Annotated in this window: 50 protein-coding genes, 2 pseudogenes and 1 riboswitch (1 of these 53 only partly in view); of the genes and pseudogenes, 21 read left to right on the top strand and 31 right to left on the bottom strand. The window is 71.6% G+C overall.

Translation table 11 applies throughout. The features are described 5' to 3' along the window. Both ACFP2V_RS15280 and ACFP2V_RS15285 read right to left on the bottom strand, forming a co-directional pair. Window positions 1-227: hypothetical protein (locus ACFP2V_RS15280; protein ID WP_381211500.1), on the bottom strand; the 227-nt coding region annotated here is incomplete at its 3' end. Between the two features lie 63 nt (window positions 228-290). Then, entirely contained in the window at window positions 291-641 is a 351-nt protein-coding gene (locus ACFP2V_RS15285; protein ID WP_381211503.1) for an AbfB domain-containing protein, read from the bottom strand. 410 nt (window positions 642-1,051) lie between these two features. Here ACFP2V_RS15285 and ACFP2V_RS15290 point away from each other — a divergent pair, with 410 nt between their 5' ends. Continuing rightward, window positions 1,052-2,455 carry a glycoside hydrolase family 43 protein gene (locus ACFP2V_RS15290; protein WP_381211506.1) on the top strand — a complete coding sequence of 468 codons (1,404 nt, stop codon included), beginning with the start codon at window positions 1,052-1,054 and terminating at the stop codon, window positions 2,453-2,455. A gap of 862 nt (window positions 2,456-3,317) precedes the next feature. Here the strand turns inward: ACFP2V_RS15290 and ssuE are convergent. The 6 genes from ssuE to ACFP2V_RS15320 form a co-directional block, all read right to left on the bottom strand. Next, complete coding sequence (gene ssuE, locus ACFP2V_RS15295; protein WP_381211509.1) at window positions 3,318-3,869, bottom strand: NADPH-dependent FMN reductase; 552 nt, start codon at window positions 3,867-3,869, stop codon at window positions 3,318-3,320. Window positions 3,870-4,008: 139 nt separating this feature from the next. Then, window positions 4,009-4,443, bottom strand: a complete 435-nt coding sequence (locus ACFP2V_RS15300; protein WP_381211512.1) for an OsmC family protein — start codon at window positions 4,441-4,443, stop codon at window positions 4,009-4,011. A gap of 56 nt (window positions 4,444-4,499) precedes the next feature. Then, window positions 4,500-5,873, bottom strand: coding sequence for an LLM class flavin-dependent oxidoreductase (locus tag ACFP2V_RS15305; RefSeq protein ID WP_381211515.1), 1,374 nt, complete (start codon window positions 5,871-5,873; stop codon window positions 4,500-4,502). A 56-nt stretch (window positions 5,874-5,929) separates the two neighbouring features. Then, window positions 5,930-7,051: an NrtA/SsuA/CpmA family ABC transporter substrate-binding protein gene (locus tag ACFP2V_RS15310; protein WP_381211518.1), complete on the bottom strand. Its 1,122-nt coding sequence runs from the start codon at window positions 7,049-7,051 to the stop codon at window positions 5,930-5,932. A gap of 106 nt (window positions 7,052-7,157) precedes the next feature. Beyond that, window positions 7,158-7,901, bottom strand: coding sequence for an ABC transporter ATP-binding protein (locus tag ACFP2V_RS15315; RefSeq protein ID WP_381211521.1), 744 nt, complete (start codon window positions 7,899-7,901; stop codon window positions 7,158-7,160). Beyond that, a complete protein-coding gene (locus tag ACFP2V_RS15320) occupies window positions 7,898-8,794 on the bottom strand; it encodes an ABC transporter permease (RefSeq protein ID WP_381211524.1) in 897 nt (298 codons plus the stop codon). The genes ACFP2V_RS15315 and ACFP2V_RS15320 overlap by 4 nt, the downstream gene beginning before the upstream one ends. A 606-nt stretch (window positions 8,795-9,400) precedes the next feature. Between ACFP2V_RS15320 and ACFP2V_RS15325 the strand changes: the two genes are divergently transcribed. Next, complete coding sequence (locus ACFP2V_RS15325; RefSeq protein ID WP_381211527.1) at window positions 9,401-10,054, top strand: GntR family transcriptional regulator; 654 nt, start codon at window positions 9,401-9,403, stop codon at window positions 10,052-10,054. A gap of 190 nt (window positions 10,055-10,244) precedes the next feature. On the opposite strand, the gene ACFP2V_RS15330 is transcribed toward ACFP2V_RS15325, so the two are convergent. The 8 genes from ACFP2V_RS15330 to ACFP2V_RS15365 all read right to left on the bottom strand — a co-directional run bounded on the left by ACFP2V_RS15330 (window position 10,245) and on the right by ACFP2V_RS15365 (window position 18,788). Next, a complete protein-coding gene (locus ACFP2V_RS15330) occupies window positions 10,245-11,000 on the bottom strand; it encodes a DUF6585 family protein (RefSeq protein WP_381211529.1) in 756 nt (251 codons plus the stop codon). Between the two features lie 219 nt (window positions 11,001-11,219). Continuing rightward, the gene (locus tag ACFP2V_RS15335; RefSeq protein ID WP_381211532.1) at window positions 11,220-12,230 is read right to left on the bottom strand and encodes a cytochrome d ubiquinol oxidase subunit II; all 1,011 of its coding nucleotides are present in this window, start codon (window positions 12,228-12,230) and stop codon (window positions 11,220-11,222) included. Between the two features lie 39 nt (window positions 12,231-12,269). Beyond that, the gene (locus tag ACFP2V_RS15340) at window positions 12,270-13,679 is read right to left on the bottom strand and encodes a cytochrome ubiquinol oxidase subunit I (protein ID WP_381211535.1); all 1,410 of its coding nucleotides are present in this window, start codon (window positions 13,677-13,679) and stop codon (window positions 12,270-12,272) included. Between the two features lie 148 nt (window positions 13,680-13,827). Continuing rightward, complete coding sequence (locus ACFP2V_RS15345) at window positions 13,828-14,196, bottom strand: Orn/Lys/Arg family decarboxylase (protein WP_381211538.1); 369 nt, start codon at window positions 14,194-14,196, stop codon at window positions 13,828-13,830. A gap of 262 nt (window positions 14,197-14,458) precedes the next feature. After that, window positions 14,459-15,655 carry a hypothetical protein gene (locus ACFP2V_RS15350; RefSeq protein WP_381211541.1) on the bottom strand — a complete coding sequence of 399 codons (1,197 nt, stop codon included), beginning with the start codon at window positions 15,653-15,655 and terminating at the stop codon, window positions 14,459-14,461. Window positions 15,656-16,228: 573 nt separating this feature from the next. Further along, a complete protein-coding gene (locus ACFP2V_RS15355; RefSeq protein WP_381211543.1) occupies window positions 16,229-16,918 on the bottom strand; it encodes a 3-oxoacid CoA-transferase subunit B in 690 nt (229 codons plus the stop codon). After that, complete coding sequence (locus ACFP2V_RS15360) at window positions 16,915-17,586, bottom strand: 3-oxoacid CoA-transferase subunit A (RefSeq protein ID WP_381211546.1); 672 nt, start codon at window positions 17,584-17,586, stop codon at window positions 16,915-16,917. Before ACFP2V_RS15360 ends, ACFP2V_RS15355 begins: the two co-directional genes overlap by 4 nt. Further along, entirely contained in the window at window positions 17,583-18,788 is a 1,206-nt protein-coding gene (locus tag ACFP2V_RS15365; RefSeq protein WP_381211549.1) for a thiolase family protein, read from the bottom strand. Before ACFP2V_RS15365 ends, ACFP2V_RS15360 begins: the two co-directional genes overlap by 4 nt. 84 nt (window positions 18,789-18,872) lie before the next feature. Here ACFP2V_RS15365 and ACFP2V_RS15370 point away from each other — a divergent pair, with 84 nt between their 5' ends. The 4 genes from ACFP2V_RS15370 (at window position 18,873) to ACFP2V_RS15385 (ending at window position 24,391) form a co-directional block, all read left to right on the top strand. Next, window positions 18,873-19,757 carry a LysR family transcriptional regulator gene (locus ACFP2V_RS15370; RefSeq protein WP_381211551.1) on the top strand — a complete coding sequence of 295 codons (885 nt, stop codon included), beginning with the start codon at window positions 18,873-18,875 and terminating at the stop codon, window positions 19,755-19,757. A 48-nt stretch (window positions 19,758-19,805) separates the two neighbouring features. Beyond that, window positions 19,806-20,567, top strand: a complete 762-nt coding sequence (locus ACFP2V_RS15375; RefSeq protein WP_381211554.1) for an IclR family transcriptional regulator — start codon at window positions 19,806-19,808, stop codon at window positions 20,565-20,567. Between the two features lie 45 nt (window positions 20,568-20,612). Further along, window positions 20,613-20,891: a hypothetical protein gene (locus ACFP2V_RS15380; RefSeq protein WP_381211557.1), complete on the top strand. Its 279-nt coding sequence runs from the start codon at window positions 20,613-20,615 to the stop codon at window positions 20,889-20,891. A gap of 653 nt (window positions 20,892-21,544) precedes the next feature. Further along, on the top strand, window positions 21,545-24,391 hold the full coding sequence (locus ACFP2V_RS15385; RefSeq protein ID WP_381211560.1) for a SpoIIE family protein phosphatase: 2,847 nt from the start codon (window positions 21,545-21,547) through the stop codon (window positions 24,389-24,391). 573 nt (window positions 24,392-24,964) lie between these two features. On the opposite strand, the gene ACFP2V_RS15390 is transcribed toward ACFP2V_RS15385, so the two are convergent. The 3 genes from ACFP2V_RS15390 to ACFP2V_RS15400 are packed head-to-tail and all read right to left on the bottom strand — an operon-like array spanning window position 24,965 to window position 28,778. Continuing rightward, the gene (locus tag ACFP2V_RS15390; RefSeq protein ID WP_381211563.1) at window positions 24,965-27,211 is read right to left on the bottom strand and encodes a xanthine dehydrogenase family protein molybdopterin-binding subunit; all 2,247 of its coding nucleotides are present in this window, start codon (window positions 27,209-27,211) and stop codon (window positions 24,965-24,967) included. Further along, a complete protein-coding gene (locus ACFP2V_RS15395) occupies window positions 27,208-28,242 on the bottom strand; it encodes an FAD binding domain-containing protein (protein WP_381211566.1) in 1,035 nt (344 codons plus the stop codon). Before ACFP2V_RS15395 ends, ACFP2V_RS15390 begins: the two co-directional genes overlap by 4 nt. Window positions 28,243-28,253: 11 nt before the next feature. After that, complete coding sequence (locus ACFP2V_RS15400) at window positions 28,254-28,778, bottom strand: (2Fe-2S)-binding protein (protein WP_381211569.1); 525 nt, start codon at window positions 28,776-28,778, stop codon at window positions 28,254-28,256. A 133-nt stretch (window positions 28,779-28,911) separates the two neighbouring features. Between ACFP2V_RS15400 and ACFP2V_RS15405 the strand changes: the two genes are divergently transcribed. Then, window positions 28,912-29,373 carry an antibiotic biosynthesis monooxygenase gene (locus ACFP2V_RS15405; RefSeq protein ID WP_381211829.1) on the top strand — a complete coding sequence of 154 codons (462 nt, stop codon included), beginning with the start codon at window positions 28,912-28,914 and terminating at the stop codon, window positions 29,371-29,373. Window positions 29,374-29,518: 145 nt separating this feature from the next. On the opposite strand, the gene ACFP2V_RS15410 is transcribed toward ACFP2V_RS15405, so the two are convergent. Then, window positions 29,519-29,728, bottom strand: coding sequence for a hypothetical protein (locus ACFP2V_RS15410; RefSeq protein WP_381211571.1), 210 nt, complete (start codon window positions 29,726-29,728; stop codon window positions 29,519-29,521). Between the two features lie 363 nt (window positions 29,729-30,091). On the opposite strand from ACFP2V_RS15410, the gene ACFP2V_RS15415 reads away from it, so the two are divergent. From ACFP2V_RS15415 to ACFP2V_RS15440, 6 genes and pseudogenes are all read left to right on the top strand, one after another. Further along, on the top strand, window positions 30,092-31,138 hold the full coding sequence (locus ACFP2V_RS15415; protein ID WP_381211574.1) for an extracellular catalytic domain type 2 short-chain-length polyhydroxyalkanoate depolymerase: 1,047 nt from the start codon (window positions 30,092-30,094) through the stop codon (window positions 31,136-31,138). Window positions 31,139-31,568: 430 nt separating this feature from the next. Next, complete coding sequence (locus ACFP2V_RS15420) at window positions 31,569-32,180, top strand: hypothetical protein (RefSeq protein ID WP_381211577.1); 612 nt, start codon at window positions 31,569-31,571, stop codon at window positions 32,178-32,180. A gap of 35 nt (window positions 32,181-32,215) precedes the next feature. Continuing rightward, window positions 32,216-32,404 (top strand): annotated as a pseudogene (locus ACFP2V_RS15425) (hypothetical protein); the annotation flags it as partial. Window positions 32,405-32,490: 86 nt separating this feature from the next. After that, window positions 32,491-32,949 (top strand): SMI1/KNR4 family protein, encoded by a 459-nt coding sequence (locus ACFP2V_RS15430; RefSeq protein ID WP_381211580.1) that lies wholly within the window; start codon window positions 32,491-32,493, stop codon window positions 32,947-32,949. A gap of 246 nt (window positions 32,950-33,195) precedes the next feature. Next, window positions 33,196-33,558, top strand: coding sequence for a transposase (locus tag ACFP2V_RS15435; RefSeq protein WP_381211583.1), 363 nt, complete (start codon window positions 33,196-33,198; stop codon window positions 33,556-33,558). Between the two features lie 200 nt (window positions 33,559-33,758). Further along, window positions 33,759-34,192 (top strand): annotated as a pseudogene (locus ACFP2V_RS15440) (VOC family protein). 21 nt (window positions 34,193-34,213) lie between these two features. Here the strand turns inward: ACFP2V_RS15440 and ACFP2V_RS15445 are convergent. Genes ACFP2V_RS15445 through ACFP2V_RS15465 form a run of 5 tightly spaced genes read right to left on the bottom strand, consistent with a single transcriptional unit; the run spans window position 34,214 to window position 39,482 of the window. After that, window positions 34,214-34,969 (bottom strand): ABC transporter ATP-binding protein, encoded by a 756-nt coding sequence (locus tag ACFP2V_RS15445; RefSeq protein ID WP_381211586.1) that lies wholly within the window; start codon window positions 34,967-34,969, stop codon window positions 34,214-34,216. Beyond that, window positions 34,962-35,951, bottom strand: coding sequence for an ABC transporter ATP-binding protein (locus tag ACFP2V_RS15450; RefSeq protein WP_381211589.1), 990 nt, complete (start codon window positions 35,949-35,951; stop codon window positions 34,962-34,964). Before ACFP2V_RS15450 ends, ACFP2V_RS15445 begins: the two co-directional genes overlap by 8 nt. Further along, the gene (locus ACFP2V_RS15455) at window positions 35,948-36,871 is read right to left on the bottom strand and encodes an ABC transporter permease (protein ID WP_381211592.1); all 924 of its coding nucleotides are present in this window, start codon (window positions 36,869-36,871) and stop codon (window positions 35,948-35,950) included. The genes ACFP2V_RS15450 and ACFP2V_RS15455 overlap by 4 nt, the downstream gene beginning before the upstream one ends. 5 nt (window positions 36,872-36,876) lie before the next feature. Next, window positions 36,877-37,845: an ABC transporter permease gene (locus ACFP2V_RS15460; protein WP_381211831.1), complete on the bottom strand. Its 969-nt coding sequence runs from the start codon at window positions 37,843-37,845 to the stop codon at window positions 36,877-36,879. A gap of 20 nt (window positions 37,846-37,865) precedes the next feature. Continuing rightward, the gene (locus ACFP2V_RS15465; RefSeq protein WP_381211595.1) at window positions 37,866-39,482 is read right to left on the bottom strand and encodes an ABC transporter substrate-binding protein; all 1,617 of its coding nucleotides are present in this window, start codon (window positions 39,480-39,482) and stop codon (window positions 37,866-37,868) included. 260 nt (window positions 39,483-39,742) lie between these two features. Beyond that, window positions 39,743-39,952: riboswitch (cobalamin riboswitch) on the top strand. 30 nt (window positions 39,953-39,982) lie between these two features. Here ACFP2V_RS15465 and ACFP2V_RS15470 point away from each other — a divergent pair. From ACFP2V_RS15470 to ACFP2V_RS15490, 5 genes are all read left to right on the top strand, one after another. Next, the gene (locus ACFP2V_RS15470; RefSeq protein ID WP_381211598.1) at window positions 39,983-40,753 is read left to right on the top strand and encodes an energy-coupling factor ABC transporter permease; all 771 of its coding nucleotides are present in this window, start codon (window positions 39,983-39,985) and stop codon (window positions 40,751-40,753) included. Continuing rightward, entirely contained in the window at window positions 40,750-41,163 is a 414-nt protein-coding gene (locus tag ACFP2V_RS15475; RefSeq protein ID WP_381211601.1) for an energy-coupling factor ABC transporter substrate-binding protein, read from the top strand. Before ACFP2V_RS15470 ends, ACFP2V_RS15475 begins: the two co-directional genes overlap by 4 nt. 6 nt (window positions 41,164-41,169) lie before the next feature. Next, window positions 41,170-41,919, top strand: coding sequence for a cobalt ECF transporter T component CbiQ (cbiQ, locus tag ACFP2V_RS15480; RefSeq protein WP_381211605.1), 750 nt, complete (start codon window positions 41,170-41,172; stop codon window positions 41,917-41,919). Then, a complete protein-coding gene (locus tag ACFP2V_RS15485; RefSeq protein ID WP_381211608.1) occupies window positions 41,916-42,770 on the top strand; it encodes an energy-coupling factor ABC transporter ATP-binding protein in 855 nt (284 codons plus the stop codon). Before cbiQ ends, ACFP2V_RS15485 begins: the two co-directional genes overlap by 4 nt. A gap of 259 nt (window positions 42,771-43,029) precedes the next feature. Next, on the top strand, window positions 43,030-43,521 hold the full coding sequence (locus ACFP2V_RS15490; RefSeq protein ID WP_381211611.1) for a transposase: 492 nt from the start codon (window positions 43,030-43,032) through the stop codon (window positions 43,519-43,521). On the opposite strand, the gene ACFP2V_RS15495 is transcribed toward ACFP2V_RS15490, so the two are convergent. From ACFP2V_RS15495 to ACFP2V_RS15505, 3 genes are all read right to left on the bottom strand, one after another. Beyond that, a complete protein-coding gene (locus tag ACFP2V_RS15495; protein ID WP_381211614.1) occupies window positions 43,424-48,454 on the bottom strand; it encodes a DNA repair ATPase in 5,031 nt (1,676 codons plus the stop codon). The genes ACFP2V_RS15490 and ACFP2V_RS15495 overlap by 98 nt on opposite strands. A gap of 72 nt (window positions 48,455-48,526) precedes the next feature. Further along, the gene (locus ACFP2V_RS15500; RefSeq protein WP_381211617.1) at window positions 48,527-50,572 is read right to left on the bottom strand and encodes a flotillin family protein; all 2,046 of its coding nucleotides are present in this window, start codon (window positions 50,570-50,572) and stop codon (window positions 48,527-48,529) included. A gap of 273 nt (window positions 50,573-50,845) precedes the next feature. Next, entirely contained in the window at window positions 50,846-51,226 is a 381-nt protein-coding gene (locus ACFP2V_RS15505) for a hypothetical protein (protein ID WP_381211620.1), read from the bottom strand. Window positions 51,227-51,493: 267 nt separating this feature from the next. Between ACFP2V_RS15505 and ACFP2V_RS15510 the strand changes: the two genes are divergently transcribed. Beyond that, a complete protein-coding gene (locus tag ACFP2V_RS15510; protein ID WP_381211623.1) occupies window positions 51,494-52,579 on the top strand; it encodes a PucR family transcriptional regulator in 1,086 nt (361 codons plus the stop codon). A 69-nt stretch (window positions 52,580-52,648) separates the two neighbouring features. Here ACFP2V_RS15510 and ACFP2V_RS15515 read toward each other — a convergent pair whose 3' ends face one another. Continuing rightward, on the bottom strand, window positions 52,649-52,945 hold the full coding sequence (locus ACFP2V_RS15515; protein WP_381211626.1) for a DUF6299 family protein: 297 nt from the start codon (window positions 52,943-52,945) through the stop codon (window positions 52,649-52,651). Window positions 52,946-53,098: 153 nt separating this feature from the next. Here ACFP2V_RS15515 and ACFP2V_RS15520 point away from each other — a divergent pair, with 153 nt between their 5' ends. Then, complete coding sequence (locus tag ACFP2V_RS15520) at window positions 53,099-53,911, top strand: PaaX family transcriptional regulator (protein ID WP_381211629.1); 813 nt, start codon at window positions 53,099-53,101, stop codon at window positions 53,909-53,911. A 284-nt stretch (window positions 53,912-54,195) separates the two neighbouring features. Next, window positions 54,196-54,645 carry an ATP-binding protein gene (locus ACFP2V_RS15525; protein ID WP_381211632.1) on the top strand — a complete coding sequence of 150 codons (450 nt, stop codon included), beginning with the start codon at window positions 54,196-54,198 and terminating at the stop codon, window positions 54,643-54,645. Window positions 54,646-54,674: 29 nt separating this feature from the next. On the opposite strand, the gene argF is transcribed toward ACFP2V_RS15525, so the two are convergent. Together argF and ACFP2V_RS15535 are read right to left on the bottom strand one after the other, a co-directional pair. Next, entirely contained in the window at window positions 54,675-55,682 is a 1,008-nt protein-coding gene (gene argF / locus ACFP2V_RS15530; RefSeq protein WP_381211635.1) for an ornithine carbamoyltransferase, read from the bottom strand. Between the two features lie 139 nt (window positions 55,683-55,821). Continuing rightward, window positions 55,822-56,229, bottom strand: partial view of an arginine deiminase gene (locus ACFP2V_RS15535; RefSeq protein WP_381211637.1) — the 3' end only. The gene runs 816 nt beyond the window's last position; 408 of the gene's 1,224 nt are visible here — the last part of the coding sequence; its start codon lies off the right edge, out of view; it ends in the stop codon at window positions 55,822-55,824.

The following is a 56,229-nucleotide window of genomic DNA, read 5'->3' on the forward strand; positions in this document are numbered from 1 at the left end:
GTCAGCCGGAGGGTCAGACCCACCCGCAGCGTCACCACAAACATCATCACTGTCAGCCGGACCTGGCCGAGCGCGAAGGGGTGGGCCAGGGCTCCGATGTCCGCCCGGACGGGCGGGACCACCGCCGCGTGGGCGGGAGCGGCGCCGAGGAGGGGGCCGGTGGCGGAGGCGGAGGCCGTGGCTCCGGCGATCTGGAGGAGGCGGCGTCTGCTGAGGGAGGAGGTCATCGTGCGCTCGCTTCCGTGTGTGGGAGACGGTGGGGGGTGGGGTGGCGGGGTGGTGGGGGTGGCTCAGGCGAGTCGGAAGGGTCGGCCGGAGGCGAACGGCTCGCCGGTCCGGTACGGGGCGAGCCAGAGGGCGAAGTCGCGGTGACGGATGTATCCGGCCCGGGTGGCTGCTCCGGCCCGGGTGGCTGCAGGACTCCAGGGCCACGGCTCCGGGAGCCGAGCCGAGCCGGGTCGGGCGGTGGACGTGGCGTCACGGGCGGAGGCGGCGGTGCCGTTGCCGGGGTCCGGTCGCAGACGGCAGGCGTAGTGCCGCACGGAGCGGCCGTCCGGGACACGCGGGGAGTATCCGCGTGGGTCGGCGAGGCCGGGCCCGCGGCGGTGTGTCCGGAGAGTGACCGGTATCAGAGCGCGCATGAACGTCTCCTCACAGCCGGAAGGAGCAGAAGCCTGATGCGGAAACGCGGGACTTCGCGAAACCGGAATAAATGTGAACCCGCCATATCGGCGCCCCGTACCCGCGCATTCGATATTTCGAAAAGCGTTCGCAGTGACGCCGGAACTTTAGAGGGCACGCAATACGGCGTCAATACCGTCGACACCCCCGAGCGGCGATCGAACAGCGGGAACCACCCGCGGAGGAACGCATGACGGACATCGCACCCAAGGCATTGACGGACCACGAACAACGCCTTACTTTCCTGACTGACCTGCCGAACCATGTTCCGCATATCGAACGTCGATGAAGCCGCCGAGCCGGCATCCTTCCGCGGTCGGCGCGTCCGCCGCTGTTCGCTCACCCACCCCGCACGCACCCCGGAGGACCGATGAGCGCACATTCCCGCACCCCCGCCATGCCGTCACGCAGACTCTTCCTCGGCGCCGCCACGGCCACGACGATGGCCCTGGCCACCGATCTGACGCTCGGAGCCCGATCCGCTCATGCCGCCGACTCCGCCTACGTGATGGGGTACTTCACCGAGTCGCCGAACGGTCTCGGCACCGACTACGGCCTGCACCTGGCCGTCAGTACGGACTCCCTGAACTGGACGCCGCTCAACCAGAACAATCCCGTGGTCACCCCCACCGCCGGTGCCGGCGGCCTGCGCGACCCGTTCATCATGCGCAAGCGGGACGGCACCTTCGTGGTCCTCGCCACCGACCTCAAGGGCACCGACTGGGGCTACAACAGCCAGTACATCCACGTCTGGGACTCCCCTGACCTGCGCACCTTCACCAACTACCGCCGCCCCCGCCTGCACGACATGGTCACCCACAGCTGGGCCCCCGAAGCCTTCTGGGACGCGAGCCGCAACCAGTACGCCATCCTCTACTCGTCCGTGAACTCGTCCGGCCACAACGTCCTCATGGTCAACCACACCAGCGACTTCACGACCGTCTCCGCCCCCCAGGTCTTCTTCGACCCCGGCTACGACGTCATCGACGGCGACATGGCCGTCGGCGTCAACGGCGTCAACCACCTCTACTTCAAGAGCAGCAGGACCGGCGGCCTGGTCGGCGCCCGCTCCACCTCGCTGAATCCGGGCAGCTTCACCCCGTTCAGCACGTCGGTCGCCCACGGCGGTACCGAGGCCCCCACCCTCGTGAAGTCCCTGACCTCGAACACCTGGTACCTGTGGGGCGACACCTACACCCCCAACGGCGTCTTCTACGCCTGGCAGACCAACGACCTCGCCTCCGGCACCTGGACCCCGGTCGACCAGAAGCTCTACACCCACCCGGTCAACGCCAAGCACTGCACCATCGCACCCATCACCGGACCCGAGTACACCAACCTCCTGGCCCGGTGGGGCGCCCCCGCCTGGAACCGGCTCAAGTCGTACAACTACCCGGCTCGCTACGTCCGCCACGCCGACTACACGGCCCGGATCGACACCTACCCCTTCGACCCGTACACCGACTCCCAGTGGAAGCTCGTGCCCGGCCTGGCCGACGCCTCCGGCGTCTCCTTCCAGTCGGTCAGCCACCCCACCCGCTACCTGCGCCACTACGACTTCGCACTCCGCCTCGACGCGAGCGACGGCACCGGCACGTTCGCCCAGGACGCCACCTTCCACCGCGTCGCCGGCCTCGCCGACGCCTCCTGGTCCTCCTTCCGCTCCCACAACCAGCCCACCCGCCATATCCGCCACTCCGGCTACGCCCTGCGGATCGACCCGATCGCCACCGCCACGGACCGGGCCGACGCCACCTTCTCGGTCGGTCACTGACGGAGCCGGAAATCCCGCGAGGAAGGTGAGAAAACTCCTTTCAGAAAAGCGGTACGGGGCGACCGGAAGACGGCCGCCTGGGAATTCGGCCCGTTCTCACAACGCGACACCGCTTGCCTCGCGCGTGGCGGGAACCTGACGTCACGCACGCGTATTCGGCATGCGTTCGCGTACGCCCGAGGCTATTTCATACATGCGCAGACATTTCCAGATCGCAGCATGATGAACGATGACGAAGACGGTGAACGCAGGCTCCTCAGGCCGTACCGCGCGGAGAACGGCGGGCGGCGCAAACGCTCGTGCAGCGCTTCCTGCCCCTGGTGCACACCCTCGTCGGGCGGGCTTCGAACGGGGACGCGCGCACCGGCGCCGATGTCCGGGACACCGTGCTGCGGGCCGTGCGCGAACTGCCGACGCCACCCGTGGCCCACCCGCCCCGCGCGTGGGCCACGGCCCCGGCGGTGCGGCAACTCCCCGCACGTCAGCACCGCGATCAGCGGGCCGTCGCCCCACCGTCACCGGCAGCCCGTCCCGGGAGGGCGGAACAACCGGGCCGAGGCACCGGCACGAGCGAGGGCGCCGATACGGTGCGCACTCTGCCGGGAATCCCCCGCGCGGCGTGGGGGCGGTCGGACCCGCGACCGGCGGCGTGTGTCCGGCGATGTCGCAAGGTGTCGCCGCCGGGTCTGTCGAGCGGGACATCGGGCCATCTCGCCCTGACGTCGTCGGACGGTTGTCGCGTCGGCGCGGACCGCGGTGGCGCGGACCGGGCCGAGGGCACGCGGGGGAGCTCTCGCCCACCGGGCGTGCGGTCGGGTCGGCCCGGACAGGACCGGACCGGCCGTGACCGGCCGGGGGCCGGTCAGGCGGTGGGCTGGAGGATGCTGCGTTCCAGGGCGGAGGCGAAGCCGTCGACGACGCGCTCGAGGTTCCGGGCGGTCTCCGGTTCGATGTCCAGGGTGCCGTCCGGGGCGGTGGCCAGGTGCTTGTCGAGGACGAACCAGCCGGGGGTGATGTGCTCGGCGCCCATCGAGGCGAGGACCGGGCGCAGTGCGTAGTCGACGGCCAGGACGTGGGCGGTGGAGCCGCCGGTGGCCAGGGGCAGTACGGTCCGGCCGGTCAGGGCGTACTGCGGGAGCAGGTCGAGCAGCGACTTCAGCAGGCCGGAGTAGGCGGCCTTGTAGACGGGGGTGCCGATCACCACGCCGTCGGCGCGTTCGAACAGGGCGGCGGCCTCGCGGATCGCGGGGTGGCCGAAGTCGGCGCCGAGCAGCGCCTCGGCGGGCAGGGTGCGGACGTCCAGCGGGATGACGTCGTGCCCTCTGAGGGTCAGCCGCGCGTCCAGGTGGCGCAGCAGGCGGGCGGTGCGGGATGCGGCGGAGGGGCTGCCGGAGACGGACAGGATGGTGGCCACGGTGATCACCTCGGGTGTGTGCGTGCGGGGGCGGGATGCGGCAGGCACCCGGGCCGGGGCCGGCCCCGGCCCGGGTGCCTGCCGTTCGGCGGGCCGAGTGCGGGGTTTCGGCGTGGCCCGGCTCCGGGTCGGCCGGTTCTCAGACGGCGTCGTCGAGCGGTTCCCGCACCCGGGCGGCCACTTCGACGTGGCCGCCCCGGCGCAGGGTGTTGTAGATCGGGCAGCTGCCGGTGAAGAGCCCGACCAGGGCATCGGCCTCGTCCTGGTCGACTCCCTCGAGCAGCAGCTCGATCCGCAGGTACGCGTAGCGGGTGGGGTCCTGCGGGTCCCGCTGGTAGCTGACTTCGGCTTGGCCCCCGGTCAGGCCGGAGCCGCGTTCCTCGGCATGGAGCTGGATGTTGCTCAGGGAACAGGAGGCCAGGGCGGACAGCAGCAGCTCTCCTGCCTGGACGGCCTCCGCCGGGCCGGTGCGGGCGTCGGAGACGAAGTGGTTCGTCCGGGCGGTCACCAGCAAGCGCCCCGGGGTGTCGGTGGTGCGGCCGGTGATGCTCGTGATGTCGCCTGCTGCTGTCATGCCGTGAGGTCCTTGGCGTCGTTGTGCGGTTTCCGGTGTACGAGGGAGGGGCGGGGTCAGCCGTTGTCGCCGTCGGCGTTGCCGTGCCGGCGGTCGTGCCACTGCCCGGTCTCGGGGCGGTCCAGGGCGAGGTGGTCGCGCAGGGTGGTGCCCTCGTACTCCGTGCGGAACAGGCCGCGGCGCTGGAGCTCGGGCACCACCTGGCGGACGAAGTCCTCGAAGGCGCCCGGGGTGTGGACGGATCCGACGGTGAAGCCGTCGCAGGCGCCCTCGGTGAACCACTGCGCCATGCCGTCGGTGACCTCGGCCGCGGTGCCGACGAACGATCCCTCGGTGCGGCCGCCGTACTTCTTGCCCAGCTCGCGCAGGGTCAGGCCCTCGCGCCGGGTCATCTCCACGACTTCCTGGTAGTGGCCCTGGACACCGGGGACGTCGACGTCGGGCAGCGGCTCGTCGAGCGGCAGCTCCGAGAGGTCGATGTCCAGGTGGTAGGCGAGGGTGGACAGGCCGGCCAGCGGCGGGACCAGTTCGAACAGGCGCGCCTCGGTCTCCCGGGCCGCCTCGGTGGTGGGGCCGATGATGGGGGTCGCCATGGGGAGGATCTTGACGTCCTCGGCACGGCGGCCGTGGGCCACGGCGCGGGCCTTGATGTCCTGGTAGAAGTCCTTGGCCGACTCCAGCGAGGCGTGGCTGCAGAAGATGACGTCCGACCAGCGCGCGGCGAAGTCGCGGCCCTTCGGGGAGGCACCGGCCTGGATGATCACCGGGTAGCCCTGGGGCGAGCGCGGGGTGTTCAGCGGGCCGCGGACGTTGAACCAGTCGCCCTTGTGGTCGATGCTGTGGACCCGGTCGGGGTCGGCGAACAGCGGGGTCTCGGCATCGAAGACGAGGGCGTCGTCCTCCCAGCTGTCCCAGAGCTTGCAGGCCACCTCGAGGAACTCGTCGGCCCGCGCGTAGCGCTGGTCGCGGTCGATGTGCCGGTCCTCGCCGAAGTTGCGGGCCTCGGAGTCCTGGAAGGAGGTCACCACGTTCCAGGCGGCGCGTCCGTCGCTGAGGTGGTCCAGCGTGGAGAGGGAGCGCGCCACCGGGAAGGGGTCGAAGTAGCTGGTGGAGATCGTGGCGGCGAGGCCGAGGTGGCTGGTGGCGGCGGCGACCGCCGACAGCACGGGCGTCGGGTCCAGCCGCAGGGAGCCGAGGGCGCCGTAGCGCAGCTGGCTGTCCATGCTGCCGCCGAGGCGGTCGGGTACGGACAGGATGTCCGGGAGGAACATCAGGTCGAACTTGCCCTGTTCGAGCACGCGGCCGATGTGCTGGTAGTAGGAGGCCGACAGCCAGCCGGGCTCGGATCCGGGGTGGCGCCAGCCGCCGGGCCGACCGGGGCCCGCGGTCACGAAGGCGGCGAGGTGCATCTTGTTCTGGGGGGTGCTCACTGCGTGGTCTCTCTTCCGTGCTGTCGTGCGGTGTGTCCTGCGGTACGCCGTGTCCGTCACTTCGCCAGTTCGGCGGCCACCGTCTTCTTGATCTCGTCGAACCGCGAGTCCTGCAGGAACCCGGTCACGTCGATCTTCGACGGGTAGACGCCCAGGTCGTGGAAGTTGTCGGCGAGGTCCTGGGTGTTCTCGGTCGCCTTGCTGTCCACCGGTGCGAGCGTGTCGGCGAGGGACTCCGACTGCCGCTTCTCCTTGGTCACCTCGAGGAAGACCTCGCGTTCGAGGTCCTCCGAGCCGAACCCGCCGATCTTGTCGAAGAAGTCGACGGCGGCCTCGGGGCGGGCGTTGATGCGGCGTTGGGTGTCCCGGATGACGCGGACGACCTTCGCGGCGGCCTCGGGGAACTCCTCGACGAACGACTCGGAGGCCACGTAGAAGGTGTAGTCGTAGGTCCTGACCTTCGGCAGCGAGCGGGCCTTGTGCCGGGCACGGCCCAGGCTGATGGCCGGGGTCCAGCTGATCCAGGCGTCCACCTTGCCGTTGGCGAAGGCCGACTCGGCGTCGGCCGCGGGCAGGTTGACGTACTCGACGTCGTCCAGCCGCAGGCCGGCGGTCTGCAGGTACTTGATGAGGCTGTAGGTGCCGGTGGTGCCCTGCTGGTCGGCGACCCGCTTGCCCTTGAGGTCGGCGGCGCCCTGGATGGGCGAGTTCTGGGGGACCAGGATCTCGACCTCGTTGGAGGGCAGCGGGTAGGCGGCGAGCGGCACGATGGGCACGCCGCCGCCGATCGCGTAGGCCACGGCGGTGGCGGTGGCGAAGGTGAAGTCGACGCTGCCGGACTTGAGCGCCTCCATGACCGGCAGCGAGGCGGTGAACCCGGAGGGCCAGGAGACGGTGGTGCCGCCGAGTTCCTTGCCGAGGTCCACGCCTTCGAACTTGTAGCGCAGGGCCGCCGGGATTCCGGTCCTGCCGCTGCCGATGACCGCGTAGCGCAGCTTCTGCGGCACGCCGTCGGCGAGGGCGGCGGCGCCGGGACGTGAGCCGCCGCCGCACGCGGCGAGAGCCGGGGCGAGGGCGGCGAGGCCGCCCGCGGCCAGGACACCGCGGCGCGAGAGCTTGCCGGACAGGAGCGACGGGGCTCCGGTGGTCGATCGGGCGGACAGGCGGTTCACGGTCACGGTCGGGTTCTTTCTCGGTGGGGCAGTGCTCGGACGGGCAAAAGCGTGGGTGGTACGGGAGGGTGCTACCGCGGGCTCAGACCCGCGGCGGGATACCGTCGCGGACTCAGACGGCGGCCGGGACGGCGGAGTGCGGTTCGAGGAGGCCCTGGAGCAGTTCCTCCTTCCAGGCGACGAGGCGGGGGTGGCCGCGCCTCTCCCCGCGGGGCAGGTCGATGCTCAGGTCGCGACCGACGGCCCCGTCGGCCAGAACCAGGACGCGGTCGGAGAGCACGAGCGCCTCCTCCACGTCGTGCGTCACCAGCAGGACGGTGCGCGGCTGCTCCAGCCACAGGCGTTCCAGGAGCTGCTGCATGGCGATCCGGGTGATCGCGTCGAGCGCGCCGAAGGGCTCGTCCAGGAGCAGGAGTTCGGGGTGGTGGAGCAGGGCGCGGGCCAGGGCGACGCGCTGCCGCTGCCCGCCGGAGAGCTCGGCCGGCCAGGCGCCGCCGCGGTCGCCCAGGCCCACCGCCTCCAGCAGTGCGCGCGCTTCGTCCCGGCGGCCCTTGACACCCAGCAGCACGTTGTCCTCGACCGAGCGCCAGGGCAGCATCCGGTCCTCCTGGAACATCATCCGCACCATGGGCGGCTGCGGACCGTCCCCGTGGAGTCCGACGGTTCCCGCGCTCGGCTTCTCGAGTCCGGCGATGATCCGCAGCAGGGTGCTCTTTCCCGCGCCACTGGGGCCGAGGAAGGAGACGAACGAGCCGGATTCGATCTCCAGGTCGAGGTTCTCCAGGACCCACCGGCCGTCGTACTGCCGGCCCAGGCCCTCCAGGGCGAGCCGGGCGCCTGCCCGCGCCGGGGTCACTGGTTCGCCTTGGGCCGGTAGTTGGGGTGCCACCGGAGCACCCTCCTTTCGATGAGCCGGGTCAACAGGTCGGCGAGCAGACCGGCCAGTGCGTACAGCACGATGGCGAGGACGATCTGGTCGGTGCGCAGCAGCTCACGGGCGTTCTGGGCGAGATAGCCGATCCCGTCGCTGGCCGAGATGGTCTCGGCGATCACCAGGGTCATCCAGGCGACACCGAGGGAGTACCGGATACCGGAGAGGATGGTGGGCATCGCCCCGGGGACGGCGATGTCGCGCACCAGGCGCCACCGTCCCAGTCCGTAGGAGCGGCCGAGCTGCAGCAGCTTGGGGTCGACTCCGCGGATGCCGGTCACCGTGTTCAGGTAGATGGGGAAGAAGGTGCCCAGCGCCACGAGCAGGATCTTGGGCTCCTCACCGATGCCGAACCAGGCGATCATCAGCGGCACCAGCGCCAGGTGCGGGATGGTGCGCACCATCTGCAGGGAGCGGTCGAGGAGGATCTCGGTCGCCTTGGACATGCCGACCAGGAACCCGAGGATCAGGCCGGTGGCCGCGCCGAGGGCGAAGCCCTGGAGGATGCGCCGGAGACTGGTGAGGATGTGGAACTGGAGTTCCCCGGTGGCGGCCAGATCGGCTCCCGCCCGCCACACCGCCTCCGGGGCGGGAAGGATGGACGGCGGCAGGATGCCGACCGCGGCGGTCCACTGCCACATCACCAGGACCAGCAGGGGGACGACCCAGGGGCCGGCCGTGCGGGCGGCGCGCAGCAGCACCCGGCGGTTGCGGGCGGCGGAGGGCGCCCCGGTCCCCCGGTCCTTTCCGGCGCCGGGCCGGCCGGACGGGCCGGAGTGCGGTTGTGGGTCCTTGGCGAGCAGCAGCTGCTCGGGCATGGAGATCCCCTTCAGGAGTGGTTCGGTCACCCGTTGGACCGCCTGGCCGGTGAGCGGCGGCAGCCGAGGAGGCATGCGGGGTCGTGGGGCGATGCCCGGGCCGACGCCCACGCCATGCCGAGGAGCGGGCGGGGCGTGCGACGAAGTGGGGGCGCGCCTGACATCGGGCCGGGCACAGCCGCGCCCGCCGCTGCTTCAGCGGCCGGAACGCGGCATGCGGAGGGAGCGTGTGATCAGCAACAGCCCGTGCTGAAGACGCGCATGAGGTCGATGTGCCGACGGCTCGTCAGGCTGTTGCAGAAACGGGAGGTCGGCCCGGCCACCGGGTGCGCCGGGTGGGCGGCGTATCGCCCTGGCTGCGCGCCACGATGCATCAGAAGCTCCCGAAATATCCCGTCAGGCGTACATGGGTCATGCACTCGGACCTGGACCCGGCCTGAGGACGCGTCGGTACTCAAGTCCGGATTCAACTGTAAGCAACTGTATACACATGTAGATAGTGGCAGACTATGGCCGTCTCGAATCGCGAGAACACGTCCACCGGGAGCGCCGCTTCGCGAGCGCCGCCGACGGGTCGGCCCTCGGCACGGAAGAGGAGCGAACAGCTTGAGCACCGCACGGGGAGACCGGGGCGCCGACGCGGGGACGGGCAGCCACTACGCCCGTATCCGGCGGAGCATCCTCGACGGCCAGGCACCGCCCGGGACCGTCCTGATCCCGACGGGTCTCAGCACGCAGTTCAACGTCTCGCGCACCCCCGTCCGGGAGGCGCTGATCAGGCTCGAACAGGAAGGCCTGGTGACCCGGGCCACCCGCGGCTACGTGGTCCGTACGCGCACTCCCCAGGAGATCCTGGAGATCTGCGAGGCGCGCATCGCCCTGGAGTCGTCGGCCGCGCAGGCGGCCGCGACCCGCCGGACCGAGCTCGACCTCGCCCGGCTCGTCCACGTCCACGAGTGCGCCGTGGCGTCGGCAGACCCCGCCGAGCTGCAGGATCTCAACGAGCAGTGGCACCGGGCGGTGCGCGAGGCCGGACACAACGCGACGATCATCGAGCTGATGGACCGTCTGGACGCCCAGTTGAAGGTGTACGACTCCGGCACCACCACCCAGCCGGACAACCTCGCGCTGATCGTCGAGGAGCACACCCGGATCCTGGAGGCGATCCGCCGTGGCGACGCGGCGGCCGCCGGACAGCACATGATCGAGCATCAGAGCCGTACCCGGGACGTGCGCATCGCGGCCCTCGCCCGGTCCTGAGCCCCGCGCCGAGTCCGGTCCGGGCGTCGGCGTCCCGCGGAGCCGGCCCTGTCGGGCCGGCTCCCGCGCCCGCGGCTGCTGATCGCCGACGTGGTCGGTCCGGGCGAGACCCTGGAGACCGGTCCGGCGCCGGCCGAGCTGATCCGGCGGGGGCGGCGAGCGGCCCCGGATGCCGCCCGTGCTCCGGCGGTCAGGCGCCCTGGCGCAGGCCGCCGTACCGGACCTGGTCGACGAGGGCGAGGAAGAGGAAGAGGTTCGGGATCTCCTTGACCGGCACCCTTGCCCAGGGCAGCTTCTTGCCGGACTTGCGCAGCACCAGCACTCCCTGGGAGATTTCGACCTTCTCGATCTCCGGCCAGGTCAGGCTGCCCTTTGCCGTGGCCACACCGCCCAGGTTCACCGAGAGGCCCCCGTAGACCAGGGGCCGGCCCTGCTCCAGCTCGGCGAGCAGCCCGGGCAGCTGCGCCCGGGTGATCTCCTGCTGGAACACCGGGCCCCAGCGCTCGGGCTGGGCGTAGAAGTCGGTCACCTTGAGCGTCGTACCGCCCTCGCGGTAGAGCGTGTAGACGTAGGTGGTCCCGACATAGATGCCGTTCGCGTACCGCTCGGTGATCTCCTGGAGCACCGTCATCGAGTCCCAGCGGAAGACGGAGACCTCGCCGTTCTTTCCCACCTCGGCCAGGCCGTGCTCGAAAAGGTGCAGTCGGCGGGCAGCCTGCTTGCGCGAGAGGTTGGGCGTTTTGGCGGCGAGCCAGATGAAGTAGGCGCCCAGGGGAGGAAGGATCAGGGAGACGATTCCCATGAGCAGGAGGGCGACTATCCGCACCGTGCCGATGCGCTTCGGCAGGAACGTCTCCCGCAACTGTCCGAGCCCTTCGGTGCCCGGGGGTGCCGCCTCATGGGCTGTCGTCTGCCCGGGGTCCTGCTGGGCGGTGGGTCCTGCCATGAGCCGTGCTCCTCGCCGTAGTGATCAAAGATGTAGTGACCAAAGATGCAGTGATCAGGTATTCGGCGATCATTCTGCGGTCGGGGCCGACGCCTGTACAGGTCGGGGGCCTCTCGGCGGACACCGGAACCGGCAGGTGGGGTGAGCATCGCGGGCCGGTTCATGCTCACCGGCGGCGCCGGCCGGCCTGGCCTGGGTGACCGGCGCAGGCGCTTCGGTTCACCGCGACGAGTGCTGGTCGGCGGCTCCCCGCTGGAAGGTGGCGTACAGCAGCCACAGCGACGGGACGAGCACCACCGCTCCCACGCCCAGCACCACGAGGACCGCCGACAGCACGGAGGCGCTCGCCGCGGCCTCGGTCACCGTGGTGCTGCCGACCAGCAGGGCCGGGTACTGGGCTGCGCCCCACGCCCACAAGATGGCGGCGACCGCCAGGGCTGCGGCTGCGCGGGCGGCCACGAAGCGCTGCCGGGCCAGCAGACCGAGGCCGGTCAGACCAGCTACCGCGCTGATGATCACCAGGGGCAGTGCGCGGTGGGTCAGTCCGTGGAACAGCTCGGGGGCGTCCGCGCTCAGCACCGCGATGCCCGCAAGGGCCACGACGCCCGCTGCCAGGCCGCTGACCACCGCGTCGCGGGTGAAGGCCGCGGCGAGCTCCGGCCGTCCCTCGCGGTGCGCGTCGGCGCACAGGTACACCGCCGCCAGGTGCGCACAGGTCACCACGGCCAGCAGCCCGCCCAGCAGCGACGTCGGATTGAGCCAGCTGGTCACCACGTCGCCTTCGGCGAGCCCCGGCGGAACGCGGCCGGAGGCGACACCGCCCGCCACCGTGCCGAGGAAGAACGGCGTCAGCAGCGACGACAGCGCGAAGCACGCGCCGAACAGCCGCTGCTGCCACAGTTCGGTACTCGCCTTGCGGAAGGCGAAGGCGGCGCCCCGGGCGATGATGCCCAACGCGGCGAGGGTGAGCGGGATGTACAGGGTGGACATCACCGCGGCGAACACCGGCGAGAAGGCCGACCACAGCAGCACGACCACGAAGATCAGCCACACGTGGTTGGCCTCCCAGACCGGCCCGATGCTGTGCTCGATGAGCCCGCGCCGGGCCCGGCCGCGCTCGGCGCCGCCGGCCAGCAGGTCCCAGACTCCGGCGCCGAAGTCGGCTCCTCCGAACAGGACATAGCAGGTCAGGCCTATCCACATGACGGCGAGCGCCGTGTCCGCGAGCACGGTCACCTCCAAGGGGTCGTACAACGGGCTGCGGGAGAATCACACGACGGGATACCCGGTGACGTCCTCCTCCTGCGGTGCGCGCGGCACCGGGGTGCCCCGGGCAAGGCGTCGCAGGACGTAGACGGTCGCGACGGTCATGGCGGCGTACACCACAAGCACCAGCCACAGTCCGGTCATCAGGCCGGGAGCGGGGTTGACGGCATCGCGCACGCTCATCAGGCCCCACACGATCCAAGGCTGACGGCCCAGTTCCGTGACGGTCCAGCCGCATTCGAGGGCCACCACCGCGGCCGGGCCGCCGACCGCGGCCAGCGCCAGGAAGAGGCGCGGGGTGGACAGCTCGCCGCCGGTGCGGCGACGGCGCCACCACGCCCACAGCAACCACACGCCAAGGGCGAGCAGGAAGAAGCCGACGGCGACCATCAGGTCGAACGCCCAGTGCACGCCGGTGACCGGCGGATGCTGGGCGGGCGGCACACGATCGAGGCCCTTGACGACGGTGTCGGGACGGTAACCGATCAGCAGCGACAACCCGTTGGGGATCTCCAGGCCGTACTTCAGCCCGTTGTCACCCGTGACGCCGCCGATCGTCAGCGGTACGTGCGAACCGGTGCGGTAGACGCCTTCGATGGCCGCGAGCTTGGTCGGCTGGTAGTCGGCCAGGAAGCGTGCCGCCCAGTCGCCCACGACGATCTGGAACGGTGTCACGATCGCGCCCAGCGTGAACGGGATGAAGAACCCCGCACGGTGGTAGGTGTCGCGCCGGCCTCGCAGCATGGCCACGGCGTACACGGCGGCGGTCAGGAACGACGCGACCATGAAGGCGGCCAGGATCATGTGCACGGTCTGCGGCGGGCTGGCCGGGTTGAGCATCGCCGCCCACGGGTCGACGTCGACCACCTTGCCCTCGCGCAGGGTGAAGCCGCGCGGCTGGTTCATCCAGGCGTTCGCGCACACGACGAAGAACGCCGACGCGGTGCCCGCGATCACGATGGGGAGGCCGGTCAGCAGATGGCGGCGGGGGGGCATCCGGTCCCACGCGTACAAGTAGATGCCCAGGAAGATCGCCTCTACGAAGAAGGCGATGCCCTCCAGTGCGAAGGGCAGTCCGATCACCTGACCGAACCTTCCCATCAGGCCGGGCCACAGCAGTCCCATCTCGAAGCTGAGGATCGTGCCGGACACGGCACCCACGGCGAACAGCACCCCCATGGCACGCGCCCACCGGCGGGCCAGCAAACGGTGCGCCGGGTTGCCGGTGCGGATGCCGTACCACTCGGCGAGCAGCGTCAGCGCCGGGAGCCCGACACCCAGACAGGCCACGATGATGTGCCAGGCGAGGGAGAAACCCATCTGCGCCCGCGCCGCCGCCAGATCGCCCTCCGACACCCGAGCCGCCGCGTATCCGACGAGCACCCACGGACCGGTGAACAGAGTGTGCATCATGAAACCCGTCAGTACCCAGATCGGACGGTCGAAACCGGTATCCGGCGAAACAGCAAACCGAAGGTATGAAAGGCAGGTCGGGGCGTGGTGGTGGCCCCGGCGAGAAGATCGATCAGGCCGTCACCGGTCGACCGCGTCGGGCCGGTCCTCAGTGCCGCGCCGCCCCGCGCAGCGTCCCGACCGACGGATCGGCCGCGTCCTGGATGAGGACGCCGTGATTCACGCCGGTGCGCAGGTGGTCGAGCACCTCGTTGGTGATCACCTCGCCGGGCGCCATCACCGGCACGCCGGGAGGGTACGGACTGGTCATCTCGGCGGCGGTCCGCCCCGCGGCACGCTCGACCGACACCTGCTCGACCTCGGCGAGGAAAACCTCCCGCGGCAGCACGGCCTGCTCCAGCCCGTGGGCGAAGTCCTCCCCCACCGCCCGGATGTGCCGGCCGTCGGCGATGGTGGCACGGAGGAGACGATGCCCTTGCGTGCAGTGGATCTGTCCGGACACGGCGGCTTCGCGCATGAGGGTGACGGTGTTCTTGACGGGGGTGCCGCGCGGTGGCGTACTCGCCGGCGTCGCGGTCGTCCGTGATCCAGACGGCTCCGGCGAACTTTCCCGGGTCTGAATGAGGGTGACTCCCCTCTCACTTCATCACCGCCCACCCGTGCAGCCCCTCCAGCTGGCGCGGCGGCCCGCTGCCTTGCCGGCCCAGGGCCAGCCGCTCGCGGGTGTGAGGGAGGTACCGCCTGCGCAGTGAGTTTCCCACCCGGTCCAAACCGGCCGTTCATGGTGCGGTGCCGGCATAGAACGGTGGATACACCCCGTACGCGAAGGAAACTCCGGCGAGGGCGGCGACCATGACCGTGGCAGTGCGCGGCCGGGTGCGGGTCATGGCCAGTGCGGCGGGAAGCAGCAGGGGAAAGGCCGGGAGCAGAAAGCGCGGCCGGGAGGCGTAGTACCCGCTGCCGCCGACCGCGATGATGACGAGCAGGAGCGAGTAGACGAGCACGGGCAGCGGCGGCCGGTCCAGGACGAGCAGGACAAGTGCGGGCACGGCGACCAGGAGCACGACGAGGGACATGGCGTAGCCGAGATTGAGCGCAGCGCCCCGGTCCGTGAGCATGCGTCGGACGAAGTGCAGCTCGCTCACACCGAAATCGAAGCGGGAGCCCCAGTCCCGCTGGACTGCGAAGTAACCGAGCGGTCCGCCGGAGCGGCTTCCCGCCCAGGCGACGTAGCCGAGCCAGCCGAGCGGTGCGAGGGCCGCCCCGGCCCAGATCCGCCAGTCGCGACGGCTGCTTGTGCTCCGCCACAGTACGACGGCCGCGGCGCTGAGGACCGCGGCGGCGACAGCAACGGCGTTGGGGCGAGTCAGCCCGGCGAACAGGGCCAGAATGCCGGCCCACATCCAGCGGCGGGTGAGTACGGCGTACAGCGACCAGGCGGCCAGCGCGGTCATCAACGACTCGGTGTACGCCATGGTTTCCACGATGGCGTGGGGGAGCAGGCCCCACAGCAGAACCAGGAAGATCCCGGTCCGGCGGCCGTGGAGGCGCTCCCCCACGGCGTAGATGCCCCAGGCCGCGGCTCCTGCCGAGGTCCAGGCCACGATCAGACCGGCGAGGGTCGGACTGATCGGAGCGATCGTGACAAGGGCACGTTCCAGGGCCGGAAAGAGCGGAAAGAATGCCAGGTCACTGCGTGTAATACCGGGAAGCTCCCCGGGAACCACGGTGCCATAGCCATGCCGCGCAATGCCCGCGTACCATCTGCTGTCCCAGGAATCGCCCAGCACCGTCCACACCGGCCGGCTCTTCATCCACGCGACGGCAGCCACCACGATGAGGCCCGCCAGACGCACCGACGCGTACAGCATCAGAGCCGGTGCGGCCCTGTACAGCGTCCCGCGCGCCCGGTGGAACAGGTGGCGCGCGGTCTCTGTGCGGGGAGAGCGTGCGGCGACGGCAAGGTCAGTGGGCACAGCTCGCCTCCGCTGCTTGCGCGACGAGTGCTCGAGGATCCGCCGCTGTTGTGATCGTCCCGTCCCGCTTCTCGATGCTCCAGGCATCGTGACGTCCGCGCGAGCAGGGTGGGCCGAGCGGGTTCGGCGCCGTCGAGGGCTCGTCGGCCCTCTTCCGGGGCATCTGAGGGGCAGGTCGCCGCAGCCTGACGGGCCCGTGTGAACGCCGTCCGCGCGGAACGCGGCGGCACCTGGGGGTTTCTCCGGCCGGGCCATTGCCGCGGCCACCCGGCGTGGCCCCGTTCCGCTGTGCCGTCAGGAAAACGTCCCGACGGCAAGCGGGGGCGAGAACGGTCGGCTTCGGGCCTCGCAGCCGGCCACCACGGCGGTGTCCGGGCCGGTCTCGCCCTTGGCCGGTGCGAGGACGACGTCGAGGTCCACGTGCCTGCAGCCGGTGTCCGCCCTCCGCCCGTCGGGGTGCCCGCGGGCCGGGGACGAACGCGGCACGGATCACCGGGGATCGCCTGATGGCCTGCCCACGGTCCGCGGACAGGCCATCAGGGTGTGGACGGGCAGGCCGTCCACACCCCTGTCTCACGCCTCGGCGGCGATCAGCGGCACGTCGAGGCGGCCGGCGAGTTCGTCCAGCGTGGTGCCGAAGGTCTGGGCGACCCTGAGCCCCTGGGGGGTGATGTCGAACACCGCGAGGTCCGTGTAGACGCGGTCGACGCAGCGCAGCCCGGTGAGCGGGTAGGTGCATTCGGGCACCAGCTTGGGGGCGCCGGTCTTCGTGAAGAGCGTCATCATGACGAAGACCTTCTTGGCGCCGATCGCCAGGTCCATGGCCCCGCCGACGGCGGGGATGGCGTCGGGTGCTCCCGTGTGCCAGTTGGCGAGGTCGCCGCCGGCGGAGACCTGGAAAGCGCCCATGACGCAGATGTCCAGGTGACCGCCGCGCATCATCGCGAACGAGTCGGCGTGGTGGAAGTAGGCGGCTCCCGGCAGTTCGGTCACCGGGACCTTGCCCGCGTTCGTCAGGTCGGGGTCGACCTCGCCCTCCTTCGCGGCGGGCCCCATGTTGAGCATGCCGTTCTCGGTGTGGAGGACCACCCCGGAGTCGGCGGGCAGATGGTCGGCGACGAGGGTCGGCTGCCCGATGCCCAGGTTGACGAAGGCGCCCTGGGGGATGTCGCGCGCCACGAGGGCGGCCATGTCGTGCTTGCTCAGCGGGCCCTGGTCGTTCATCGCACCCTGATCGTTCGTCACTCGGCTGGTCGCGGTCATGCGGGGTCGGCCTCCTTCACCACACGGTCGACGTAGATGCCGGGGGTCACGACGGTTTCGGGATCGATGTCGCCGGTCTCGACGATCTCGCGGACCTGCGCGATCACCGTGGTCGCGGCGGTGGCCATGACCGGTCCGAAGTTGCGGGCGGTCCTGCGGTAGACGAGGTTGCCCATGCGGTCGGCGCGGTGGGCGCCGATCAGAGCGACGTCACCCTTGATCGGGTACTCCAGCACGTAGGTGCGGCCGTCGATCTCGCGGGTCTCCTTGCCCTCCGTGAGGAGCGTGCCCACTCCGGTGGGGCAGAAGAAGGCGCCGATGCCGGCCCCGGCCGCCCTCATCCGTTCCGCGAGGTTGCCCTGGGGGACGACCTCCAGTTCGATCCGGCCCGTCCGGTAGAGGTCGTCGAACACCCACGAGTCCGCCTGGCGCGGGAAGGAGCAGATCACCTTGCGGACCCGCCCCTTGGCCAGCAGCGCGGCGAGCCCGCTGTCGCCGTTGCCGGCGTTGTTGGACACGACGGTGAGGTCCTTGGCGCCCTGGCGTATGAGGGCGTCGATCAGGTCGACCGGCATGCCGGCCATTCCGAACCCTCCGACGAGCACGGTCGAGCCGTCCTCGGTCCCGGCCACCGCCTCGTCGGCGTGGTCGCACAGCAGGGTGGTCATCGGTTGCCTCCCGAGACGTTCTCCAGGACCACGGCGAGCGCCTGGCCGACTCCGATACAGATGGCGGCGACGCCCCACCGCTGCCCCGACTCCCGGAGCCGGTGGGCCAGGGTGCCCAGGAGCCTGCCTCCGGAGGCGCCCAGGGGGTGGCCGAGCGCGATCGCGCCGCCCTTGGCGTTGACGATCTCCGGATCGACGTCCCAGGCGTCCACACAGGCCAGCGACTGGACGGCGAAGGCTTCGTTGAGCTCGACGGCGGCGACGTCGGACCAGGTGATCCCGGCGCCCTTCAGCGCTCGGTTCGCCGCCTCCACTGGGGCGTATCCGAACATCTGCGGGTCCAGCGCGGACACGCCCCGGCCGGCGATGCGGGCGACGGGGTCGGTGCCGATGCGTGCGGCGGCCTCGCCCGAGCCGAGCAGTACCGCGGAGGCGCCGTCGCTCAGCGGGGAGGCGTTGCCGGCGGTGATGACACCGTCGGGGCGGAAGACGGGCTTGAGTCCGGCGAGCTTCTCGGCGGTCGAACCGGGGCGGATCCCCTCGTCCCGGGTGACGGTCGTGCCCTTGCGGTCCGTGACGACGGGTACCACCAGGTCGTCGTAGAAGCCGGTGTTCCAGGCGTCGTCGGCGAGGTTGTGGGAGCGTGCGGCGAATGCGTCCTGCCGCTCGCGGGCTATGGAGAAGCGGTCGCCCAGCTGCTCGTTCGCCTCGCCCAGGGAGACGGTCCACTCCTTCGGCATGCGCTTGTTCACCAGCCGCCACCCGAGGGTGGTGGACACGGCGGTCACGTCCGCGGCGGGGAACGCTCGCGAGGGCTTGGGCAGGACCCAGGGTGCCCTGGTCATCGACTCGACGCCGCCGGTGAGCACGATGTCCACGTCGCCGGTCTCGATGGCGCGGGAAGCGATGATGGCGGCGTCCAGGGAGGACCCGCACAGCCGGTTGACGGTCGTGGCGGGGACCGAGGTGGGCAGTCCCGCGAGCAGGACGGCCATCCTGCCGACGTTGCGGTTGTCCTCGCCCGCGCCGTTGGCGTTGCCCCAGACGACGTCGCCGATCTCCGCCGGGTCGAGCGCGGGGGTCTTGGCCAGGGCCCCGGTGACAGCCACCGCGGCGAGGTCGTCGGGCCGGACCTCGGCGAGGGCGCCCGAGAACTTGCCGAAGGGCGTTCTTGCTGCTGCGTAAAGGTAACTGTCGCTCACGCCCCTACCGTACGAGCGCCCGCTTCATCATGTCCAAGACCTAGTCGGCATCGATTCATAAGCCGGCCTTATAAAATGGGGCGTATGGAACTCCGTCAGCTCCGGTATTTCCTCGCCCTGGCCGAGGAGTGCCACTTCGGGCGCGCGGCCGCCCGTCTGCACGTGGCGCAGCCGGCTCTCTCCCAGCAGATCAAGCAGTTGGAGCGGGAACTGGGCATCTCGCTGTTCAACCGGTCCACCCGGCGCGTCGAGCCGACCGAGGCCGGCCGTCACCTCACCGACTACGCACGCGCCCTCATCACGGAGGAGGAGCGCGCGCGGACCCACATGCGGGAACTGGCCACCGGCCACGCGGGCCGGGTCTCCGTCGGCTTCATCGGCACGGCCACCTACGACGTCCTGCCGCGGGTCGCCCGCACCGTACGGGCGAAACTGCCCGAGATCACCATGGACCTGCGGGGTGAGCTCCTCACCCCGCGGCTCGTCGAGGGCCTGCTCTCGGGCGTGTTCGACCTCGCCGTCCTGCGGGGTGCGGCGTCGGATGAGAACATCCGCATCACGCCGTTGCGGTCCGAACCGCTGGTGGCCGTACTGCCGTCCCACCACCGGCTGGCAGGCCGCCCGAGCATCCCGTTGGAGGCCCTGGCCGGCGAGCCGTTCGTCATCCACCCCTCGCAGTCCCGGTCCTCGATGTACGACCGGGTCCTGTCCGCCTGCCGTCGGGCCGGCTTCCGGCCCGACCCGCTCCTCGAGGTCGGCGAGACGGCCACCCTGGTCGTCCTCGTCGCGGCGGGACACGGTGTCGCCCTCGTCCCGCAGTCGGTGCAGAGCCTGAGCCTCGACGGCGTGACCTACGTACCGCTCACCAGCCCCGAGCCGGTCGAACTGGTACTGGCCCGGCGCGCGCACCGCGTCTCGGCCGCGGCCGAGCAGGTCGCCTCGGTGATCGAGGACTGCGTCCGCGGTTGAGACGCGCGCCCCTTGTCCCCGTTTCCACTCAGCGGAAGGATGTCGGGCATGGCAGGCAACTCCGCGAGGCCCGGGCGCTCCGTGACCAGCCGTGCGCTGGCGGTCCTGGGGGCCTTCGACGAGCGGCATCGGCGGCTCGGCCTCACCGAGCTCGCCGCCCGGGCCGGCCTTCCGGTCCCGACCGCGCACCGGCTGGTCGGCGAGCTCGTCTCCTGGGGCGCGCTGAGCCGCACCGACTCGGGCGAGTACGTCGTCGGGCGCCGGCTGTGGGACATCGGCCTGCTCGCGCCTGTGCACACCGGGCTGCAACAGATCGCCTCCCCGTACCTCCACGACCTCTACGGCGCGACCCGCGCCACCGTGCACCTCGCCGTGCGCGACGGTCTGCAGGCGCTGTACGTCGACCGGCTCTCCGGACACGCCTCGGTGCCGGTGGTCAGCGCGATCGGCTCCCGTTTGCCGCTGCACGCGACAGGGGTCGGCAAGGTGCTGCTCGCGCACGCCCCGGCCGACGTCCAGGACGAGGTACTCGCCGACCTCCCCCGGATCACCCCCTACACGGTGAGCCGGCCGGGCCTGCTGCGCGGCCAGCTCAAGAAGGTGCACGAGGACGACTACGCCACGACGGTGGAGGAGATGAGCCTGGGCGCCTGCACGGTGGCCGTGCCGATCCGGTCGGACGGCGCGGTGGTGGCGGCGCTCGGCATCGTCGCCCCCAGCCTCAAACGCGACCGGGCGCGGCTGGTCAGCGCCCTGCAGGTGACGGCCCGGGGTATCGGGCGGAGCCTCATGGGCCCGGTCCCAGGCTGAACGCCGTCCCGCCACGGGGACCGCACCCGTTTCCTCCTTGCGTCAGTGGCCCCCGAGGACGTTCCGGCGGGCCTCCTCGGCCTTGCGGTCGAGCTGGTCGGTCATCCGCACGGCGGTGATGGTGAGCGCGATGCCGCCGGCGACGAGCAGGACCTGGGTACGACGCCGACTATGCGGATGTCCTGGGTGGCGAGGGCGGCGGCCGGCATGGGGAAACCGCCGGACGCCCAGGCGAACCAGACACGCGACTTCTCGACTTCGACCGCTGTCTGGAGCTTTTGCCGGCCGGCCATGGCTTCCCCCCTGCGGTGGTGGCGCTCCTGAGCCGCGTTGTGGCGCGCGGTGCCCTCCGCGCGCAGCGGTTTCGCACCTGCCGGTTCGCACAGCCGGTTCCGGGGTCCGGCTTCCGGCTTCCGGGTTTCGGGTTCCGGGGCTTGGCTTGCGGGTCCAGGGGTCCAGGGTCCGGGGCCTGGCTTCCGGGGTCCGGGGTCACGATTCCGGCTTCCGGGGTCCGGATTCCGGGTCCGAGTCCGGGTCCGGGGCCCGGCTTCCGAGTCCGGAGTCCGAGTCCGGGGTCCGGATCCCGGGTCCGGATCCCGGGTCCGGATCCGGGGCCCGGGTCCGGGTCCGGGGCCCGGGTCCGGGTCCGGGGCCCGGGTCCGGGTCCGGGTCCGGATCCCGGGTCCGGATCCCGGGTCCGGATCCCGGGTTCCGGGGCCCGGGGGCACGGTTCCGGGTCCGGGGGCACGGTTCCAGGGGCGCGGTTCCGGGCCCCTGGAGCCGGGTTCCGGCGGTGGGTTCGGGAGGGCCGTGCTCGACCGAACCGGATCGGGGCCGAGCGGGTACCGTTGACTCGTTCGTGAGGAATGCGAAGAACATCCGGTTCGATGGTTCCGGTGTCCGCTCGCCGGACGCGACGCCGCAGAGGCCGCGCACCACCGGTCGTTCCTCGACGGCCGGCCGGCGGGCGGTTGGTCATGGACGACCGGGGCACCGCTGCCGAGGAGGCGAACGATGCAGTGACCGCACATTCCCACCGCCCTCCCCCCATACCGTCCCGCCCCTCCGGGGGCCGGGCCGCACGCGTGGGATCGGCCCGGCAGCGGGACCGGCGCGGCGGGGGTTCCTGGCCGGGGCGGTCCCTGCTCCGGGTGCGCAGCGTGGCCGGCCAGGTGTTCGTGCTTCAGGTCCTGGTCGTGACCCTGATCATCACCGCCGCGCTGGTCGCCCTCGTGTTCCAGGCCCGGCGTGACAGCACCCACGAGGCCGAGTCCCGGTCCCGGGCCGTCGCCACGACGTTCGCGTACTCCCCGCAGACAGTGGCGGCGATGACCGGTCCCAACCCGTCCAAGGTGCTGCAGCCGCTCGCCGACAAGATCGGGCGGGCGACCGATGTGGACCTCGTCGTCGTGTACTCGCCGGACGGGGTCCGCTATACGCACCCCGACCCCGCTCAGATCGGGAAGGCCGTTGTCGGCCCGCTCAGGCCCCCGACCTCCTCCCTGACGCAGCAGGTCGACACGTCCAAGGGCCGCTCGGTGGTCTCGTACGTCCCCGTCACCGCGCCCGACGGGACGGTGGTCGGCTCGGTGGGGGTCGGGATCACGGTCCACAAGGTGGCGGGCATGGCGGCCCAGCAGTTCCCGGTGATTCTGGGAGCCACGGGCGTGGCCCTGGCCATCTGCGCGGGCGGCACCGCTCTGGTGAGCCGGCGGCTGCTGCGCCAGACCCACGGTCTCGGTCCGGTGGAGATGACCCGGATGTACGACCACCACGACGCGGTGCTGCACGCGGTGCGGGAGGGGGTGCTGATCGTAGGGGGTGACGGGCAGCTGGTGCTGGCCAACGACGAGGCGCGGCGGCTGCTGGATCTGCCGCCGGACGCGGAGCGGCGGCAGGTCACCGACCTGGGTCTGAGCCCGGCCATCGTCGAACTGCTGACCTCGGAGCGGACGGCCACCGACGAGGTGCTCCTCTCGGCCGACCGGTTGCTGGCGGTCAACAAGCGACGCACAGTGCCCGACAACGGGAGTGCCGGGAGCGTGGTGACGCTCAGGGACACCACGGAGTTGCGGGCTCTGTCCGGTCACGCCGAGGCCTCACGGGAACGCCTGAGCCTGCTCTACGACGCAGGGGCGCGGATCGGCTCCTCCCTGGACGTGGAACGCACCGCACACGAGCTGGCCGGGGTGGCGGTTCCGCGCTTCGCCGATCTGGTCACCGTCGACCTGGCCGAGGTGGTGCTGCGCGGCGAGGAGCCGACCGGGCGGAGCACCGTCATGCGGCGGGCCGGCGTGAGCACCGTCCACACCGGCCTGCCGCTGATGGCGGTGGGTGAAACCGTTCGCTTCCCCGACGCCACACCACAGGCACGGTGCGTGAAGAGCGGCCGCGCGGTGCTGGAGGCGGATCTGCGCACCGCCGAGGGATGGCGGACGCTGGCCCCCGACCGCGCGGAGGAGTTCCTGGGCCACGGCATCCATTCCCTGATCGCGGTACCGCTGCGGGCCCGCGGCACGGTGCTGGGCTCGGTGGACTTCTGGCGCTCGGAGCGAGCGGAGCCGTACGACGAGAGCGATGTGCTGTTCGCCGAGGAGCTGTCCGCCTGGGCCGCCGTGGCGCTCGACAACGCCCGCCGATACACCCGCGAGCACGCGATGGCGGTCACCCTGCAACGCAGTCTGCTGCCCCGCGACCTGCCGGACCTGAGCGCGCTGGAGGCGGCCCACCGCTATCTGCCGGCCCAGGCCGGGGTGGGCGGGGACTGGTACGACGTCATCGAGCTGTCCGGCGCCCGGGTGGCGCTGGTGGTCGGAGACGTGGTGGGGCACGGTCTGCACGCGGCGGCCACCATGGGGCGGCTGCGTACCGCGGTGCACAACTTCGCCACCCTCGACCTCCCGCCGGACGAGCTGCTGGCCCGGGTGGACGACCTGGTGGCCCGGCTCGACCGGGAACGGGCTGACCAGGGTGACGACGAGGGGCTCATCGGGGCCACCTGCCTGTACGTCGTCTACGATCCGGCCGCCGGCAGGTGCAGCCTGGCCCGGGCCGGCCACCCGCCACCCGCCCTCGTCCGCCCGGACGGCACCGTGTCCTTCCCCGACCTGCCCGCCGGTCCGCTGCTGGGCCTGGGCGACCTGCCCTTCGAGACCACGGAACTCGAGGTGCCCGAGGGTAGCCAGCTCGTCCTCTACACCGACGGGCTCATCGAGACCCGCGACCGGGACATCGACGTCGGTCTGGAGATCCTGCGGGGCGCGCTGTCCCACCCCGACCGGACTCCCGAGCAGACCTGCGACGCGGTGCTCGACGCCCTCCTGCCGAACGGCGGGAACGACGACGTCGCCCTGCTGGTCGCTCGCACCCGGGTGCTCGACCCCGAGCGGGTCGCCTGCTGGGACGTGCCCCCCGAAGCCGCGGCCGTGTCCGGCGTCCGCGCCGACGTCACCCGCCAGCTGGCGGCATGGAACCTGACGGAGGCGGGCTTCACGACCGAGCTCATCCTCAGCGAACTGGTCACCAACGCCATCCGGCACGGCACCGTCCCCATCCACGTCCGCCTGCTGCGAGACCGCCGCCTGATCTGCGAGGTCTCCGACGGCAGCAGCACCTCGCCCCATCTGCGCCAGGCGGCGACCACGGACGAGGGCGGACGCGGCCTGTTCCTCGTCGCCCGCTACGCCGAACGCTGGGGCACCCGGTACACGCCCACCGGCAAGGTGATCTGGGCCGAGCAGCCACTGGACGGCGGGGCGAGCGAACCCGGCGCCGCCCTGACCGGCGACGACATCCTCGACCAGTGGTCCGACGCGGCCCTGTGACCCCGGCACCGCCTGCCCGCCGGCACCGCCTGCTCGCCGACAGGGCGGTGGCAGTGGCGGCCAGGGAGTGTCCACGGAAATCGTCAACACTTCGGGCACTTGTGTCCTCGCTGGTCTCAGACGAGCGAGGCCTGAACACTTTCCGGGAATGTCCTCACGCCCCGCGAGGGACCAGGAGCCGACGCGGGCTGCCCGACGGCGATACGGACCGGGCCGCCGGTGGGTGAAACGTCGTCGAGCACGTCGGAGGGAATGCGGAAGACGCGGTCGGGTGCCGCGGGCCACGGGAGGGTGCGGCGGGTGAGGGTGCTGCCGTCCTGGCGGACAGCCACCTTGGGGAAGCGGACGAAATCGTCGGTCCACAGCAGCGGGCGCCCCCGCGCGGGGGCCCGGTTCCCCGGGGCGCAGGATCTGCGGGAAGACCCGGCGCAGGGGTGTGTCCGCGAGGATGCGGACGCCGTCGCTCGGCCGGGGGCCGACACCGACGTCGTCACGGCCTGCCCCGGGACGCCCGGCGGGACGGTCCGTATCCCTCGAAGGAGGTCCGCCGTCCCTCAAGGACACCCGCTGTCCTCAGAGGAGGTCCTCGATCGTGATCGGCAGCTTGCGCACCCGGCGCCCCGTGGCGTGATGCACGGCGTTGGCGATCGCCGCCGCCACACCGACCTGGCCGATCTCACCGACACCCTTCACACCCAACGGGTTGACGATGTCGTCCTCGACCTCGATGAGCTCGACGTCCACGTCCGGAGCGTCCGCATTGACGGCGACGAGGTACTCGGCGAGGCTCGAGTTGACCCAGCGGCCGGTGTCCGGCGCCATGTGGTTGGCTTCCAGCAGCGCCTGTCCCAACCCCCACAGCATGCCCCCCATCAACTGGCTGCGGGCCGTCTTGGCGTTGAGCACCCGGCCCGGCGCGAAGGCACCGGTCATGCGCCGCACCCGGACCAGGCCCAGTTCCGCGTCCACCGCGACCTCGGCGAACTGGGCGCCGAAGGTCATCATCCCGTAGGGGATGTCGTGGGCGGGCGGGTTCCACTGGCCCAGGGCTTCGGCGTCCGGCCGGAAGTTGCGCCGCAGCAGATCGGTGTACGCCTCGGACGCGGTCCCGGCGGTCATGACGCCGTCCCGTACCACCACGTCGACCGGGTCCGCGCCGTGCAGAGGTGAACCGGCGTCGGCCACCGCCTTGTTGATGAGCTGACCGCGCAGGGCGGTGGCGGCACTGTGCACGGCCGCGCTGATCATGCCGGCGCCCGCCGAACCCACCGCGGCGGCGATGTTGGGCAGGTCGGTGTCCCCGTTCTCGAAGCGGCAGCGCTCCACGCTCATGCCGAGTCCGTCGGCGGCGACCTGGGTCATGACCGTGGCGACGCCGGTGCCGAAATCGGGGGTGGCGGCCTGGACGACCGCCGTCCCGTCGGCGTAGAGACGCGCGCGGGCGCGCTGCGGGTTGGCGAGCGGAGGGACGGGATACGCCGCGGTGGCCATGCCGGTACCGATCAGCCAGTCGCCCTCACGGCGCATGGCCGGCCGGGGATCGCGGCCGGCCCAGCCGAACCGCCGGGCTCCGCGCTCATAGCACTCCCGCAGCCCGCTGCTGGACCAGGGGAAGCCCGACATGGCGTCGACGTCGGTGTGGTTGCGCAGCCGCAGTTCGACGGGATCCACGCCGAGTTCGTGGGCGAGTTCGTCCATCGCGCACTCGAGCGCGTGCATGCCGGTCGCCTCACCCGGCGCCCGCATGAACGTCGGGGTCATGGTGTCGGCCCGGAACAACCGGTAGACGCCCTCGTAGTGGGGGCACGCGTAGATCTGCGACGAAACGCCGACGGAGGGTTCGGCCCAGTCGTCGAAGTGGGAGGTCGGGGAGAGTTTGTGGTGCCGGACGGCGGTCAGCCGACCTTCGCGCGTCGCGCCGAGCGTCACGTGCTGCTCCTGCTCCTCCCGATGGCCGACGGAGGTGAACATCTGCTCCCGGGTGAGGGCGAGCTTGACGGGCCGGCCGACTTGGCGGGCCGCCATGGCGGCGAGCGCCGGGTGGGCGTGGATCATCGCCTTGCAGCCGAAGCTGCCACCGACGTAGTGACCGATGACCCGGATCCTCGACATCGGAACGCCGAGCAGCCGTGACACGGTCATCTGCGTGGCGTTGACTCCCTGGGTGGAGTCGTACAGCAGCAGGGTGTCACCGTCCCAGTGAGCCGTGGTGCCGGCCGGCTCGATCGGGTTGTGGTTGTTCGCCGCGTAGGTGTACGTCCCCTCCACCCGCACGTCCGCGTCCCGCAGTCCGGTCTCCACGTCGCCGCGCTCGATGCGCCCCGGTATCCACCCTCCGAAGATCCTCTCGGGCACGTACGCCCGGTCCCGGCCCTGGTCGAGGGTGGTGACCGGGGCGGTCTCCTCGTACGAGACACGCAGCAGGCGCGCCGCGTGCTGGGCGCGTTCCCAGGTGTCGGCGACGACGAGCGCGATCTGCTGGCCGGCGTAGTGGACGATGTCGTCCTGCATCGGGAAGTACGTCTGTCCGGGTGCCGCCGTGCCGGCGAGCGAGGGCACGAGCGGCGGCTGCTCCGCGATCCTCGGCAGGTTCTCGTGGGTGAGCACCGCCAGTACGCCTTCCTCGGCCGTTGCGGCACTCGCGTCGATCCCGGAGACCCGTCCGGCGGCGATGCGGGAGCCGACCACATGGGCGTATGCCATGTCCGGGAGGGGGATCTCGGCGGAGTAGCGCGCGCCCCCGGTGACCTTGGGGCGGCCGTCGACGCGGTCGAGGGGCCGTCCGATGGCGGGCGGTGTCGTCGTGGGCATGGTGGTCATGACGGGCTCCCGGCCCCGGGTCCGGGTCCGGGCTCGGACCCGTCTCCCGTTCCGTCGCTGAGCAGGTCGAGGACGCGGACGATCGCGCGCTGCGCGAGTTCGACCTTGAAGGCGTTCATGGGGGTCGGCCGGGCGTCGGCCATTTCGGCGCGGGCGGCCATGGCGAAGTTGTCCCGCCGGGCGCGCGCACCGATCAGGAAGTCCTCGGCCCGCCTGGCCCGCCAGGGCTTGGTGGCCACTCCGCCCAGCGCCATCCGTACGTCGGCGATCACCCCGTCCACGACGGAGAGCGCGGCCGCAACCGAGACGAGCGCGAACTCGTACGACGCACGGTCCCGGACCTTCAGGTAGTGGGAGTGCCGTGCGACGGGCGTGGCGGGCACCTCGATCCCGGTGATCAGTTCACCGTGCTCCAGGGGGTGCTCCCGGTGCGGGGAGTCACCGGGGAGGAGGAAGAAGTCGTCGATGGCGTAAGTGCGTTCGCCGTGCGGGCCCGCCGTGCGCACCTGGGCGTCCAGCGCGACAAGAGCCACGGCCACGTCCGAGGGGTGCGTGGCGATGCAGTGCTCGCTGGTGCCGAGCACCGCGTGACCCCGGCTGAAGCCCTCGATGGCCGAGCAACCGGTGCCGGGCTCACGCTTGTTGCAGGGGGACTCCGCGTCGCGGAAGTACGAACAGCGCACCCGCTGCAGCAGGTTGCCTCCCATGGACGCCATGTTGCGCAGCTGCGCGGACGCTCCCAGCTCCAGCGCCTGGGCGATCAGCGGAAAGCGCTCACGGACGACGGGGGCGGCGGCGACGTCGCTCATCCGGGCCAGCGCGCCGATACGCACCCCTCCCGCCGGAGTGCCCTCGACGTCGGTCAGCGGGAGATCGTTGATGTCGACGAGGCGGCGCGGGTTCAGCACGTTCTGCCGCAGCAGGTCCACCTCGGTGGTGCCGCCGGCGAGGAAGTCGCTGGTGGGGTCGGTACTCACGGCGGTGACGGCGGTCGCCGTGTCGGTCGCGCGGAAATAGGTGATGGGCCGCACTGAGTGCCTCCCTACATGCGGTCGCGGGCGACGCGTATCGCAGCCCGTATGTGGGGATAGGCGGCGCACCGGCAGATGTTGCCGCTCATCCACTCCTTGATCTCGTCGTCGTCCCCGGCGTGCCCCTCATTGACCAACGCCACGGCGGACATGATCTGGCCAGGAGTGCAATAGCCGCACTGAAAAGCGTCCTCGGCGATGAAAGCCTTTTGCATCTCGTGCAGTTCGCCGTCCTCGGACAGCCCTTCGACGGTCGTGATCTCGTGGCCCTCGCACGTCATGGCGAGAGTGAGGCAGGCCAGCGCTCGCCGCCCGTCGACCCACACGGTGCACGCCCCGCAGGTCCCCTGGTCACACCCCTTCTTGGCGCCCGTCAGGTGCAGATGCTCACGGAGCGCGTCGAGCAGGCTGACGCGTGGCTCGATGTCCAGAGTGTGCTCGGTGCCGTTCACCGACAATCTCACCCGGACCGGCCCGGGGCCTTGTTCCACCAGGGCTGCGCCTCGCTCGGTGAGGGCCGGGCCGCGTACGGACATGACACACCTCCCAAAGGACCACCTCTTCATTCTCATAGACACCCAAAAGCGTTGCAAACGTAAAATTTACGATATGAACCAGCGTGCGCCTGAAGCCCGAGAAGCGGTGACAGTGGTCTACACCTGAGAGGTGATGCCCGGCGGGGAGACCCCATTCGAGCAGTGGGCCCACGGGGTCGAGGCGGAGGCGGCCGCCTTCACGGGACACCGGGGTGTCACCTGGCTCCGACCCGAGGACGACAGCCACCACTACCACGCGGTCGTCCGCTTCGCGGACACCGAGAGCCTGGACCGCTGGATGACGTCACCCCAGCGAGCCGCCTGGCAGGACCGTGTCAAACCCTACGGCCACCCGGCTCACCCGAAGCTGACCACCACCGGCCTGGAGACCTGGTTCAACATCCCCAACGGCGCGGCCCGGCCGCCGGCGCGCTGGAAGATGTCACTGGTGACGAGCCTCGCCGTCTACCCCTTCGCGCTGCTCTACGACGGCCTGGGCGCGGAGTTCTTCCACACCTGGCCCTGGCGGCACGCACCCTCGTCTTCCCGATCGTCCTCGCGCCTCTCCTCACCTACGCGGTCATGCCGTTCATGAGCCGCCTGCTTCGACGGTGGCTGTACCAGGACCACCCGACATCCTGACCGGAACACACCCCCACGTCGTCCTGGGTCAGGTGCCCAGCTCACCGCTCCTCACGGCGGTCACGAACGAGGTCCAGCCCCCATGCGCGCGCGGGGGCTCATCGGCCGGCCTGCGTAACGCCGCTCGCGAGCCGCCCCAGGATGTCCAGAATCCCCTGACCGGCCGGGGTGGGCGCGATCAGGATCCCCAGCGCCAGGACAATGACGACGGTCAGCTTCTCGTCGAAGCGGCTGCGGGCCTCCGTACGCCGCCACAGCCGCCGGACGACGACAACTGCGAGCGGCACCGCCACGTTGATGGTCAGCAACCGTCCAGACCCCCCTCACCGTCCGGCCGGCACCGCATGGGGACGGCATTACGCCACCCCGGCCTTCTTGTTCAGCCGCGCCTCAGTGGTGTGGGAGGCGGACGCCGACGAATGACGCAAAGTGATCGAATCTGGCCGAATTGGGCCACCCCGGGTCGAATGGAGTGGTCTGCCTCAGGGCGGTTCAGTGAGCAGGCTTGCGCTTTTCGAGCCGGCCGTCAGGACCAGTGTCTTTGAGCCACTGTGATGCGCTGTTGGATGTGTGCCGCACACATCGCCAATGCTCTCGCGGCGCCCCTACTGTTCCGCTACCGCACGGACCGGCGTCTTGGCCGGACCGCAAGCTCCAGGGAGCAGGTGCACATGATGCGAGCCCGTCCACGCGTCTTCTGGTGGTCCCCCGCCTTGATCCTCTCTGTCCTGGTGGCCCTGCTGACGCCGGCAGGTACCGCCCAGGCCGCCACTCTCCACACGGTTCCCCCGGTGTCGGGCAGTCTCACCGGCCACAACGTATCCGGCGTGTACGTGTCCGGAATCTCCTCCGGGGGCTACATGGCCGGTCAGCTGCACGTCGCCTACTCGAAGAAGGTCAAAGGCGCGGCGATCTTCGGGGCGGGACCGTACTACTGCGCCCAGAACAACGTCTACCAGGCCCTGTACGGCTGTGGGGACACCATCTACCCCACCTATCTGAGCACTCTTACCTCGAGGGCCTCCACCTGGTCCTCCTACGGGTGGATCGACCCGGTCAGCAACCTGTCCGGCAGCCCCGTGTACCTCTACCAGGGCACGAACGACACCACGGTGAAGCCCTCGGTCGGCGATGCCGGGAAGGCCTTCTACCAGCACTTCGGCGCGAACGTGACCTACGACAACACCTCCGCGGCGGGGCATTCCTGGGTCACCCCGTACGGGCCCAACGGCTGCACCGCGAACAGCGCACCGTACATGAACGACTGCGGCACCGACCCCCAGAGAGCGCTGCTGCAGAAGCTTTTCGGCTCGGTCTCCTCCCCCAACACCGGGCCGCTGACGGGCAAGCTCATCAAGTTCGGGCAGAGCACCCACGCCGTCAACGGACTGGCGAGCACCCTGAGCATGGGCAGTTCCGGGTTCGCCTATGTTCCCAAGTCCTGTGACTCGGGATCGAGTTGCCGCTTGATGGTTTCCCTGCACGGCTGCAAGCAGGGGTACGACAAGATCGGTACGACCTTCGTCGACCGCGCCAACCTCAACCAGTACGCCGACAACAACAAGATGATCGTCCTGTACCCGCAGGCCACGTCGTCCTATGTGAACCCCAACGGGTGCTGGGACTGGTGGGGTTACCTCGGTGCCACCAACTATCCCATCCAGGGCGGCGCCCAGGTCGAGACCATCATGAACATGGTCACCGCACTCGGCGGGTGAGGCCCACGCGCCGGGGTGGGCCACTACCGCAGGACCACCCCGGCGTGCTTCACCCTCGCCGCGACCGTCACCACTGCGAGCCTTCCCCGAAGCAGGGCCGCGAGTCGGAGGCTTACGCCTGGGGGGCCGCATCTCCGGGACTGAGCAGGAGTTCGCGGAGCAGGTGGTCGAGGGTTTCGCATTCTTCCGGCTGGAGGCCGCCGAGCAGACGGCGCTCGGTGCAGCTCCGCCTCCACGTGCCCCTGCTCCTCGGCGCTCTCGGGGAACGCGAACCCGAGCCGGCGGTGGAAGGCGACGGACGCGGCCGTGTCGGAGACGACCAGCCCGATGGCGTCGAACCGTGCACTCACCAGGCCACCGTAGGGCCGCTTCGCCGGCCGCTTCTTGAAGGAAACGGACGCCGGCGACCGGCGTCCGGTTGGATGGGCACATGATCCGTACCGTGCGCCCACTGCTGCCGCTGCTGCTCGCTCCTCTGCTGCTCACCGCCTGCGGCAGTGAACCGGGACAGACGCGGGCCACCGACGCCCCCGCCGCCGAACTCGTCACCCGTGCCAAGGCGTTGGGCATCGCCCCGGAGCTCGTCTACGTCACCGAGGCGCCCGGCTTCGCGCTCGCCCGGCAGTCCGTCGGGGTGTACGGCGGGGACGGTTTCTCCGCCACGTATGTCTCGCGGCAGGAGGGCGGGCAGCTGCGGCTGTACGTCGACCGGGGCACGATGTCCGCCTCCGACTGTGCCAAGGGGCAGCAGATGTGCGAGTTGGACGAGGAGGGAGTCTGGTACCGCTCCGGACAGGGGACACACGAGTACGCCGTGGTGAAGAAGGGCCACGTCGTACGGCTCGAGGGCGATGCGGGCGTCTCCCGCGACGTCCTGCGCGAGGCGGCGCGGGACGCCCGCCGGCCGTCCGGTGAGGAGGCCGCCGAGCTGCTGCCGTCCGCGCCCGCCGGCGGCGCGGCGCCGTCCGAACCCGTCGAGCGCGGCGATCTGCCGCCGGCCGGGGACGGGGCGCCCCGCAACGACGTGGACGCGGGCGGCTGAGGGGAGGGCGGGCCGGTCGGCACAGGCTCGGGCGCATGTCGGCCACCCCACTCCTCGTCTGCACCCGCACCACCGGCTACCGGCTACCGGCTACCGGCTACCGGCTACCGGCTACCGGCTACCGGCACGAGTCCATCCCGGCCGGCGTCGCCGCCCTGCGCGCCCTCGGCGGTTTCGACATCGACGCCACCGAGGACCCCGCCGCCTTCGAGGAGCCGCTGGACGGCCGGAAGGAATTTCCGCGTGTCCCACCCCGCTGTCTCCCACCTGCGTGAGGTGCTTTTTGCCGCCCGTCTCCGGTGGTGCCGCGGTGGACTGGGCGGAGAGCGAGCGGACGGCGGGCCTGGTGTTCCCGGCCGACTACCGCGAGTTCGTGGAGACGTACGACGGCGGCGAGATCGACGCGTACCTGTCCGTCAGCACGCCACCGGCCCCCGGCTCGCCGTGCGGGGATCTGCTGGACGGGGTCGATTCCGCCCCCGGGTACCTCGAAGAGTCGGGCACCCTCTTGTCGGCAGGCACACTGCCGCCTTCGCTGCCCTTCGCGCACCTGGGACACGGCGATGTCGCGTTCTCGCTGTGCGAGGACACCCCCGGCGACTGGCGGGTGGCCGTCCTCCAGAGACAGGTGGCGTACGGGGCGAGCCCTTGGGTCGTGTTCGACGGCGGTATGGCGTCGTTCTGCGTGGCAGTGCTGACCGGCGAGGCGAGCCCGCTCGGCGCCCGCCTCTCGGAGGAGGACCGACATGAGTTCGTGGGCCGGCGGTAAAGGCCGCAGTCCACACCGGGCTCAGAGGGCCCTCGCCCTCCGGGCATTCAGCACGTGTGTCACGAACGTCCCGGAGAACAGCACGACCGGGGCCCTGCCTCATCGGGCATCCTCATCGGGCATCGTGGGACACGCCCCTCGACCGCCCGGCCGGGAGGCACATACCCCTCTGAAAAGTGGGAGCATCTCGGCCTCCGGTGTCCGCATACCGCTTATTTGAGTGCGCGAGTGGCATTCACCTGCCGAATGCTCACGCTTCCAGCAGACATGGGTGTCAGGAGCCTCCGGGAGATCGTGCCCCACCGGCTGCTGAAGGCGCCGATCGTCCTGGTCTGGGACCGGTTGGGCACCCATGCCTCGAAGGCGATGCGGCACCTGGTGGCGGACCGCTCGTGGCTGACGGTCTTCCTGCTGCCGGCGTATGCGCCGGAGTTGAACCCGGTGGAGGGCGTGTGGTCGCAGTGCAAGCGCAGTCTGGCCAATCTCACCGCCGGTACGGTCGACCGGCTGGAAACCCTGGTCCGCAACCGGCTCAAGAGCCTGCAGTACCGGCCTGCGACACTCGACGGCTTCATGGCCGAGACCGAACTCGGCCTGCCGCCGCCCTGACCTCAAAGCGCCGAAGTCAGCAGCGGGGGTGGGGCCGGGCTCCGAACAGACATCGAAGGGGACGACGGAGGCGGGCATGGGCTCGGTCGGCGGGGAACGTCCGGCTGGGCAAGGCTGTGGCCGACCGGTCACGGCGTATCAGCCGCCGTCCCTCCTCCGCCTCGGCCTCGACTGTCAGAGGTGCGCAGTACGGTCCTGCCATGGCGGCCAGAATCGATCTGACCCTTGGTTGCGCAGACGCGAAGCTCCTCGCCGAGTTCTGGAAGACGGCCCTGGGGTATGTGGACGAGCCGCCGCCCGCTCCTTTCAGAACCCGCGAGGAGTGGCTCGCCAGTTCGGCCTTCCGGAGGACGACTCCGCGGACGACGGCGCGTGGCTCTGCGATCCTGACGGCGTCGGGCCCCGGCTCTGCATCCTCAAGGTCCCTGAGCCGAAGACCGCGAAGAACCGACTCCATATCGACGTCCGGGTGCCGGGACACGGCAGCCACGATGAGCGGTGGGCGCGGACCAGGGCGGAGTCCGAGCGGCTGGTGAAGGCGGGCGGGAGCGTCCTGGAGGAATGTGACGAGCGCCATATTGTGATGGCCGACCCGGAGGGCAATGAGTTCTGCGTTGCCGCGGCCTCGGCTTGAGATTGACCGGCATGATCCCGTTCATCGCCCAGTAGTCGCTTCGAGCGGCCGAGGGCGGCCAGACCGTTTGCTCGTTGGCCGACCGTCCTGGCTGCTCTCCCTGTCTGCTTGGTTCTTCGCCGGTGTCGCCACCGTGTCCCAGTGGACCGTGCGATCGCACCAGCGGTCGAGCAGCGTCCGGTCGTGGCCCACGGCGAGCAGGCTCGCGCCCGTTGCCGTGCGGTAGTCCTCGACGACCGTGACCAGCGCGGCCGTGGTCGACGCGTCGAGCATCGCGGTCATCTCGTCGCAGATCAGCCAGCGGGGGCGCAGGACCAACGCGCGGGCGAGGCAGGCGCGTTGGAGTTGGCCGTCGCTGACCTCGTGGGGGCGGCGGGTGAGCAGGTCGGGGGTGAGGCCCACGGTGCCGGCCAGTTCGGCCACGCGGGCGGGGGCCTCGCCCCGGCGGCCCGTGGCGCGCAGGGGTTCGGCGATCAGGTCGGTGAGGGTCAGGCGGGGGTCGGCGGAGAGGCGGGGCTGCTGGAAGACGACGCCGAAGGCGGTGCGGAGCGGGCGGGGGGCGCGGTGGCGCCAGTGGCGTACGGGGGCGCCGTCCAGGAGCAGGGTGCCGGCGTCGGGGCGGTGGAGCAGGGCGGCGACGCGGGCCAGGGTGGACTTGCCGCAGCCGCTGGGGCCGAGCAGGCCGACGGCCTCGCCGGGGGCGACGGTGAGGGAGGCGTCCCGGACGACGGGGGCCCGGCGGTCGTAGCCGGCGGTGATGGCGCGCAGTTCAAGCACGGACGTCCTCCGGGACGGGGGCGAGGGGCTGGGCCTGGACCGGGTGGTGGCAGGCGACCGTGTCCGTCAGGGGCGGGAGCGTTGCGCACGTGGCGGTGGCCCGGTCGCAGCGGGGGGCGAAGGCGCAGCCTTCGGGGAGCGTGCCCAGTTCGGGGGGCATGCCGGGGATCGGGGTGAAGGCGCGGTCGGGGAGGGCGTTCAGAAGGCCTCGGCTGTAGGGGTGGCGCGGGCCCGGGGTGCCGAAGAAGGCGTCGGCGTCGGCGAGTTCGACGATGCGGCCCGCGTACATGACGGCGACCCGGTCGGCGATGCGTTCGGCTGCCGCCAGGTCGTGGGTGATGATCAGGAGGGCTCGGTCGCCGGCGGCGTCGACGTGCCGGCGCAGTTCGTCGACCGTGTGGTCGACCAGGTCGCGGTCGAGGCCGGTGGTGGGTTCGTCGGCGAGCAGCAGGGGTGCGTCGCCGATCAGGGCGAGGGCGGTGGCGGCGCGCTGGGCGAGGCCGCCGGAGAGTTCGTGCGGGTAGCGGTCGAGGTGGTCCGCGGGGAAGGCGGCGCGGGCGGCGGCCTTTTCGGCGGCGGCGCGCAGGGACGCGCGGCCGCGCACGCCGGTGAGTGCGGCGACCGTCTCCTCCGTCTGGGAGCGGATGGTGCGGACGGGGGTGAGGTGGGCGGCCGGGCTCTGTGGGATGAGGCCGATGCGCCGGCCGCGTACGGTGCGGGCGAGGGTGCGTTCGTCGGCGGCCAGCAGGTCGAGGTCGCCGAGGTGGGCGCTGCCGGCGGTCTGCGCGTTGGCGGGGAGCAGGCCGAGCAGGGCGGAGGCGAGGACGGACTTGCCGCAGCCGCTCTCGCCGATCAGGGCGAGGCATTCGCCGGGCGCCACGTCGAAGTGCGCGTCGGTGACGGCGGCGATGCGTCCCTGGTCCGGCACCAGGAAGCGCACCGACAGTCCGCGGACCGACAGCACGGGTGGGGGCTGGGTCATAGCGTCAGCTCCGATCGGCGGCGGGGGTTGATCCGCTCCCGCCACACTCCGGCGAGCCCGGCGATGGCGAGGGTGGGGATGATCAGGAACAGGCCCGGGAAGAGCGTCGGCCACCATTGCCCGGCGAGGAGCGTGCCGCGGGCGCCCTGGATGAGGGTGCCGAGGCTGGCGGTGTGGGTGGGGAGGCCGAGGCCGAGGAAGGACAGCGCCGATTCGTGCCACATGGCGTGCGGGATCATCAGCACGGCGGCCAGTCCCGCCTGCGGCAGTACGCCGGGCAGCAGGTGCCGTAGCACCACCCGCCACCGGGACGCGCCGCCGGAGACGGCCGCGTCGATGTACGGGCGGGAGCGCAGGGAGAGGACCTCGGCGCGGACGATCCGGGCGGTGGACAGCCAGTGGGTGGCGGCCACCGACACCACCACCGGCCAGACGCCCGGCCGGAACATGGCCACGATGAAGATGCCGAGCAGCAGGTGCGGGACGGAGGAGATGGTGTCGACCAGGCGCATGACGAGGCGGTCGACCCAGCCGCCGAGCGCTCCGGCGGTGGCTCCGACAGCGGTGCCGATCACGGTGGCGGTGAGCGCCGCCACGACCCCGACCAGCAGGGAGACCCGCAGGCCGTAGACGCAGCGCAGCAGCAGGTCGCGGCCGACGTCGTCGGTGCCGAAGGGGTGGGCCCAGCTGGGTGGGAGGAGCTTCGAGGCGAGGTCGACGGCCTGTTGGTCGAGCTGGACCAGCGGTGGGACGAGCAGGACCGCGAGGGCGGTGACGGCGACCAGGGTGGCGGAGACGCGCAGCCGCAGGGTGTGGGTGGAACGGCGGGCGGGACCGCGCGAGCGCCAGTCGGCGGCCGGGGCTGCGGACCCGGTCGTGTTCGCCTTCTCCAGTGTGGTGTCAGCTGTGGTGTCAGCCATCGGAATCACATCTCACTGAGCTTCACCCTCGGGTCGGTCAGTCCGTACAGGAGGTCCGCCAGGAGGTTTCCGGCGAGGACGGCGGCGGTGGCGAGGGTCGTCAGCGCGGCCAGGAGCGGGAAGTCGACGGCGGTTGCCGCCTCGACGGTGGCGGCGGCGATGCCCGGCCAGCTGAAGACGGTCTCCACCAGCAGGGCGCCGGTGATGAGTTCGGGCACGCGGGAGCCGATGAGGGTGAGGACGGGCAGGAGTCCGGAGCGCAGGGCGTGGCCGAGGAGCACGGTGCGTTCGCCGAGGCCGCGGGCGCGGGCGCCGCGTACCGGGTCCTCGGCGAGCGCGTCGCCGACGCCCTGACGGACGTACAGCGTGAACCAGGGCAGTTGGGAGACGGCGAGGACGCCGGCGGGGAGGATCAGGTGGCGTGCGACCTGTCCGGCGGTGACCTGGTCGCTGCCGGTGTCGGTGAGGCCGCCGGCCGGGAGGACGTCCAGTTGGAGGGCGAAGAGCCAGACGGCGAGCAGGGCGATCCAGAAGACCGGCGCGGCCTCCAGGGAGTACGCGAGGGAGGTGACCGTACGGTCGAGGAGTGAGCCGGGGCGGCGGGCGGCGAGCACGCCGAGCAGGGTGCCGAGGAGGACGGCGACGGCGAACGCGACGGCGCACAGCAGCGTGGACCACACGATCCGTTCGCCGATCGCGTCGGCGACCGGTTGCCGCAGCACGCTGGACTGGCCGAGGTCGCCGGTGACGGCGGAGGTCAGCCACTCCCACCAGCGGGCGGCGAAGGGGCGGTCCACGCCGAGGTTGTCCCGGAGCCGGTCCAGGGTCTCCTGGTCGGCGCCGAGGGCGGCGGTGCCGGCGTAGGCCTTGACGGGGTCGAAGGGGGAGGCGGCGGCGATGGCGAACACGCCGAAGGTGACGACGAGGAGGACGGGTACGGCGAGCAGGGCCCGCCGTGCCACGAGGCGGGCCATCGCTCCCCAGGGCGGGGCGGTCACTTCTTCGGCTTCTTCGGCTGCCAGTCCTCGGCGTTCCACCAGGGGCCGCTGGCGAAGCCGTGCTCGTGCGGCTCGACCTGGGTGGTCAGGCCCTCCCAGCGGTCGGCGAGGACGTAGAGGTGGTCGATGTGGGTGAGGAAGGTGTAGCCGGGGTTTTTCACGAGCTCGCGCTGGAGGTCGTCGTAGGCGGCCTTGCGGTCCTCGGGGTCCTGGCTGCGGCGGCCGGCCTCGAGGGCTTTGTCGACGGCGGGGTTGTCGTAGCGGGGCATGTTGTTGAAGCCGTCGCCGGCGAGGGAGGAGTGCAGCAGGGTGTAGAGGCCGAAGTCGGGGTCGCCGGTGCTGCCGAAGCCGGCGAGTACGGCGTCCTTGCCCATCCGGGGTTCGATGACCTCCCAGGTGGCACCCTCGACCTTGACGTCGATGCCGGCCTTCTTGGCGTCGGAGGCGTAGGCGAGGGCGTGGTCCTGGCGGACCTTGTCGCCCGAGGGGTAGAAGAGGGTGAACGTGGCCCGGACACCGCCCTTGGCACGGATGCCGTCCTTGCCGGCCTTCCAGCCGTCCCGGTCGAGGACCTTCTTGGCCTCGGCGAGGTCCTGGGGGCGTTCGATGTCCTTGGTGTACCAGGGGTCGTCGAGGGGCAGCGGCCCGTAGGCGGGGCGGCCGGCTCCGTCGAGGATCTTGTCGACCATGGCCTGGCGGTCCACGGCGAGGTCGAGGGCGCGGCGGATCGCGGTGTCGCCGGTGACCTTGTTCGCGGTGGGGAGGGTGACGGCGCGGAAGTCGTAGGTGGTGGCCTGGTACGTCGTGCGGCCGTCGTCGTTCTCGAAGGTGGCGGCGAGGTTGGGCGGGAGGGTCGCGCCGTCGAGGTCGCCGGAGCGCAGGCGGGTGGCGCGGACGTCGTCGTCGGCGATGACCGCCATGGTGATCTTCTTCACCTCGGGGGCGCCGCCCCAGTAGTCCGGGTTCGCCTTGAAGGTGAGCTTCTCGCCCTTGCTCCAACCGGTGAGGACGTAGGGTCCGGTGCCGATCGGCTCGGTGTTGAAGGCGCCGGTGTTGGGGTCCTGCTCGCCGGCGATGTGCTCGGGGACGATGGGCAGGACGGTGCGGGCGGCGAAGGCCGCGTACGGGTACTTGAGGGTGAAGACGACCTTGTCGTCGCCGTCCGCGCGAACCTTTTCGACGGCGTCCAGTTCGCTCTTGGCGGTGTTGTTGGTCTTGTCGTCGAGCACCGTTTCGTACGTGTAGACGACGTCCTCGGCGGTGAGGGGTTCGCCGTCGCTGAACGTCACGCCGGAGCGGAGGGTGTAGGTGTAGGTGCGGCCGTCGTCGCCGATCTCGGGCAGGGCCTTCGCCAGGGCGGGCTTCAGTTTCAGGTCGGCGTCCCGGGCGAGCAGCCCGTCGAAGATCTTGGAGTTGCCGTCCTTGCCGTAGCCGAGCAGGGGGCTCAGGGTGTCGGGTTCGGAGGGGACCCCGATCACCACGGACTCGGCGGACCCGCCGCCGCCCGCGGCGGTGCCCGAACCGCCGGTGGGTGCCGAGCAGGCGGCGACCACCGCGAGCGCGGCGGCCGTGGTGGCCGCGCCGGTGGTACGCCGTATTCGTCGGGTCGTCATCGAACCTCACACCTCTACTGACCGGAATTCGTTGTTGCATACTAATTGCAGCAAGGTTCTGCCCAGGGCCCCGGTCCCTCATGCCGACGTCTCGACGAAACAGTGGCCGCCCGGGCAGGCGGCGAGGGGGCGGCCGATGTGCCACCTGTGCACATCCACGCCCACCCGCTGTCAGGGCCGCAGGTGCGCGCGGGGGCATGAGCTGCGGACCGCCGTCCGCGCGCCCCCCGTACCCGCTTGTCACCAGGCCGGATCCGGGTCTACTGTCACCACGCCTTGGTGAACGGGAAATCCGGTGCGATACCGGTGCGGCCCTCGCCACTGTGATCGGGAAGTCCGGCTCCGGCCCCTGGTCCTGTCCCCCCGACAGGACCGACGGGCAGCCACTGGGTCCACCTGGGACCCGGGAAGGCGGAGTTCGGGCGGTGGTACCCGTCAGCCAGGAGACCGGCCAAGGCGCGTCAACCATCCACGAGGTGCTGGAGAGGGTCTGCTGAGCCATGCACATTGCCGAGGGTTTTCTGCCACCGGTGCACGCGGTCGCCTGGGGCGCCGCGGCGGCGCCGTTCGTCGTCCACGGAGCCCGGTCGCTCATCCGTGAAGTCAAGGAACATCCCGAGAGCACGCTGCTGCTCGGCGCCTCGGGAGCGTTCACCTTCGTCCTGTCCGCGCTGAAACTTCCATCGGTGACGGGGAGTTGCTCCCACCCCACCGGTACCGGGCTGGGCGCCATCCTGTTCCGGCCGCCGATCATGGCGGTGCTGGGCACCATCACCCTGCTGTTCCAGGCCCTGTTGCTGGCCCACGGCGGGCTGACCACGCTGGGCGCCAACGTCTTCTCGATGGCGATCGTCGGACCGTGGGCGGGGTACGGCGTGTACCGGCTGGCGCGGCGGTACGGGGCGCCGCTGATGGCCGCGGTGTTCTGCGGCGCGTTCGTCGCCGACCTGTCCACGTACTGCGTCACCAGCGTGCAGCTGGCGCTCGCCTTCCCCGACCCGGGGAGCGGGTTCCTTGGCGGGCTCGGCAAGTTCGGCTCCATCTTCGCCGTCACGCAGATCCCGCTCGCGGTGAGCGAAGGGCTGCTGACCGTCCTGGTGATGCGCCTGCTGGTGCAGTCCAGCAAGGGCGAACTGACCCGTCTCGGCGTGCTGTTGACCGGTAAGCGAGCGGCAACGGGAACGACGGCGACGGAAACGGAGCCAGAGCCGGAGACGAAGCAGACGGCGGGCACGACGGGGACGACCGGTACCGGGACGGTGGCTCGATGACCAGGAACGCGAAGATCAACGCCCTGCTGCTGCTCGCCGTGGCCGCGCTCGCGGTGCTGCCACTGGCGCTCGGGCTCGGCGACCACAAGGAGGAGCCGTTCGCCGGGGCGGACGGCGAGGCGGAGACCGCCATCACCGAGCTCGAACCGGACTACGAGCCGTGGTTCTCCCCGTTGTACGAACCTCCGTCCGGTGAGATCGAGTCGGGGCTCTTCGCCCTCCAGGCCGCCGCCGGTGCGGGGGTCCTGGCGTACTACTTCGGAGTGCGGCGCGGGCGTCGACAGGGTGAGGAACGGGCACGGCGGCAGCAGCCGGTGCCCGGTAACGGACCGGATGCCGGACCGGACACCAGCCCGGATGCCGAGTCGGGCCGCCCCGACGAGGCGCTCTCCCCCGGTCCCCGGGCCTGATCGCGCGTGCTGTCGATCGACGCGGCGGCGCACAGCAGTCGCTGGCGCCGCCGCCATCCCGTGGACAAGGCCGTGCTCGGGCTGGGGCTCACCGTGCTCGCGGTCTCCCTGCCTCCTTGGCCGGGCGCGGCCCTGGTGCTGGTGACCGCGCTCGTGGCGTTGCTGGGCCCGGCGGGGGTGCCGGGCCGGCGGCTGTGGCGTGCCTACCGGGTGCCGCTGGGCTTCTGCGTCACCGGGGCGCTCACGCTGCTGGTGCAGGTGGGCGGGCCGGACGGGTTCGTTTCCCCGGCACCCGAAGGGCCGCTGCGCGCGGGTGAGTTGCTGCTGCGTACCTCGGCGGCTTCCCTCGGGGTGCTGCTGTTCGCCTTCACCACGCCGATGTCGGACCTGCTGCCGCGTCTGGTGCGGGCCGGGGTGCCCGCACCGCTGGTGGACGTGGCCCTGGTGATGTACCGCATGAGTTTTCTGCTGCTCGACTCGGTGCGCCGGATCGGCCAGGCGCAGGCGGCCCGGCTCGGGCACACCACCCGGGCGGCGTCCTGGCGTTCGCTGGGCGGTCTCGGGGCGACGGCGTTCGTCCGGTCCTTCGACCGGGCGGCGCGGCTGCAGGCGGGGCTCGCCGGGCGCGGTTACGACGGCACGCTGCGCGTCCTGGTGCCCGAGGCGCGTGTCTCCGTACGGTTCACGGCCGTGAGCCTGTTGCTTCTCGCGGCGTTGGCCGCCGTCGCCCTCGTCCTGGAAAGGCCTCTGTCGTGAACGGGTCCGCGCCGAACGAATCCGCCCTGGTCGCCCTGCGGGACGCGTCCTTCGCCTACGAGGACGGCCCGGCCGTGCTCACCGGCCTCGACTTCGAGGTGCGGGAGGGACGCGCGCTCGCGTTGCTGGGCCGCAACGGCAGCGGCAAGACCACGCTGATGCGGCTGCTGAGCGGTGGACTACGGCCGAGCGGGGGCGAGTTGACCGTGGCGGGCCGGCCGGTCCGCTACGACCGCAAGGGGCTGACCCGGCTGCGGACGACGGTGCAGCTGGTGGTGCAGGACCCGGACGACCAGTTGTTCGCGGCGTCCGTGGGCCAGGACGTGTCGTTCGGGCCGCTGAACCTCGGGCTGTCCGACACGGAGGTACGGGCGCGGGTGGCGGAGGCGCTGGCCGCGCTCGACATCACCGCCCTCGCCGAACGGCCCACGCATCTGCTGTCCTACGGGCAGCGCAAGCGGACCGCGATCGCGGGAGCGGTGGCGATGCGGCCGCGCGTCCTGATCCTGGACGAGCCGACCGCGGGCCTCGACCCGGACGGTCAGGAACGGCTGCTCGCCACCCTCGCCGGGCTGCGCGAGCGGGGCACCACGGTCGTCATGGCCACCCACGACGTGGACCTCGCCCTGCGCTGGGCGGACGACGCCGCGCTGCTCACGCCGTCCGGGGTGCATACCGGGCCGGTCGCCGGGATGCTGGCCCGCAGCGAGCTCCTTCAGGCGGCCGGCCTACGGCTTCCATGGGGCATCGCGGCCGCGCGCCTGCTGCGTGCGTGGGGACTGTCGGCCGACATGGCCACCGTCCCCCTCACCCCGGAGGAACTGGCGGCAGTGGCCTCGACCGGCCTGTGACGTGCTCCATCCGCCAAAAACCGGCGGGCGGCGCGGGTGAGGGCCGACCCGACGGCGGCGACGCGGTCGAGAAAGTCGCCGGGCTGCACCGCAAAGTACGCCGCCGGCGCACCGACCACGCCCACCAGACCGCGCTCGCGATGGTCCGCGACTACGACGTGATCGCACACGAGCGCCTGGGCATCGCGAACATGGTCCGTTCCCCCATGAACCGCCCCGGGTTTGATGGAGACATCGAAGACCCGAAAGGGTGCCGATCGTGGCTGCTCCCCGTCAGTACTCCGACGAACCGCGTGAGCGTGCGACGCGGATGGCGGTCGAGGCCCGGAAGGAGCCCGCCGCGCGGACTGGGGCGGTCAAGCGGATCGCCGACCTGCTCGATGTGCGTCCCGAAGCCCTGCGGACCTGGGTCGCGCGTGCCGGGGGCGAGGAGGCCGGCGTGTCCGGCACCACGGCGAGCGCGGACGCGGCCCGGCTCGCGGAGCTGAAGCGCGAGGCGAAGGAACTTCGGCGGGCGAACGCGATCCTGAAGTCCGCGGCGAGTACGGGCTTGGACGTGCCACTTGCTGCTTCCCTCGATTCCTTGCAGGACAACCTTATGGGGTCCCTGTCCGGGGTCTTCGGGGCCCCTCAGGGCCGGGCCGCGTCGTGCATCAGGACGAGTACGCGCCACCCGTGTGGACGTCCCCGCAGGCCCCATCGCGGGCCACCGGGTTGGCCACGAGCCGGCGGGGGCCGGCGGCGCGGGTGATGGCCGACTCGACGGCGGCGATGCGCTCGCCGAGGAGGGCGAGGGCGGCGACCGCGCGGGTGAGGGCGTCGTCGTCGGGGCCTCCGAGGGCGTGGGTGCGCACGTGGGCGGCCTTGACCTCGGCCCAGCGGTCGGCCTGCGCGGCGGTGAGCGTGCCGCGCAGTTCGGCGAGCTTGAGCAGGTTCGCCTCGGCGCCGGTGGTGAGGGTCTGCGCCTCGGCCGCGTAGTGGTCGTCGATGACGGCGGAGAGTTCGGCGTCGTTCATGACCGGCTGGATCCGCTGGGCGATCTTGTTCATGTTGCGGTAGGAGCCCTGGAGTCGGAACGGCGGCTCGCTGCGGGCGTCGTCGGACTGGGCGGCGGAGGCGATGTAGGCCTTGTTCACCGCGAGGACCGTGCGGCGGGCGGTGAGCAGATGGCGCAGCACGGTGAGGACGCGGTCCAGTTCGGTGGGCGCGTACGGGTGGGTGAGCCGGTCGGCGTGGGCCGTGGGGTCGCCCTCGGCGAGGCGGATCAGCAGGTCGAGGTCGCCGCGGTCGCGGCCGGCGAGCGGGGCGAGGACCGTGTTGGCAGTGAGCGCGTTCTCGGTGAAGCTGGCGGCGAAGGCGTCGTCCTTGCCGGTGAGGACGTCGCCGAGGTTCCACACGTCGGCACGGTTGGCCAGCATGTCGGGCACCCGGAAGAGGTCGCCGGACTCGGTGTAGGGGTTGCCGGCCATGCAGACGGCGAAGCGCTTGCCCCGCAGGTCGTAGGTGCGCGGCTCGCCCTCCCACACGCCCTCGACGCGGCGGGTGGCGTCGCAGAGCGGGATGAACTTCTGGAGGAGTTCGGGCGAGGTGTGCTGGATGTCGTCGAGGTGGAGGAGGGTGTTGTTGCCGGCGGCCAGCGCGAAGTTGATCTTCTCGATCTCCTGGCGGGCGGTGGCGTTCGGTGCCTCGGCCGGGTCGAGGGAGGTGACCGTGTGGCCGAGCGCCGGGCCGCTGATCTTCACCAGGACGAGGCCCAGCCGGTCGGCGACGTATTCCATGAGGGTGGTCTTGCCGTAGCCGGGCGGGGAGACGAGGAGCAGCAGGCCACCGGTGCCGGTGCGCCCCGACTCGCCGGTGGTGCCGAGCTGTTTGGCGAGGCTGTCGCCGATGAGCGGGAGGTAGACCTCGTCGACGAGGCGGTTGCGGACGAACGTCGACATCACGCGCGGGCGGTGGTCGTCCAGGCGCAGCCGGGTGCGTTCGGCGGTGACCAGGGCGGTGCGGCGGCGCTGGAAGGCGCGGAAGGCGGGGGTGTCGTGGTCCCTGAACTCCGCGGTGCGGGCGAGGAATTCGTCCAGGCGGAAGGTGAGACGCCGGTCGGTGATGCGGGGGTGGGTGCCGAGCAGGCCCTCCACGGTGACGGTGAGGGGCGCATCGGACTCGTGGCGAGGCGCCTCCGGGCAGAGTTCGGCGGCGACGGCCTCGGCGAGGTCGCCGGGGGTGAGGTGGGTGCCGGTGGCGGCGGCGTACGCGGACAGCCAGGCCACGACGAGCTGGCGGCGGGCGGTGAGATCGGCGAGGGCGGGCAGGTCCTCGTCGTAGGCCTCGGTCGCGACGGTGCGGCGGAACTTGTCGAGCAGGGTGCGGGTCTGCGCGCTGATGACGAACCCCTCGGGTCCGGTGGTGAGTTCGTCGAAGAGGTAGGCGGCGCAGGCTTCCGGGCGGGTGGTCGCGTCGGGGTACCGGTCGACGATCGTGCGGGCGAGTTCGGCGTGCAGTTCGGCGAGTGCCGGGGGTGGGCCGAAGGCGTCGCGGACGCGGGCGAGGGAGCGGGCGCGGCGGGTGAGGTCGGCGCGTTCCTCGGCGGTGGTGCCGTGGGTCCAGTGGAGCAGGGCGAGGGCGCGGGCCGCGGGTTCGTGGCGCAGGAGTCCGGCCCCTTCGTGCAGGGGCAGGAGGGCGGTGAGGAGGGCGGTGGCGTCGTGGTCGTGGACGCCGCGCTCGTATCCCTCGTCGTAGGCCTCCTCGGCGGCCCGGCGTACGAGGGCGGCGAGGTCGTCGGCGGCGTGCAGGGCGTCGGGGCCGCGGTCGTGCAGCAGGCGGGCGGCGAGGTGTTCGGCGCGGTAGACCTCGGACGACTCGGACGGCAGGTGCCGGTTCCAGTAGCGGCGGCCTTCGGCGAGGGCGGGGTCGGTGACGGGGGCTCGGTAGTCGGTGCCGGTGAGGGCGAAGGCGAGGCCGTCGCCGTGCGGGACGAGGGTGAGGTCGAGGGGCTGGGTGGTGACGGCGAAGCGGTGGCTGCCCAGGCGGATGGCGCGGCCGCCGTCGGCGTAGAGGTCGGTGCGGTCGCGCAGGGCGCGGGCGGCTTCCTGCCGGGCGGAGCGCAGGCGGCCGTCGAGTTCCTCGGCCCGGACCCGGTCGCCGAGGTCGCGCAGTTCACCGGCGGTGCGGCGGACCTTGGCGACCAGCGGGTCGGAGGCGAAGTAGGTGCTGACCTCGTCGGTGTCGGCGAGGGCGGCGGAGCGGCGGGCGATGGTCTCCAGGACGCGTTCGGCGGCGGAGGCGAGCTGTTCGGCGCGGCGGGCGCGGGCGTCGGTGAGGCTCTGTTTGCGTGCGGCGAACGCCTCGTAGATCTCGGTGCGTTGGCCGGCGAGTTCGCCGAGCACGTCGTCGAACTCGGCGAAGCGGGACTCCAGGGTCTCCAGCTGGGCGAGGACGCGGGTCAGTTGTTCGTCGCAGGACTCGGGGTCGGCGGCGGCCGCGAGGGCGCCGGTCACGGTCTGTCCGAGCAGGGCGAGTTCGGCGGCGAATCCGGCACGGGCCTCCCGGTCGCGCAGGCCGCGGCGGCGGGCGTCGAGGGTGGCGCGGGCGCGGTTGACGCCGCCGAGGGCTTCGGCGACGCGTTCCAGTACGGCGGTGCGGACGGTCGCGTCGCCGATGTCGAGTCCGGCGACGACTTCGGTCACCGTCCTCAGCCCGTCGGAGAGTTCGTCCAGGCGGCCGGCGACGGGGACGGCCTCGGCGGCGGTGCCGATCTGCTCGGCGTCGGCGACGAGACGTTCGACGTCGGCGTGGTGGGCGGCGAAGGCGTCCTCGTGGGCGAGGTGGGTGACCGCGCGCCGGCCGAAGGAGTCGAGGTCGTGTCCGGCCTCGTCGGCGAGTTCGTCGATGCGGGCGTGGTCGGCGTACCGCATCTCCTTCAGGGTCAGCAGATGGCCCTGGGCGTGGCGCAGTTCGGTCAGGCCCGCGACCCAGGCGGCGGCCTCGCGGGGCTGCTCGCCGCGCAGCCGGCGCACCACGGAGCCGATGCGGGCGGCCGCCTCGTCGAGCGCGGCGGCGGCGCGGCGGCCGAGGTCGCGTACGGTCTCGAACTCGGCCAGGACCTGTTCGGCGGTGGTGCGCACCTCCTCCAACGGTCCGCGCAGGTCGCCGAGTTCGGGGTCGCCGAGCCAGTGGTGGGCGTCGGCCGTGCGGACGCAGGCGGCGGCCAGGGCCTCGTACACCTCGGTCGTCGGGGTGGTCTCGGTGACGGAGCGGACCAGGGAGAGGCAGTCGGAGATGCCGCGGACGAGGTCGGCGTTGCCGACCCGGTCGAGGGGTCCGTCGCCGACGGGCCGGCCCGCGGCGTGGGTGTCGGAGACGTAGGGCGAGTGCCAGAGCTGGAGCGGGTGGACGCGGGCGGGTTCGTCGCCGTCGGGCCGCAGCAGGGTCAGCGCGCCGTCGTCGGACAGCGCCCAGCCGTGGCAGCTCAGCGGTGCGGCGACCTCCTTGCGGATCACGTTGTACGACAGGAGCAGGGCGCGGCCCCGGCCGGGTGCGTGGAAGGCGTACAGCACGTCCTCGCCGTTGGGCGAGCGCACCTCGCGCTCGAACTCCATGCCGGTCGTGTCGAGTCCGTACGTCTTGTGGGTGCCGGCGGCCAGGCAGTAGCCGCCGGGGAAGACGATGCCCTGGTCCTCGGGCAGGCGCCGGCAGCCCTGTCCGATGCCGTCGAGGCGGACGACGGTACGGGTGAGGGTGTCGAAGACGAGGTGGCGGTGCGCGGTCTCCTTGTAGGGCAGGACGCGCAGCAGGATCAGGGCGCCGACGCGGGCGTAGGAGATCTCGGCGTCGGCGAGGGCCTGGAGCGGCTCGTCGACCGGTTCGGTGTGGATGCCGTCGGGGGTTTCGGTGTCGCTGTCCGTCCTGACGGTGAGGGTGCCGCCGAGGGTGTCGACGAAGACCTCGCCCTGGACGGAGACGTGCGGGTGCCGGCCGAGGACGTGGTCCTCGCGGGTGGTGCGGGTCCATTCGATGTCCGGGGCCGGGGTGCGCGCGTGGTCGCGGTCACCGCGCGCGTCGAGGAAGACCGCCTGGCCGTCCTCGGAGACCGACCAGCGCAGGACGCGGATGTCGCCGGCCTTCTCGCCGGTCTGGAACACGGCGAGGAGCCTGCCGTCGACGCGGCGCAGCCGCAGCAGGCGGGCCTGGCGGTAGTAGCGGTGCAGGGCGGCGAACTCCCGTACGAAGGCGGGGTCGTCGAGGAGTCCGGGCACGGCGTCGTCGGGCAGCCGGTTCAGGTCGCGGTCGTGGGCGGCGAGGACGTCGCCGACGGCGGTGTCCGTCTCCGGGCGGGGCTGGGCACCGTAGCCGAAGAGGAGCACGTCGCCCACGGCGACGATGTCGCGGGGCACGCTGGCGCGGTCGGTGCGCAGCCGTTCGGTGCCGGTGAGGCGCAGCTCGGCGGAGCCGAAGGTGTCGATCCGGAGCCGGTTCAACGCCTCGGTGCGCCGCGCGAGTTCGGCGGCCCGCGCGGTCAGGCGGTCGCGCAGCACCTGGTAGGCGCCGCCGTCGACCGTCTCGTGGACGCCGGTGCCTGCGCCCGCGCCTGCCGGGTCGTGCGCGCCCGCGGCGGACTCCTGGTGGGTGCCCGTGCCGGGCGTCTCGTGGGTGCCCGTGCCGGGCGTCTCGTGGGTGCCGGTGGTCATGGCTGCCTCTCGAACGGGAGTGGCCGGGGAGCCGCCGTCCCCTGTGCGGCGGCTCCCCGACCGGGGGGGTGATCAGGCCCTGGCGTGGCCGTTCAACACGGCCAGCGGTGTGTCAGCGAGGCCCAACTCCCCAGCTTTTTCGATCAGTTGCTTGATCTGACCGGTGTTCTCGCCGCCCGACTTCATCAGCTTCATGAGCAGCGCGGACACCGTCAGGTGCTGCACGTCGGCGCTCGACACGGAGCCCAGGATGCGGCTCAGGTCGTCGGTGAAGCTCCCCGAACCGTCCAGCCACGGCCCGGCGAGGGCCTGGGCGGTACCGGAGTGCTGGACGAACCCGTCGACGCTCTTGCCGAGCGAGATCGACGACATCAGCCGGTCGAAGAACACGGACTCCCCGCCGACGATGCTGATGTCGGCGCTCTCCAGACCGGTCGCGAGCACCGTGGCCTGCGCCTCGGCGACCTGCCGCTGCACCTCGAGCCCGGCGAGCCGTACGTCCTTCTCCGCCTCCAGACGCAGCCGGTACTCCTCGTGCCCGCGGGACGCCTCGTCCAGCGCGGCCATCGCCGCCGCCTTCTCGGTGAGACCGGCGGCCTCCGCCCTGAGCCTGCCGCTGATGCCCTCCGCGTCGGCGAGCGCCTTGGCCCGCGCACCCTCGGCCTCGGCACGCATCCGGGCCTCGGCCACCTCGGCCTCGGCACGGCCGGCCTTCTCGATGACCTCGGCCTCCTTGTCACGGACCTGCACGGCGGCGAGGCCCTCGGCGGCGGCCTCGGCCTGGATGCCCTCGGCCATCCGCAGCTTGGCCTGGGCGTCGAGCTCGGCGGTCTTCAGCCGGGCCTCCGCCAGGGTCAGTTCCTCGGCGGCACGGTGCGTGGCGGACACCTCGGCGGCCTCCGCGGCCTTGATGTCCTTGACCAGCTTCTCCTGCGCCTCGGCCTCGGCGGCGATGATGACGGCCTGCCGCTCCCGCTCCGCCTCCTCCACGGCCCGCAGCCTCTTGATCGACTCCTCCTGCTCGGCGACCGTGCGGTCCACCGCGACCCGCTCCCGGACGACCTCGGCGATGTCGCGCTTCTCCGCCTCGACCTCCTTGTCGGCGGCGATCCGGGTCAGCTCGGTCTCCCGCTCGCGGGCGATGACCTCGAGCATCCGGTCCTTCTCGATGCGCTCGCTCTCCACGGCGATGACCCGCTCGCGGTTCTTGGCGGCGACGGCGACCTCACGGGCCTGGTTCTCGCGCTGCACTCCGAGCTGTTCCTCGGTGCGCAGGAAGGCGCTCTGCGCACGCAGCCGCTCCTCCTCCATCACCCGGGCCGTCTCGGCCTCCTCGCGGGCCCGTACGGTCTCTATCTCCCGGCGCTGCTTGATCTCGGCGTCGGTCTGCCGGCGCTCCAGCTCGAGGATCGCCTCGCGCGCGTCGACGTTCTGCCGGGTGATCTCCTTCTCCTCACTGCGCTGGGCCTCGTTGGTGCGGACGTGCTCCACGGCCGTCAGCTCGGTGATCTTGCGGATGCCCTGCGCGTCGAGGACGTTGCCCGGGTCGAGCTGGGCGAGCGGCGTCTGCTCCAGGAAGTCGATCGCCGCGTCCTCGAGGTGGTAGCCGTTCAGGTCGATACCGATGACCTCGATGATCCGGTACCGCAGTTCCTCGCGCTTGGTGTACAGGTCGGTGAAGTCCAGCTGCTTGCCGACGGTCTTCAGCGCCTCGGAGAACTTCGCGTGGAACAGCTCCTGCAGCGTGTTCCGGTCGCTGGCCCGCGCGGTGCCGACGGCCTGCGCCACCTTGATGACGTCTTCCACGGTCTTGTTGACCTTGACGAAGAAGGTGATGCGGATATCCGCGCGGATGTTGTCCTGGCAGATCAGGCCTTCCTTGCCGGCCCGGGTGATCTCGATGGTCTTCACCGAGATGTCCATCACCTCGGCCTTGTGCAGCACCGGCAGCACGACCTGACCGGTGAAGGTCACGTCGACCTTGCGGACCTTGGAGACGATGAGCGCCTTGCCCTGTTCCACCTTGCGGAACAGCTTGGACATGATGAACAGCACGACGAGTGCGAGGAGAAGGCAGACGCCGACGAGCACGGCGATGCCCACGGTGGCAGCATCCATGGGATACGTCCTTCGGAACTGGGTGACGGACGGAAGTGACAGGTCGGCGCCGGGCGCCGGAACGTGGGGCGGGCGGGGCCGCCCCCACGCCGCTCGGCCCGGACGGCTCGGTGGCGGCGTGGTGGTGACGTGGTGGTGACGTGGCCTACGAAGTGATGGCTGTGTGGCGGTGGTTCGGTGGTGCGGCACGCGTGGCCCGCACGGGAGCCGCGCGCCGGCTCCGCCACGAGACACGCCGGGTGAACCGCCCCGGTTCCCGCCTGACCCGCGGAACTACCGGGACGGCCCGGGTTCGTCGGGCAACAGGCGGTGCAGCGGACGCACGAAGAAGCGGGTGAGCCGCCAGGCCGCGAGCAGGGCTCCGACCAGGGCCGGCAGGCGCAGCAGTCCGGCGCCGGGCCCGCGGGGGACGTACGCGTCGAGCAGCACGGTCACACCGGTGGCGAGCAGCCAGGCGAACAGGGTCAGCAGGGAGAGCGCGAGGGCTACCGGCACCCCGCCCATTCCCCAGGCGTCCAGATCCGCGTCCGAGTCGAAGGCCTGCGGTGTGGTGACACCGACGGCCACCAGCAGCCAGAAGCCGGCCGCCACGACGAGGGCGGCGGTGAGCAGAAGCGTGGGCAGACCCGTGGCGGCCTCCGCGATCATGTACATCCCCGGCCACCCCTTTCCCGATCCCCGCGTCCCGCGTTCCGCGTCCTTCCGACGGCTTGCGCCGACGACCGCACCGGCCCTCGACGGTTCCGGTGCCCCGCACCTGCCGGTGCCAGGCATCGGAACCGTCCGCGGCGCTCCCCGCGGACCATGATGCCCGGCCGACTACCGCCCCCGCATTGCCGGGTTCCGGCAATGTTCACTAGGGTCTGCATGCCGGGTGTGGATCAAATCGCGCGTCAGGACGGCGTCAAGAGTGCATCAAGGATGCGTCAGGATTCGGGGAGCGGCGTGGTGGAGCGGGAGTTTTCCAAGGAGTATCTCGAAGGTTATGCCCGGATCCTGGAGGAGGTCGCGGCCACGGGCCGGCGCCTGTCCCGCGACGAACTGGCCTCCCGCCGGAACCTGGGAGAACGGGCCGCGGAGGCGGGCTTCGGACTGCGCGCCCTGGTCCGCACCCACCTGATCGCCGCGCGTGACGCCTGGCCGCGCGGCCAGGACGACTCGGCCGAGGAGGCGCTCGCCGCCGTACAGCAGGCGGTGGACGCGTTCGCCGAGGGCTACGAGCGGGCGCAGCGGCTGGCTGTCCGGCAGGAGGAGGCGGCCCGGCGGGAGTTCATCGACGACCTCCTCTACGGCCGCAGCGACCTCGGCCGGCTCGCCGAGCGCGCCGAACGCTTCGGCCTGCGGCTCTCCCATGAGCACGCGGTCGCCGTCGCCCGGGGCCCCGTCGCCTACGACGAGGGGGACGCCGTGCCGCGACAGGTGGAGCAGGCCCTCATCTCCCGGTTCGGCGACCGCAGCATCCTGCTCACCACCAAGGACGGGCGGCTGCTGTGCGTCGCGCCGGGACACCAGGGCGAGGTGCTCACGTACTTCGCCAAACAGGCGCACGCCGCCACCGACGGCGGCCAGGTCGCCATCGGCCGCCCACAGTCCGGACCCGGCGGGGTCGTCCAGTCGTACGAAGAGGCTCTGAGCACGCTGGAGATAGCCGAACGGCTGGGGCTGGACGAGCCGGTGCTGCGCGCCGCCGAGCTGCTCGTCTACCCCGTCCTCGCCCGCGACCGCCAGGCCATGGCCGACCTGGTCCACAACACCCTCGGTCCGCTCACCACGGCCCGGGGCGGCGCCGAGCCGCTCCTCGACACGCTCACCGCGTACTTCGAATCGGGCTGCGTGGCGGCGGAGGCGGCCCGCCGGCTCTCACTGAGCGTGCGTGCCCTGACGTACCGTCTGGAACGCATCCACAAGCTCACCGGCGCCAACCCGGCCGACCCCGACCACCGTTACATGCTCCAGACCGCGGTCATCGGCGCCCGTCTGCTGGCCTGGCCGGCCGAGCAGCTCTGATCCGGGGACCGGCGGACAGGCCGGTCCGGTCCGGGCCGGCCGAACGGCAGGCGGGCGGGCGCCCCTCGTTCAGCTGCGGACCAGGGTGACCTCCTGCCGGTGGACCGCGTGGAGCGCGGTCAGCAGAAGGCCGTCGACCGAACGCAGTTCGGTGAGGGTGGCCTCGATGTCGGCGGCACCGGCCTCCAGGGCGTCGGAGGGGGCCCTTCCGGTGTTCTCCCAGCTGTGGGTCTCGCCGTCGCACACCGCCGGGGTGCCGCCGACGCCGTACCGCGTGCGGGCGGCACCCCGGTGGACGGAGGAGCCGACGAGGACCGGCCCGGAGGCGTCCAGGCAGCGGTACGTGCCGAAGACCGCGCGGCACACCCGCCACCTCCAACCTGTCCTACGCGACCGGCCTGCGCCCCGGACGTCTCACCGGCCCGTCTCCCCCGTACCGGAACCTCCTTGTCCGGTACGGGAGATGACCAGGCGTGATGCCGATGCCCGGGGGGAGGGCGCCGATCGGCACGACCTAAGATGATCAACGTGTCCGACCAGCCTGCCCCACGGTCTCTCATCGTCACGCTCTACGGCGCATACGGCCGCTTCGTGCCGGGCCCCGTGCCCGTCGCCGAGCTGATCCGGCTGCTGGCCGCGGTCGGCGTCGACGCTCCCGCCGTGCGTTCCTCGGTGTCCCGGCTCAAGCGGCGCGGGCTGCTCCTGCCGGCCCGCACCGCCCAGGGCACGGCCGGCTACGAACTGTCGCCGGACGCCCGGCGGTTGCTGGACGACAGCGACCGCCGCGTCCACGCCGCCGCGAGCCCCGGGGACGAGGGCTGGGTGCTCGCCGTGTTCTCCGTGCCGGAGTCCGAGCGGCAGAAGCGCCACATCCTGCGTTCCCGCCTGTCCGGCCTCGGCTTCGGCACCGCCGCCCCAGGTGTGTGGATCGCGCCGGCCCGGCTGTACGAGGAGACCAGGCACACCCTGGAACGGCTGGGGCTGGACGGTTACGTCGATCTCTTCCGCGGCGAGCACCTCGGGTTCACGCCCACCGCCGAGGTGGTCGCCCGCTGGTGGGACCTGGCCGGGATCGCCGAGGAGCACGAGGCGTTCCTGGAGCGTCACGCGCACGTGCTGGACGCCTGGCGGCAGCGTGAGGACACCCCGCCCGAGGAGGCGTACTGCGACTACCTCCTCGCCCTCGACTCCTGGCGCCACCTCCCCTACACCGACCCCGGGCTGCCTCCTGGGCTACTCCCCGAGGGCTGGCCGGGAATCCGCTCGGCGAACGTCTTCCGCGGCCTGCACACACGCCTGCGGGACGCGGGGGCGGTCTTCGCCGGCCTGTGACACGTGCCACGTGACACGTGTCGCGTGACCCGCGGCTCGCGGCTCGCGGCTCGCGAAGCTTCCTTCCGCTGCCGCCATCACTCATCCGTGACCACCGTCGTGATTGCGCTACAGGCGACCTGGGCATGATCGATGCGATGGGCTCCGGGGTCTGTCCGGCGGGCCGGGAGGCCCTGACGAGCGCAGCCCCCGATTTCGTGACGTCCGTCACGGATCGGCGACACCCCATGGGCGTGACGCCGTACCATTGAGTAATTGAAAGTAGGAACGCCTGCCTGCTCTCCATGATCGGATCCAGCGTGTACGAACCCTCGACCTCCGCCTCCTGGCGCGTCGCACTGCCGCACACCACCGCGGCCGTGCCCGTCGCCCGTGCGCTGGTCCGTACCGCGCTGGCCGAGCGGCAGCACGCCGCGGACTGTGACACGGCGGAGCTGCTCACCGCCGAGCTGGTGGCCAACGCCGTGGAGCACACCTCCGGGGGCAAGCCCATCGAGCTGGTGGTGGAGCTGCTGCCCACCGGGTGCCAGGTCGAGGTGCACGACGCCGATCCGAAGCCGCCCGGCGATCTGACCCGCCCGACCCGCGGCGAGCCGGACCCCTGGCAGGAGCACGGGCGCGGGCTGCTGCTGATCCGCACCCTGAGTTCGTCGTGCGGGCACCGCCCGACCGAGTCCGGCAAAGCCGTGTGGTTCCGGTTGCCGGCGGTGCCGCGCCAGCGCCGCCCCGGCTGAGCGGACCGGCCGGGGCCTCCTCCGCCGGCTCAGGCCAGGGTCGCCACGAGGACCGCCTTGATCGTGTGCATCCGGTTCTCCGCCTCGTCGAAGACGACCGAGTGGGCCGACTCGAACACCTCGTCGGTCACCTCCAGCGACTCCAGTCCGTGCTTCTCGTACACCTCACGGCCGACCTGCGTCCCCAGGTCGTGGAAGGCCGGCAGGCAGTGCAGGAAGCGGACGTCCGGGTTGCCGGTGGCCCGCAGCACGTCCATGGTCACCGCGTACGGCGCGAGGGCGGCGATCCGCTCGTCCCAGGCCTCCTGGGGCTCCCCCATCGAGACCCAGACGTCGGTGACGACGAAGTCCGCGCCCGCGACCCCCTCGGCGATCTCCTCGGTGAGCGTGATGCGGGCCCCACTGGACTCCGCGAGCGCGCGCGCCCGGTCGACGACCTCCTGGGCGGGCCAGTACGTCTTCGGGGCGACGATACGGACGTCCATGCCCAGCAGGGCCGCGGTGACGAGGTAGGAGTTGCCCATGTTGAAGCGGGCGTCGCCGAGATAGGCGAAGGAGATCTCCGTGACCGGCTTGGCGCTGTGCTCGGTCATGGTGAGCACGTCGGCGAGCATCTGGGTGGGGTGCCAGTCGTCGGTCAGACCGTTGTAGACGGGCACTCCCGCGTACTCGGCGAGGGTCTCGACGGTGGCCTGGGAGTCGCCCCGGAACTCGATCGCGTCGAACATCCGGCCGAGCACCCGCGCGGTGTCCTTCGCGGACTCCTTCTTCCCGATGTGCGAGCCGCTCGGGTCGATGTACGTCGTGGAGGCGCCCTGGTCGGCGGCGGCGACCTCGAAGGAGCAGCGGGTGCGCGTCGAGGGCTTCTCGAAGATCAGCGCGATGTTCCTGCCCTGGAGGTACCGGGTCTCGGTACCGGCCTTCTTGGCGGCCTTCAGCTCCGCGGCCAGGTCGAGCAGGCCGAGGAACTCCTGCGCGGTGAAGTCCACCTCCTTGAGGAAGTGGCGGCCGGCGAGGGCGGTCGGGACTGTCGCCATGGGGCGCTCCAGAGGTGCAGGTACAGGGACGAATGTAACTGTATACGAGTATCAGAATTTCTATGCAAGCTGGTGGTGGCGGTGAGGAGACGGGCGCGCGCGTACGCCCGGCCACGGCCTCGCTCTAGACCGCGGCCCTCTAGACCGCGTCCCTCTCGACCGGGCAACTCATGCAGCGCGGTCCGCCCCTGCCCCGGCCCAGCTCGCTGCCGGGGATCTCGATCACCTCGATGCCCTGCTTGCGCAGATGCGTGTTGGTGGTGGCGTTCCGCTCGTAGGCGACGACGACGCCCGGCTCGACGGCCAGGACGTTGCAGCCGTCGTCCCACTGCTCGCGCTCGGCGGCGTGGACGTCCTGGGTCGCGGTCAGCACCCGGATCTCGCTGAGCCCCAGCGCGGCGGCGATCGCGCGGTGCATGTGCTCCGGCGGATGGTCGGTGACCTTCAGTTCCTTGTCCCCCGAGCCGGGTTCGATGGTGTACGAACGGAGCATGCCGAGGCCCGCGTACTGGGTGAAGGTGTCGCCGTCGACCATCGTCATCACCGT

It is taken from the genome of Streptomyces incanus, from assembly GCF_042656345.1.
Lineage (GTDB): Bacteria > Actinomycetota > Actinomycetes > Streptomycetales > Streptomycetaceae > Streptomyces > Streptomyces incanus.

Excerpts from the sequence above, each read along its gene's own strand:
- ACFP2V_RS15285 (WP_381211503.1), bottom strand. The coding sequence starts at position 641 with ATGCGCGCTCTGATACCGGTCACTCTCCGGACACACCGCCGCGGGCCC.
- ACFP2V_RS15290 (WP_381211506.1), top strand. The coding sequence starts at position 1,052 with ATGAGCGCACATTCCCGCACCCCCGCCATGCCGTCACGCAGACTCTTC.
- ACFP2V_RS15300 (WP_381211512.1), bottom strand. The coding sequence starts at position 4,443 with ATGACAGCAGCAGGCGACATCACGAGCATCACCGGCCGCACCACCGAC.
- ACFP2V_RS15320 (WP_381211524.1), bottom strand. The coding sequence starts at position 8,794 with ATGCCCGAGCAGCTGCTGCTCGCCAAGGACCCACAACCGCACTCCGGC.
- ACFP2V_RS15330 (WP_381211529.1), bottom strand. The coding sequence starts at position 11,000 with ATGGCAGGACCCACCGCCCAGCAGGACCCCGGGCAGACGACAGCCCAT.
- ACFP2V_RS15340 (WP_381211535.1), bottom strand. The coding sequence starts at position 13,679 with ATGATGCACACTCTGTTCACCGGTCCGTGGGTGCTCGTCGGATACGCG.
- ACFP2V_RS15345 (WP_381211538.1), bottom strand. The coding sequence starts at position 14,196 with ATGCGCGAAGCCGCCGTGTCCGGACAGATCCACTGCACGCAAGGGCAT.
- ACFP2V_RS15355 (WP_381211543.1), bottom strand. The coding sequence starts at position 16,918 with ATGACCGCGACCAGCCGAGTGACGAACGATCAGGGTGCGATGAACGAC.
- ACFP2V_RS15360 (WP_381211546.1), bottom strand. The coding sequence starts at position 17,586 with ATGACCACCCTGCTGTGCGACCACGCCGACGAGGCGGTGGCCGGGACC.
- ACFP2V_RS15370 (WP_381211551.1), top strand. The coding sequence starts at position 18,873 with ATGGAACTCCGTCAGCTCCGGTATTTCCTCGCCCTGGCCGAGGAGTGC.
- ACFP2V_RS15375 (WP_381211554.1), top strand. The coding sequence starts at position 19,806 with ATGGCAGGCAACTCCGCGAGGCCCGGGCGCTCCGTGACCAGCCGTGCG.
- ACFP2V_RS15385 (WP_381211560.1), top strand. The coding sequence starts at position 21,545 with ATGGACGACCGGGGCACCGCTGCCGAGGAGGCGAACGATGCAGTGACC.
- ACFP2V_RS15390 (WP_381211563.1), bottom strand. The coding sequence starts at position 27,211 with ATGACCACCATGCCCACGACGACACCGCCCGCCATCGGACGGCCCCTC.
- ACFP2V_RS15400 (WP_381211569.1), bottom strand. The coding sequence starts at position 28,778 with ATGTCCGTACGCGGCCCGGCCCTCACCGAGCGAGGCGCAGCCCTGGTG.
- ACFP2V_RS15405 (WP_381211829.1), top strand. The coding sequence starts at position 28,912 with ATGCCCGGCGGGGAGACCCCATTCGAGCAGTGGGCCCACGGGGTCGAG.
- ACFP2V_RS15415 (WP_381211574.1), top strand. The coding sequence starts at position 30,092 with ATGATGCGAGCCCGTCCACGCGTCTTCTGGTGGTCCCCCGCCTTGATC.
- ACFP2V_RS15420 (WP_381211577.1), top strand. The coding sequence starts at position 31,569 with ATGATCCGTACCGTGCGCCCACTGCTGCCGCTGCTGCTCGCTCCTCTG.
- ACFP2V_RS15435 (WP_381211583.1), top strand. The coding sequence starts at position 33,196 with ATGCTCACGCTTCCAGCAGACATGGGTGTCAGGAGCCTCCGGGAGATC.
- ACFP2V_RS15450 (WP_381211589.1), bottom strand. The coding sequence starts at position 35,951 with ATGACCCAGCCCCCACCCGTGCTGTCGGTCCGCGGACTGTCGGTGCGC.
- ACFP2V_RS15455 (WP_381211592.1), bottom strand. The coding sequence starts at position 36,871 with ATGGCTGACACCACAGCTGACACCACACTGGAGAAGGCGAACACGACC.
- ACFP2V_RS15460 (WP_381211831.1), bottom strand. The coding sequence starts at position 37,845 with ATGGCCCGCCTCGTGGCACGGCGGGCCCTGCTCGCCGTACCCGTCCTC.
- ACFP2V_RS15465 (WP_381211595.1), bottom strand. The coding sequence starts at position 39,482 with ATGACGACCCGACGAATACGGCGTACCACCGGCGCGGCCACCACGGCC.
- ACFP2V_RS15470 (WP_381211598.1), top strand. The coding sequence starts at position 39,983 with ATGCACATTGCCGAGGGTTTTCTGCCACCGGTGCACGCGGTCGCCTGG.
- ACFP2V_RS15475 (WP_381211601.1), top strand. The coding sequence starts at position 40,750 with ATGACCAGGAACGCGAAGATCAACGCCCTGCTGCTGCTCGCCGTGGCC.
- ACFP2V_RS15495 (WP_381211614.1), bottom strand. The coding sequence starts at position 48,454 with ATGACCACCGGCACCCACGAGACGCCCGGCACGGGCACCCACGAGACG.
- ACFP2V_RS15500 (WP_381211617.1), bottom strand. The coding sequence starts at position 50,572 with ATGGATGCTGCCACCGTGGGCATCGCCGTGCTCGTCGGCGTCTGCCTT.
- ACFP2V_RS15505 (WP_381211620.1), bottom strand. The coding sequence starts at position 51,226 with ATGTACATGATCGCGGAGGCCGCCACGGGTCTGCCCACGCTTCTGCTC.
- ACFP2V_RS15510 (WP_381211623.1), top strand. The coding sequence starts at position 51,494 with ATGCGTCAGGATTCGGGGAGCGGCGTGGTGGAGCGGGAGTTTTCCAAG.
- ACFP2V_RS15520 (WP_381211629.1), top strand. The coding sequence starts at position 53,099 with ATGATCAACGTGTCCGACCAGCCTGCCCCACGGTCTCTCATCGTCACG.
- ACFP2V_RS15525 (WP_381211632.1), top strand. The coding sequence starts at position 54,196 with ATGATCGGATCCAGCGTGTACGAACCCTCGACCTCCGCCTCCTGGCGC.
- argF (WP_381211635.1), bottom strand. The coding sequence starts at position 55,682 with ATGGCGACAGTCCCGACCGCCCTCGCCGGCCGCCACTTCCTCAAGGAG.